Origin of the sequence: Pseudomonas sp. NY15354 (assembly GCF_048068075.1) — a bacterium.
Classification (GTDB): Bacteria; Pseudomonadota; Gammaproteobacteria; order Pseudomonadales; family Pseudomonadaceae; genus Aquipseudomonas; species Aquipseudomonas guariconensis_C.
Map to the genome: position 1 here is coordinate 1 of NZ_JBLUPV010000032.1, position 57671 is coordinate 57671.

Below are 57671 nucleotides of genomic sequence, written 5' to 3' on the forward strand. Positions count from 1 at the left end.
GCCGCTGGCTCCCACATCAGCCCCGCCCGTGGCGGGGTTCCCTCTTCATTGCCTTGCGGGGCTTCGCGGCCTCCGGCTGGCTGCGCCAGCCTCCATCTCGCGACTTCGGCTACGCCGAAGGGCGCTACGCGCCCGCCCCTACAGACACCTCCACTCGGCCTCCTGAGGTCGCGATTGGTGATGCCTGGTCCATCGCGCATCAACGGCAACGGCAAATAAGCTAATTATTTGTTGGGAGTTCCGGCCTATTCGCGGGTAAACCCGCAGGTCAGCGCCGGGGCTCAGCCGTGCAAATACCAGCCCTGGCGCAGGCACAGCGGTGTTGTTGAGAGCACCGGAGACCCTGTGGGCGGGTTTACCCGCGAAGAAGGTGCAGCTGCCCCAAAGATCCGCTGCACGCCACGAGACTAGATCGCCAATGGCTGCCGATCATGCCCCAACGGCTGGCGCATGACCGGCGCGTTCAAGCTCTGCGAACGGTCGTTGCTCGGCGCGCAGCCAAACTTGGCGCGGTAGGCGCGGGAGAAGTGCTCCAGCGAGCCGAACCCTGCGCTGGCCGCGACCTGGGCGACGCTCATGCGGGTCTGCTGCAACAGGTTGTGCGCCCGCGCCAGGCGCAGGCTGAGGTAGTACTTCAACGGCGTAAGGCCGGTGTGCTGCATGAACTGGCGCTCCAACTGCCGACGCGACAGCGCCACCCGCTCGGCGATGGCCTCGCAGCTCAGCGGCTCTTCCAGGTGCTGCTCCATCAGTTCGATGGCTCGACCCATCTTGCCGGCCTGGGCATGCAGGCTGCGGCGATAGCCCTCGGCTTGCTGGACGTGTGGCTCGCGCACCTGCTCGATGAGCATGTGCATGGCCACTTCGCGCGCCAGGTTGCCGCCTGCCAGGTTGTCCAGCCAGTTCAGGACCATATCCAGCACGGCCGTGGCGCCCGCGCAGGTCAGGCGCTTGCGCCCCAGCGAGTAAAGCTGCGCACAGGCCTGGACCTTGGGGTAGCTTTCCTGGAAACCTTGCAGGTTGTCCCAATGCACCGCAGCTGGATGGCCATCGAGCACACCGGCTGCGGCGAGCAGTTCGGTGCCGGTCTCGATGCCGATCATGATCGCCCCGAACGCGGCCTGGCGCTTGATCCAGGCCTTCAGCGCCGGATTGCGTGCGTGGCGGTGCACATCGAAGCTGGCAATCACCGCGCAGGCGTCGAATTCGGTGTGCTCGCCGATGCCGGCCTGGGCGCTGGCCAGCAGGCCGTTGCTGGCGGGCACGGGCTGGCCATCCACCGAGAGCAGGGTCCATTGGAACAGGCTACGTTGGGCCAGCCAGTTGGCGATCGAGAGCGGCTCGATCAGCGAGGCCAGGCCGAAGTTGGAAAATGACGGCAACAACAGGATGCCGATGCGCAGGGGAGGGCTGGCAGGGCCCTGCCACTGAAGGCCAAGGGTTTCGGATCGCTTCATGGTTGCACCAGGCTCGACAATGGGCGTCGGCTGCATGGGCCGGCGCCTCGTTCACGGAAAAGGCCCGCTGCGCCTATCCAAGCGCAGCGGGCCGGCTTTGGCAAGCACGCTTCAGCGCTGACGCTCACGCCAGTGCGGGTGGATCCATACCGGCGCATCGCTGGCGGGCAACGCGCCATGGCCACGGATCAGGTCACTGGCCTTCTCGGCAATCATCACCGTGGGCGCGTTGGTGTTGCCGCTGACGATCTGCGGCATGATCGAGGCGTCGACCACCCGCAGCCCACGCAGGCCATGCACGCGCAACTGCGGGTCGACCACCGCCTCCGGGTCGTCGGCCGGGCCCATCTTGCACGTGCCACTGGCGTGGTAGCCGGTCTCGGTGACGCGCCGCGCCCAGGCGTCGAGCTGCGCATCGCTCACCTGGTCGGCACCGGGGACCAGTTCGTCGCCCGCATAGGCGCGCATCGCCGGTTGCGCGAGGATCTCGCGTACCAGGCGGGCACCGGCACGCATGTCGGCGCGATCGCGTTCGCTGGTGAGGTAGTTGAACAGGATGCGTGGCGCCTGGTGCGGGTCGGCGCTGAGCAGGCTGACGCTGCCCAGGCTGGTGGGACGCATCAGGTCGATGTGCACCTGGAAGGCGTGCTCCGGCACCAGGTCGACGCTGCCTGGCTGTACGGCCAGGGGCATGAAGGTCAGTTGCAGGTCGGGAAACTCCACCCCCGCCCGCGAGCGGATGAAGGCACCGGCCTCGAAATGATTGCTCGCCGCCAGGCCATCGTGGCTGGCGAACCAGCGCGCGCCGATCAGCCATTTGCCCGGTGCCCGCGTCCAGGGGTAGATCGACACCGGCTGCTTGCAGCGGTACTGCACCACGGTATCGGGATGGTCGTTCAGGCGTTGGCCAACCCCCGGCAGGTCGCGCACCACGGGGATGCCCAAGCGCTCCAGGTCCTGGGCCGGACCGACGCCGGAGAGCATCAGCAGTTGGGGCGAGTTGATGGCGCCTGCGCTGAGCAGCACCTCCTGGCGCACGCGCACCTGGTGTACGGCGCCGTCCATTTCGAACTCCACCCCGTAGGCCTGGTCGCCGTCGAAGAGAATCCGCCGGCTCAGCGCCGAGGTGGCGACTGTGACGTTGCCACCTTGGAGGGCTTCGGCCAGGTAGCCGCGTGCGGTGCTCCAGCGCTTGCCGTCGCGGGTGGTGCGGTCGACCGGACCGAAGCCTTCCTGGCGGTAGCCGTTGAGGTCGGTGCTCGCGCCGTAGCCGGCTTGCTGGCCGGCTTCGATGAAGGCCTGGCACAGCGGTGGCGAGGTGTCGCCGGGAGTCACGTGGAGCAGCCCGGCGCCGCCACGGTAGCTGTCGGCGCCGTCCCGATGGTTTTGCGCACGGATGAAGTACGGCAGCACCTCGCGATAGCTCCAGCCCTGGCAGCCGTGTTCGGCCCAGCCGTCATAGTCGCGGGCATGGCCACGGATGTAGACCATGCCGTTGATCGACGAGGAGCCGCCCAGGGTGCGCCCGCGTGGCGTGCCGATGCGCCGACCGTCCAGGCCCGGCTCCGGTTCGCTGTTGTAGCGCCAGTTGAAGCGCGTGCCGCCCACCACGATGCCCACGGCCGAGGGCATGTCGATGGTCCAACTGGCGTCCGGCGGGCCGGACTCCAGCACCAGGATGCGCAGCGCCGGGTTCTCGCCCAGGCGCTTGGCCAGCACGCAGCCGGCCGAGCCGGCGCCGATGATCACATAGTCGTATTCATGCCCGAGCATAAGGCTCTCCCATGACAGCGGTCAGCGGCCTGCGCCGATCCCGTCGAACACCAGCTTGTGGAAGTGATGCACCAGGTGCTCGCTCTCGTTGCTGCGCTCGGCATCGATCATGTAGCGGCCCTGGTCGTAGCCGAGCGAGCGCAGGCCTTTCTGCACACTGATGTTGAGCTCGATGTCTTCCGGGCCCAGGTCCTCGTTCATCCACTTCATGCAGGCGTGGGAAACCGCCGGGACCTGTTCGTGCGGGCTGTAGTAGCCAAAGCGCAGCAGCGAGCGTTCGGCGTCCAGCGGAATCATGATGAAGGTGCCGAGGAACTCGGAGAACGGGAAGGTATAGAAGGTGTTGTTCGGCCACAGGCCAATGTTGAAGAAACGCTCGTCCGGGTTGCGCGGCCCGCTGAGTTTCACGCCATAGGCTTCTTCGGCCTGCAGGTTGGCCGGGGCGATGTAGGTCCACCAGTTGTCGCGCTTGGTCAGGCGGTAGCCTTTGAAGTCGATCAGCTTGGCCAGGTCGATGTGGCAAGGACCGGACAGTTTGAAATGATACCCCTCGATGGAGTTGTCCATGATCACCTTCCAGTTGGCCGGCACGATCACGTCCTGCTCCTCGATCAGGCGCATCTTGCCAAGCTCGGGGAAGACTGCACGCATCTGTTCGTCGGCGCCGGGGAACAGTTCGGCCAGCGACGGCGCGTCGGCATCGAAGTTGAAGTAGACGAAGCCACCGAGTTCTTCGACGCGGACCTTGGGAATGTTGAACTGCTGCTTGTCGAAGGCGATCAGCCGTTCACTGCGCGGGGCGCTGCGCAGGCTGCCGTCCATTTCGTAGCACCAGGAGTGATAGGCGCAGCGCAATACCCGCGTGTCGCTGCCACGGCGTACGTCCAGCAGGCGATTGCCGCGGTGCTGGCAGACGTTGTGGAAGGCATTGATCTTGCCATCGTTGCCGCAGGCCACCACGACGCTCTGGTCGAAGATGTCGCAAACCACGAATTGCCCGGGCTCTGCGAATTCGTTGCGATGGCCCGCCAGGTGCCAGGCGCTCATGAAGATGCGGTCGCGTTCGGCGGCGAAGATCTGCTCGTCGAAGAAGTACCGCGAGGGCAGGGTGAAAGCCTGTTCCGGGCGCTGTTCGGCCCAATCTGCAACGCAAGTGCTGTGTTTGAACTGCTCGACGGATTGCATGGCTGGTCTCCTCCAGACACTGCCCCTTGGGTTCGGGTAGGGGCTTGCTCGGGAGTTAATCTAGGGGAGGGCAAAGGGCTGCTCTTGATGGAAAGCGACAACATTCGCCGATGTTGGCGGGAGCGCTTGGCTGATCCCGGGGTCGCTTCAGGGCGCGGTCTTTGCCCTTTGCCAGGCATCGCTCGCAAAGGTTTTGATTTTTTTGAAAAAAATGCTTTACAGGTTGGGGGAGCCCCCTTAATATGCGCGCCACACGACAGGCACATAGCTCAGTTGGTTAGAGCACCACCTTGACATGGTGGGGGTCGTTGGTTCGAGTCCAATTGTGCCTACCAAACAAAGTCCCGGGGCTCCCGGGCACGAGAAGGGCGATCCGAAAGGGTCGCCCTTTTTCGTTTGCAGAATTTTCGCAGATGTCCACCTCAAGACAGCTCATTTCGGGCTTGTCGTCCTCCATTCGCAAACGCTTCGCGCTTGCCGATTTCATCTATTCGCTTGCTCGCGCACAACAGCGGAGCGATTCGAAACCTTTCCCGCCCGGCGACACTAGACGGGTCGCCCATGAGCAAAAAAATGGCGTAAACAGATCACGCACCCCGTAAACCGAGCACGTACATTGACTCTATAGAAAGTAAGAATAAATAGCCGATAAGCGTATGACAGATCACGCAAAACTACGGCGAACTCAGTGATAGCCAAATCTTGAGCGCCTCCCGAGCGAACGCTTCTTTCAAGTCGATGATCCGCACCTTTTTGGTGCTCAGAGCTCGTTCGCGTGCGAGGCATTATTGTTGAACAACGGTTCAAAAATAATCGACAAGGCGTCTCTGCGACCGCAGGAATATCGTTCCAGTTTTCGAATAACTAAAAAAATAAATTTTAATGTCTCGATGACCTCGAGAACTATTAAAAGTGGCCCCTCGTGGGCGCTCGCCTGCATGTCGAAGAGGTATCTGTATGTCGTCGCACAAGGACGGAAAGCCCATGCCAAGTGGCTCTCCTCCCCAGTCCATCGGCTTTCTTCTGCTGGACAGCTTTACTCTGATTTCCCTGGCATCGGCCGTCGAGCCACTGCGCATGGCGAACCAACTTTCCGGTCGGGAGCTGTATCGGTGGCACACCCTGACCGTCGATGGTGGCCAGGTCTGGGCCAGTGATGGCTTGCACATCATCCCGGATGCGGCCATGCAAAGCGCACCGGCCATGGATACCGTGATCGTCTGTGGTGGCGTCGGCATCCAACGTACGGTCATGCGTGAACACATCACTTGGCTACAGGCCCAGGCGCGCAAGTCTCGTCGCTTGGGCGGTATATGCACCGGCAGTTGGGCGCTTGCTTGCGCGGGGCTGTTAGACGGTTTCGATTGCAGTGTGCACTGGGAATGCCTGGGCGCGATGCAAGAGGCCTTTCCGCGGGTGAACATGAGTACCCGTTTGTTCAGCCTGGACCGTAACCGCTTCACCAGTTCGGGAGGGACGGCCCCCCTGGACATGATGCTGCACCTGATCAGTCGCGAGCACGGTCGTGAACTCTCGGCCGCCATCTCGGAAATGTTCGTGTACGAGCGCATTCGTAACGAGCAGGATCATCAGCGCGTGCCGCTCAAGCACATGCTGGGTACCAATCAGCCAAAGTTGCAGGAAATCGTCGCGTTGATGGAGGCCAATCTGGAGGAGTTGATTGATTTGGATGAGCTGGCAACGTATGTGAATATTTCACGGCGTCAACTTGAGCGATTGTTCCAGAAAAACCTGAACTGCACACCTTCCCGTTATTATCTGCGGTTGCGCCTTGTTCGTGCGCGGCAATTGCTCAAGCAAACGCATATGTCAATCATCGAAGTGGCCTCGGTGGTGGGGTTTGTCTCCACGCCGCACTTTTCCAAGTGTTATCGAGAATACTTCGGGGCACCACCTAAAAACGAAAGAGCCACCTCCAATACTTCTCAAAAGCTGATGGCGGGTGATGACGCAGCTGTATCAGAGGACACCACCAAAAGTTCGCTTGACCAAGCACAAAGCGAGTCGACTTTCGCAAGCGTGAAGTTAAAGCTATAACACCGCGCAAAAATGGATAGGGAAGGGGCGGCGAGTCCACCCGCAAGTCCCCCTTCAGCTCCCATGGGGCGCTTTTCCATTACGGTGCTTGTCATTTAACGGCTCAGAACCACATTCGAATGCCAGCAACGAAGCGCGTCTCTTCGACATCCCCATCTTCGTCGCGAATCAGGTCAGCGGTCTTGCCGTAGGAGCGGCTCCAGGTAACGCCGATGTACGGGGCGAACTGACGTACGATTTCATAACGCAGACGCAGGCCGACCTCGGTATTGGCAAGGCCCGAGCCGACGCCACGCCCAGGATCGTTCTTGCCATAGAAGTTGGCCTCGGCGGTGGGCTGCAGGATCAGTCGATTGGTCAGGAGGATGTCATACTCGCCCTCCAGGCGCGCGGCCGTCTGACCGTTCTCGCCAATGAACGCGGTGGCTTCGGCTTCGAAGTCATAAAGCGCCATGCCCTGCACGCCAAACGCTGCCCAGGTCTGGGGTGATTCGGGTTTGAAATCCTGGCGAACCCCGGCAACCACGTCCCACCAGGGGCTGATGGCGCGACCGTAGAGCAGTTGCAGCTCGGCATCTTCGGTCACCCCGTTGGTCCGTTCGCCTTCGGAGCGGATCCACAGCCGGTTGATATCACCTCCCACCCATCCCGAGGCCTCCCAGGCCAGCGCGCTGCCTTCATCAGCGTCCTGGTACTCGAGTTGATCCAGCAGGAAGAAGCTGTTGATCGCGCTGTCGTGCATCTTGTGCCCGTCCAGCGGGGGAAACGCGGCCTTGCGATCGGCGTCGGTGAGGACCGGAATGGGGGTTCGACTGGTTGTCCGGGGGGCGTCGTCGGTGCCAGGGTTCATCATCGAATGATCCATGGCACCGTGGTCCATCCCCTCCATGCTGCCATGGCCCGTCTTGCCGTGGTCCATGCCCTGCATGGCGCCGTGATCCATCGCCGTATGCTCCATTTCTTCAGCCGCAAAGCTCGGCATCCCGCTCAGTGCGCTGAAGGAGACGGCCAATGCCATGAGCGAGGGCCGTACCCGCCTAGTGGCCATCTTGCCCTGCCTTGGCTTTGTCGCTGCCCTGCGATTCCATCATCTTGCGGTGGTCCATGCCTTTCATTGAGTCATGGTTCATGCCCTTCATCGAGTCAGGGTCCATGCCTTTCATTGAGTCATGATCCATACCCTTCATCGCGCCGTGGTCCACACCCTTCATGGCATTGTGCTTGCCCGCAGCGTCGGTGGACTTCTGCACCTGCTGCTCAGGGGTATCGCTGGACCACGAGGACGGGGTGTAGGCAGCCAGCAGGCCCGCGAGCGCGGCAGAGAGCACAAAGGCGTTTCGTTTCATGGGGTTGCTCATTTTCAGATCTCCAGTTCATTCGTCCACACGCACTTCTCGGAACATGCCCATTTCCATGTGGAACAGCAGGTGGCAGTGATAGGCCCAACGACCCAAGGCGTCCGCCGTCACGCGGTAGCTTCGTTTGGCGCCGGGGGGGATATCGATCGTATGTTTTCGGACCTTGAAGTTGCCGTGCTCATCTTCCAGGTCGCTCCACATGCCATGCAGGTGGATGGGGTGGGTCATCATGGTGTCGTTGACCAGCGTGATGCGAAGGCGCTCGCCGTACGTGAGGCGCAGCGGCTCGGCATCGGAGAACTTGATGCCGTCGAAGGACCAGGCGAACTTTTCCATGTGGCCGGTGAGGTGCAGCTCGACGGTCCGCCCCGGCGCTCGCCCATCCGGGTCAACGAAGGTGCTGCGCAGGTCCGCGTAGGTCAGCACGCGGCGGCCGTTGTTGCGCAGGCCAATACCTGGGTCATCGAGCTTTGGTGCTGGCGTCATGGTCTGCATGTCGACCAGAGGGTTGTTGGTTTCCGACCCCGGGTGGGCCTGCATGGCGCTGGCCATGGCGGCCATCGAGCTGTGGTCCATCCCAGCCATCTGGCTGTGATCCATGCCGCTCATGCTGCCGTGGTCCATGCCCATGTCGCTCATCGAAATGAGCGGGCGGGGATCGACCGCGGGGACGGGCGCCTGCATCCCGTCGCGCACCGCCAGGGTGCCTCTGGCATACCCGGTACGGTCCATGGACTGGGCGAAGAGGGTGTAGGCCTGCGCGTCCTCGGGCTCGACGATGACATCGTAGGTCTCAGCCACGGCGATGCGGAACTCGTCGACAGAGACGGGATCGACGTGCTGACCATCCGCCGCGACCACCGTCATCTTCAGGCCGGGGATCCGCACATCGAAGTAGGTCATGGCGGAGCCGTTGATGAAGCGCAGGCGAATTTTTTCGCCGGGCTTGAAGAGAGCGGTCCAGTTACCCTCGGGTGACTGACCGTTCATGAGGTAGGTGTAGGTGTAGCCGCTCACGTCGGCGAGGTCGGTGGGGCTCATCTTCATTTCAGCCCACATCGTGCGATCGGCCACGGCCGCCGACCACCCCATTTCGCTCACGTCGTCGACGAAGTCGCCAACGGTGCGCTTGTGGAAGTTGTAGTAGTCGGACTGCTTCTTGAGCGTGGACAGAACCCGGGCAGGATCCTCATCGGTCCAATCGCTGAGCATGACCACGTAATCGCGATCATAGGTGAACGGCTCGGGTTCCTTGGCATCGATGACCAACGCACCGTACACCCCGGCTTGCTCCTGCAGCCCGGAATGGCTGTGGTACCAGTAAGTGCCGTTCTGCTGGACCTTGAACCTGTACTCGTACATACCGTCTGGGGCGATGCCATGGAAGCTCAACCCCGGCACCCCGTCCATGTTCGCCGGCAGGATGATGCCGTGCCAGTGAATAGAGGTGTCCTGCTTCAAGCGGTTGCGTACACGCAGCGTGACGGTGTCGCCCTCGCGCCAACGAAGAGTGGGGCCGGGCAGCGAACCGTTGATGACCATTGCCGTACGGGCGGCCCCCGTGATGTTGACCGGCAGATCGGCGATAGACAGATCGAACTCGTTGCCCACCAGCACGTTGGGTTGGCCGCGGCTGGTCACGGCCCAGACCGGCATGCGCCACATGCCCAATCCACCCAGCAGTCCGGTCGCGGCCAGGCCTTTGACGAAGGATCGTCTCGTGGTTTTGCTTTGCATGCCGTTGCGTCCAGTCAGTCAGATTATTCGCGGATGGGCAGGCGGTTGGATCACAGTCCTTGGCCCCGATAGCACTCGCACACGCGTTTATAGGCTTTACGTTAGGCAGACGGCGCTGTCAGGAACCTGAGCTCGGCATTACAGATCTGTCAGGTGTTGCGAGCGGCATCAGGCCCATGCTCAAGGACGAGTTGATCCACGGTGGCGTGCTGTCACGGGCTATGGCTCACGATGGACTGAGTGGCGCTTGCTCAGCGCATCAACACCCAACACAGCAGACGACCGCCCTGCTGGGCTCATGCTTCCAGCAGGGCGGTCGGGCGGGGATCAAAGTACGAAGAAGGCGATCAGCAGGCTGGCCAAAGCGAGCAGCTCCAGCCGGTGCCCCTGGGTCAGTTTCGCCAGCAAGTGGAAGGTCGAACGGCCTTGCGGACGCAACAGCCTGTGTTCAAACGGCTTGGGCCTGAAGTGCCGGCACGGACGTTTTCTTGAATTCATCGCCGACGATTTCCTGGACCTTGGAAACGATATAGGCCCCGATCGGAATGGCTGAGGTGGCCGCCGGGGAGGGCGCATTGCAGACGTTGACGCTACGGGCCGTGTTGACGAACAGGAAATCATCGATGAGCTTGCCGTCATTGGACACCGCCTGGGCCCGCACACCGGCCGGGTAGGGCTTGAGGTGTTTCTTCTCCAGGCTCGGGCAGTACTTTTGCACGGTCTTGAGGTAGGCCCCTTTGAGCAGCGAGTTTTTCATCTCGATCAGCCCCGGGCGCAGGTTGTCCTTGAGCACTTTGCGGATGCCGCGGTGCCCCAGCATGCTGCCCAGGTCGCTCAGGGAGACATCGGACTTGCGATAGCCCTCGCGTTTCATGGCCAGCACCGCATTCGGCCCGACCGTGACGGTGCCATCGATCATGCGGGTCAGGTGAACACCCAGGAAGGGCATGGAAGGGTCCGGGATCGGGTAGATCAGGTGGTTGACGATCCGGTTGTGCTCAGGCGGCAGCAGGTAATACTCGCCACGGAACGGGCAGATGGTGAAGCCAGGCTCTACGCCGAGCATGCGCACGACCCGGTCGGCCATCAGGCCGGAGCACGACACCAGGTAGCGGGTCGTGTAGGTGTCTCGGTCGGTCTTGACGACGATCGAGTCCGCCTGTTCGACCAGTCCGGTGACTTCGGTATCGAACTGCAGGGTGCCGCCTTTTTTCTCGAACTGCCTGGCCATCTGGGCGGTCACGGCAGCGTAGTTCACGATGGCGCTGGAGGGCACGAAGATACCGCCCAGGCCAACGATGTTCGGCTCGCGCTCACGCAACTCGCCGGCCGAGAGCCAGTGGCGCTCCAGGCCATTGGCGGCGGTGCGCTCCCATAAGGCGCGCATGCGCTGCATCTCCAGCTCGTTGGTGGCGACGAGCAGTTTTCCGCAGTTGTCATAGGGAATGGCGTGCTCATCGCAGAAGCGTTTGGTGGCCTTGTTGCCTTCCAGGCAGAACTTGGCCTTCAGGCTGCCGGGGGTGTAGTAGACGCCCGCATGGATCACACCACTGTTATGGCCGGTCTGGTGCTGGGCTGGGCTGCTCTCTTTCTCGAGCAGCAGCAGACGCGCTCCAGGGTACTGGTCGGCCAGTTGCATGGCCGTCGACATGCCCACGATGCCGCCGCCGATGATCACGAAATCGTACATGAGTCTGTTCCTTGCAAGTGGCCTCGGGCCCTAGGCGCCGAGGCCACGCTGAGCATCAGTTGGAGGTCTGGCCCCGGTGGTGTTCCATTTTCGGGAAGCTGAAGTAGCCGCGCTGGCGCATCAGCTCCCGACGCAGGCCCGGGTGAGCGACGAAGCGGTCACGGCCATGCAGCCAGAACAGGTTGTTGATCAGCAGGAACGAGCCGACCGGAACCGGAATCGACACCTTGGTGGCGCTGCCTTCGAGGGATTCGCCCAGCTGGAACAGCCAGGTGCCTTCCTCGTAGTTCTCCGGCTGTACGAACTGGTCGATGTAGCGCATGGTCGGGCGCCCCATCGAGTCGGTGTCGAACACGGCATGGAACACATCCTCGCGGGTGTTCTTGCTCGGTGGCGCGGTCCAACGCATCACGCGACGGGCCAGGGGATGTTTGTAGAAGGTGTCCAGGTCGGCCCAGTCGTCCAGGTGCTGCAACAGGGAGTTGCCGCCTTCCATGTTCTGCTCGTCGATTTTCATCATCAGCACGTAGTCGGTGATCTGGTTCACGAACGTGCCGTCGTTGTGCAGCTCCATCACCCGGTGTGGCTGGCGCAGGTAGCTGTCGGAATTGTCGACGTTCTCGACCACGAAGCGCGCGTAGAACTGGCCGCTCATGGCATCGAAGTTCGAACGCCCGAGCAGGTGGGCCACTGCAGTGGAGAGCTTCACCATGTCTTCGGCCTGGGTGACGTTGTCCAGGCCCTCGGGGATGACCAGCAGGCCGCCGGTGCTGCGATCGAGCAAGGTATTGACGATGACGGGGCGCAAGGTGCCTTGGCACAGGTCGTCGAGGATCTTGCCGAACTGGAAGCGCAGGAACGACTTGTACTCCAGGGCTTGCACCGGCCATTGGGCAACGGCGGCGACGAAGGCGTCGACCGTTTCCTTGGCAAAGCGCAGTTCCAGCAGGCGTTCGGACTGGGAGGTCGATTGCAAGGTGAAGCCTTGCAGCAGGGCGGGTTGCTCGAGGGCAGGCATATCGATATGGGCGAGGGCGTTCATGGCGACTCCTTGTTGACCGGGCGAATGGTGGAGGACGGGTCAGGTCGTGGAGCAAAAATATCGCTGAAATATCAAAATGTCTACATTTTTAACTTTCGTCGTAATTCTGTGTTTTTGTATGCGATCTGCGTGACGTGACGGAGTTCGGTATGATAGGCGCGCCTAGCAAGAGAGCCCTCTGGATGGACCACACAGACCTCGCTGAAACCGCATCAGATGCCGCCTATTCGCGCTTGAAATCCGACATTCTCCGAGGCGTCTTCCGCCCGGGTGAAAAACTCTTGATGAGCGCCTTGAAAGACCGATACGCCGTCGGCGTGGGGCCGATGCGGGAGGTGTTGGCGCGGCTGGTGGGAGAGCGGCTGGTCGGTGCCATCAACCAGAAGGGCTATCGAGTGGCACCGATGTCGCTGGACGAGATGCTCGACGTCTACACCGCCAGGGCTCACCTGGAGGCCTTGATCGTCGGGCTGGCGGTGGAGAAGGGCGATGAAGCCTGGGAAGCGTCCATCGTGGCGTGCTCGCACACGCTCTCGAAGGTGGTCGAACTGCATACCCCACAGGAAATGGTCGATATCTGGGATGCCCGGCACAAGGCCTTCCACAATGCCATCGCCAGTGGCTGCGGTTCCAAGAGCCTTCTTCAGGCACGTGCCTTCCTCCAGGATCAGGCCGAGCGCTACCGGCAGATCTGGCTCAAGCGCACAGTGCTGTCCGAAGAGGCGCTGCGGCTCAAGCGCGAAGAGCATGCCGAACTGGTCAATACCATCCTGGGGCGCGATGCCGCCAAAGCCAGCAAGATGATGCTGGAACACCTGATGACACCGGTCCCCATCATCACGCGGATCATCGAACGCGAATCCGACGTCTTGTAGCGAAAACACCAGGCGAGAGCTTCGCACTCGATCGCAGGCTCGGTGCTGCCCTTGAGCGCAGCGCCGAGCCTGCAGTGGGGAAGATACGCGACGCCTTGCGGATCGACGCGCGCGTTGTGGGAGCGGCGGTTCGGCGCTCCGATTCACCCGCGAATACCGGCAAAGCCAGTGCCATCCTCCAGGGGGGCTGCTTCGCGGGTAAACCCCCACCCACGAATCCTGCCTCATCCTCCCCGGTAAAAAGCCGACCTCACCCCGATCTCATCTGAACATGTCTGCACCTGTGCTCGAGGTGGCAGTCGTTTTGCCGCGCCTGGCTTGACGCGTGAAAATTTTCATGTATTTTTTCATGAAAAATAAATCCAATAATTTCACGACTACCCCTGAGCGATGAAGATGGACGAAGAAGTTGAAGCCCTGGCGATCCTCATTCATGACCTGCGCAAGTTCAAGAATCTGACGCTGGGCGAACTGGCCGAGCGCATCGACCGTTCGGTCGGTTTTCTTTCCCAGGTAGAACGCGGCGTCTCGCGCCCAACGGTGGCGGACCTCACCGCCATCAGCGAAACACTCGGCGTATCGACCGCGTACTTCTACAACCTGAGCAAGCCCCGCGCCGTCAGCTGGGTGACCCGCCCCCACGAGCGGCGCACGCTGTACTTCGGCTCGGGCATCACCGATGTGCTGGCGTCGCCGACGATCTCGGGCGCGTTCTCGATGCTCGACAGCCGCCTCGAGCCTGGCGCGAGCAGTGGCGAGCAGCACCTGAGCGACCGTTCGGAGCAGGGCTGTTTCGTGCTCGAGGGCGAACTGACGGTCTGGCTGGAGGACGGCGAGGCCGTGACGCTTCACGCCAACGACAGCTTCCAGCTGCAACCTCACGCGAAGTTCCGTTACGCCAACCTGACGGACAGGCTCACCCGCGTGCTCTGGGTCTTCAACTGAATTCGTTTCACCTCACAAGGATAAGAAGATGAGTGTCATCTTTCCGGATCTGCTGACTGAAGTGCGCACTTTCCGCGCCCAACACCCAGACGTGCGTTACGTCGACCTGATTGCGCTGGATATCCCCGGGCATTTCTATGGCAAGCGCTACCCCATGGACATGCTCGAGAAAGTGGCCGCAGGCGCCCCTTTGAAGTTGCCGCAGAACTGCGTGTTGCTGGGTACCCAGGGCGGCCTCTACAAGATTGGTGACTATTGCTTTGCCGATGGTGACCCGGACGCACCGCGACGCCTGGTGCCTGGCACCCTGAAGCCCGTGCGCTGGGAAAAGGAAGTGATCGCCCAGATGATGATCACCTCCGATGGCACCGCCAAGCCGATCGAGTTCGAGCCTCGCGAAGTGCTGGCCCGTGTGCTGCAGCGCTTGGCCAGCCGTGGCATCCGCCCGGTAGTGGCTTTCGAGCTGGAGTTCTACTTGTTCGATCGCACGCTCAAGGACGGCCTGCCACAGTACCCGCGCGATACCGCGACCGATGACGGAGACGACCAGCCGAACATGCATATCGAACGGCTGTCGCGATTCTCGTCCGTGCTGCACGAGATGGTCGATGTGGCGAACGAGCAGGGCGTACCGGCCAACGTCATCACCGCGGAGCTTGGCCCTGGTCAGTTCGAAATCAACTTCTCCCACAGCGACGATGCGCTGAGCGCGGCGGACTGGTCGGCCTTGTTCTGTCGCAGCACTCGCGGTGTTGCCATGAAACATGGCTATCGCGCCAGCTTCATGAGCAAGCCCTACCTGGACGCTCCGGGCAGCGGCATGCATGTGCATGTGAGCCTTTACGATGCGGACGGAAACAACCTTTTGGCCGGTTACGGGCAGCGCAACCTGCGCCATGCCGTGGCCGGTTGCCTGGAGTTGCTGCCCCATTGCATGCCCATCTTCGCCCCCAACCACAATGCCTATCGCCGCTACGGCGCCATGGTCAACGCCGCGAGCGTGGCGAGCTGGGGCTTCGAGGACCGAGATGCGTGCATTCGCATTCCCGAGTCCGACCCACGCAACTTGCGTATCGAACACCGTCTGGCCGGCGCCGATGCCAACCCCTACCTGGTGTTGGCGGCCATCCTGACCGGGATGGAGCACGGTCTTGATCGCGGCGTCGAACCCATCGCACCGCTCAACGACGACCGCACGAGCGGTATCGACTTCCCCAAGGACGCCCTGAGCGCACTGACGGCCATGCGCAACCATCCGGTGGTCAATGAAGGGTTGGGCAGTGAATTCGTGATGGTCTATTGCGAAAACAAACGCCAGGAACAATTGGATTTCATGAATGCGATCAATGCGCGTGAATATCGCTGGTTCTTGTAAGTTCCAGTTTCACCCGATTGCGCTGCACTTTCTTTCAAAAGTTTGAATATAACTCGCAATAGATTTGCCGGAGGATGATATGCCACGCGTGCCAGTTATCGGCATCACTGCATGCACTCGCATGATTGAACAACATGCGACCCAGACGATCAGTGAGAAGTATGCGCGCGCCGCGGCCAAGGCGGCGTGTGGCTTGCCCATCGTGATTCCCAGTCTCGGTGAGCTGATGGATACCGCCGACATCGTTGACACAGTGGATGGGCTGATCTTCACCGGCTCGCCGTCCAACATCGAACCGTTCCATTACAACGGCCCGGCCAGCGAGCCGGGCACCCATCACGACCCGCTGCGTGATGCCACGACCTTGCCGCTGATGCGTGCGGCCATCGCCGCCGGCGTGCCGGTGCTGGGCATTTGCCGTGGGTTCCAGGAAATGAACGTGGCGCTGGGCGGCACACTGCACCAGAAGGTCCATGAGACTGGCGTGTTCATGGACCACCGCGAAGGCAAGGATGAGCCCGTTGACCAGCAATATGGCCCGCGCCATGCGATGCATATCCAGCCAGGCGGCCTGATGGACCGTATGGGCCTGCCCGCGATCATCGACGTCAACTCCATCCATGGCCAAGGCATCGATGTGCTGGCGCCAGGACTGAGGGTGGAGGCGATCGCACCGGACGGGCTGGTGGAAGCGATCTCGGTTGTAGGCAGCAAGAGTTTCGCCCTGGCCGTTCAATGGCATCCGGAGTTTCGGGTACTGGAAAACCCGCATTACCTGACGATCTTCCAATCGTTTGGAAAAGCCTGCCGGCAACGCTCGGTATTGCGTCAGTTGATGTTGAAAACAGCCTGAGCCGTGGCCGTTATCGAAACGTTGAAAGTTTCCCCGCAGCCCGGCTGCGCCTATTAAAGGAGAGCATTAAAAATGAGTGAAAAGAATTCGCAGACGCTTGCCTGGCAAGCCATGAGCCGTGACCATCATCTGGCGCCGTTCAGCGACGTCAAGCAACTGGCCGAAAAAGGTCCGCGCATCATTACCTCGGCCAAGGGCGTCTATCTGTGGGACAGCGAAGGCCACAAGATCCTCGATGGCATGGCGGGCCTGTGGTGTGTGGCCGTCGGCTACGGTCGTGACGAGCTGGCCGATGTGGCCGCCCGGCAGATGAAAGAGCTGCCGTACTACAACCTGTTCTTCCAGACCGCGCACCCGCCAGCGCTGGAGTTGGCCAAGGCGATCGCCGATGTGGCGCCCGAGGGCATGAACCATGTGTTTTTCACCGGCTCCGGCTCCGAAGGCAACGATACCGTCTTGCGCATGGTTCGCCATTACTGGGCGATCAAGGGCAAGAAAGACAAGAAGGTCATCATCGGCCGCATCAACGGCTACCACGGCTCCACCGTGGCGGGCGCCGGCCTGGGCGGCATGAGCGGCATGCACCAGCAGGGTGGCCTGCTTCCGGATATCGTGCATATCCCGCAGCCGTACTGGTTCGGTGAAGGCGGCGACATGACCGAGGCCGAGTTCGGCGTGTGGGCGGCAGAACAACTGGAGAAGAAGATCCTGGAAGTGGGCGAAGACAATGTCGCTGCTTTCATCGCCGAGCCGATCCAGGGCGCGGGCGGCGTGATCATCCCGCCACAGACCTACTGGCCGAAGATCAAGCAGATCCTGGCCAAGTACGACATCCTGTTCGTGGCCGACGAAGTGATCTGCGGCTTCGGCCGTACCGGCCAGTGGTTCGGTACCGACTACTACGACCTCAAGCCCGACCTGATGACCATCGCCAAGGGCCTGACGTCCGGCTACATCCCCATGGGCGGTGTGATCGTGCGGGACGAAGTGGCCAAGGTGATCAGCGAAGGCGGCGACTTCAACCACGGCTTTACCTATTCCGGCCACCCAGTGGCAGCAGCGGTGGGTCTGGAAAACCTGCGTATTCTGCGCGATGAGAAGATCATCGAGCAGGTGCGCGACGTCACCGCCCCGTACCTGCAGCAGCGTCTGCGTGAGCTGGCCGATCACCCCTTGGTGGGCCAAGTGCGTGGCCTGGGCATGCTGGGCGCGATCGAGCTGGTCAAGGACAAGGCCACGCGGGCCCGCTACGAAGGCAAGGGCATCGGCATGATCTGCCGCCAGCACTGCTTCGACAATGGCCTGATCATGCGCGCCGTGGGCGACACCATGATCATCGCTCCACCGTTGGTGATCAGCATCGAAGAGATCGACGAGCTGGTGGAAAAAGCCCGTAAGTGCCTGGACCTGACCTACCAGGCTGTCCAGTAAGCCCATGGCCCCTCGGCAGGCGCTCTGCCGAGGGGTACTTTCTGCCTCCCGCTACCCCAATCCATCCCCTTCGATCCTTGATCTTGCCTTGCACGGCCCACTCCAATACCCTCCGTCGACACCATCGCTCCCTACCTCCATGACCAAACGATGAAAGTGCACGAAGAAATTGAAGGGCTCGCCATACTCATTCGCGATCTGCGCAAGTTCAAGGGCCTGACCCTGGGCGAGCTCGCGCAACGCATCGGTCGTTCGGTAGGCTTTCTGTCCCAGGTCGAGCGCGGTGTTTCCCGCCCAACCGTGGCGGACCTGACCGCGATCAGCGAGACACTCGGTGTTTCGACGGCCTACTTCTATAGCCTGGAAAAACCCCGTGCGCTGGACTGGGTCACGCGTCCGGATGAGCGCCGCACGCTTCATCTGGGCGGGGGGATTACCGATGTGCTCGTGTCGCCCACCATCGCCGGCGGTTTCTCCATGCTCGACAGCCACCTCGAACCCGGGGCCTCGAGCGGGGAAGAGTACCTGGACGACAGTTCGGAGCAGGGCTGTTTCGTGCTCGAAGGCGAACTGACCGTCTGGCTGGATGAAGGCGATCCGGTGACGCTTTACCCCAATGACAGTTTCCAGCTCCAACCCCATGCCCGTTTCCGTTATGCCAACCTGACGGACAAGCCGACCCGCGTGCTGTGGGTGTTCAACTGATTCGCACGCCGTACGGGCCCATGTCCCAGGTCACCGCCAATGCAAGCAAGCCCGCACAAAGCGGGCTTGCGCGTTAGGGGCTGTGGAAATCAGTGCCCTTGTGGCACCTCTCCCTTCGCCAGGCGTGCATTGATATCGGCGATGACTTCAGGCAGTTCGGCGATGGTTTCGATCAGGTAATGCGGGCGCGAGCCTTCGAACGACTGACCGATGCGCAGGCGTTCCTGTGCCAACCGGTCCGCCGGCAGGGCTTTGTATTGCTCGTAGGTCAGCCCCAGCGCATTGCCCGAGCAGGTGAGGGCGACCGTCCACATGCCGGCACGGCGACCTTCGAGAATGCCCGGCCAGGTGTCGTCGACCTTGACGCACGCCGCGACGTCATCGATGCCCAGGGCAATCACGTTGGCCAGCGCCTGGGCCGGGTGAGGGCGGCCATTGGGGACTTCATCGGTGGCCACCACATGGTCGGCTTCGTAGCCGTTGGTCTTGGCCAGGGCCACGACCTTTTCCATCACCACTGCCGGATAGCCGGAGCACGAGCCGATCTTCAGGCCTTGCGCGCGCAGCTTCAGGATGGTCTCCAGCGCGCCGGGAATCAGCGCCGAATGCTCGGCGATCTTCTCGATTTGCAACGGCATGAAGCGGTTGTAGATCGCCGTCACGTCCTGGTCGGTGGGGTAGCGGCCGAAGATCGCGTGATAGCGCGCGGCGATCTGCGGCAGGTCGCACAGGGTGCGGATGTGGTCCCACTTGCCCATGCCCATCGGGCCACGGGCTTCTTCCAGGCTGACCTCGACGCCAAACTCGGCGAACGCCTCGACGAAGATCTGGGTCGGCGCGAAGGAGCCGAAATCGACCACGGTGCCGGCCCAGTCGAGCACGACAGCCTGCAGTTTGCTGGGGGTGTGATAGTTCATGGTGTTCTCCAGTGAGTGAAATTCAGGACGAGCGAGGCCAGCCCGCACGCGGCGGACGGCAAGCAGGACGAAACATCAGTGCGGGTCGAGGGCAGCGCAGGCGTCGAACAGTTCGCAGATGATCGGTCGATTGCGGCGAATGCCCAGGCAGCACAGGTAGTAGCTGATGTGGAACGGGTCTTCGACGAAGGCGATCGAGCGCGTGCCGGGGCGGTCGGCGTACTCCACCGCAGAGACGAAGCCAATCCCGATACCATGAACGACCGCATGCACGATCGCCTCGCGGCTGTTGAGCTGCATCGCGCAGTCGAGCGTCACGCCGTGCGCGTGGCAACCTTCCTCGACCAGCTGGCGCGTGCGAGAGGCCGGCTCGCGCAAGACCACACGCTGGTCGGCGATCTCCTTGACGCTGACCTGCTCGCGGTTGGCCCAAGGGTGGTCGTCGCGCACCACCGCAAGGATCGGGCAGGTGCGATACAGCTGCGTACTCAGGCGGTGGTCGAACTCCGACAGGGCCAGAATCGCCACGTCGATGTCGAAGTTGTACAGGCGCTCCAGCGTACCGGCTTCGCTGGTGAACGAGGTTTCCAGCTCGATGTCCGGGTACCGCTGCATCAGCGAATAGGTCAGGCTCATGGCAATCGGCGGGGAGACGGCGCCGATGCGCAGCATGCCCTGCTTGCGTTGGGCAAAGCTCTGCAGCAATTGCAGGGCTTCGTCCTCCTGGCCGAACAGCCCCTGCGTGATCTCGTACAACTGCTGGCCGGCAGGGCTGAGCTCGATGAAGCGGCCGCGACGGTGGAAGAGCTCCACCGAGAAGCGTTTTTCCAGCCCGCTGACCTGCTCGCTGATGGTCGGTTGGCCGATGTTGAGCAGCGTGGCGGCCTGGGTGAAGCTTCCGGTCCTGGCAACGGCATGAAAGGACCGCAACCATTTGTGGTACTGGTACATGGAGCCTCTCGGTCAGGGGCGCGCGGGCGATGACGGGCATGGTCACACCCTCAGCGCCGGACGAACAGGGCCACCAGGGCACTGCAGGCGCAGGCCGTGGTGACGACGATGAAGATCAGCGACGTATTGCCGGTAGTGTCCAGCATACGTCCAATCAACGGTTCGGCCAGGCCCGCGAACAGATAGGACGAGAAATTCATGATGCCCGTGGCGGTCCCGGCACGGCGTGCACCGACCAGGTCCGGGCACAGGGCCCAGAAACTCGACGCCGGGCCATAGACGAAGAACCCGCACAGGAACAGGGCCAGCAGGCCCATCGCGCTATGCGCCGGCAGGCTCCACATCCACAGGCTGGTGAGAGCGCCCAGGACCATGTAGAGCATGATCGCCAGGTAGCGCTTGCTGCCGAACAGCCGGTCCGAGACCCAGCCGTTGCTCAATGCCCCCACCGCCATGCCCACCGGCAAGGCGACGGTGATCCACTTCGGGTCGATGAAACTGTCGCCTTTCTGCCAGTTGGCGCCCAGAAAGTGCACTGGCACCCAGACGATCAACCCATAGCGCGCAGCGTTCTGGAAGCCCAGGGACACGGCGGCCACCAGCAGGCGAGGGTTCTTCAGTACGGCGAGGTAGCGTTGCCGGGAGGTTTCCTGGTCGGTGTGGTCGGCCTCGTTCCCACGGTCCGCCGCGTTGGCCACGCCGGTGTCCGCCAAGGGCTCGAAGCCCATGTCCTGTGGCCGCTCCCGTGCCACCAGGTAGAACACGATGCCACCGGCCAGCATCAGCAGCACCGGCAGGCGGAAGATCCATCGCCATTCCAGGTGCAGCACATCGATGACCACCACCGAGGTCACATACGACAGCACCGAGGCGCAGCCTGCGGCGAATACATAGAAGCCGTAGACCTTGCCGCGCTCTCCGGCGCCCCACCAGTTCGACAGCAGACGGCTTCCCGGCGCCCAGCCCAAGGCCTGGAAGTAGCCATTGACGCCCCAGGGCAGGACGAGGCTGAGGAAGCCGCCTGCAAAGCTGGTGACCCAGTTCGCACCGCAAGACAGCACGGCCCCCAGGCTCATGATGCGGCGCCCGCCGAACTTGTCGGCGAGGTTGCCGTTGATGGCTTGGCCGATGGCGTACATCCACAGCATGGCGCTGGAGGCCCAGCCGAGGGTTTCCTTGCTCAGGCCGAACTCGGCTTGGATGCCGGGGATGGCGAAGCCGAAGGTCTGGCGGCCGGTGTAGAAGAACAGGTAGCAGAACATCGCGGCCAACAGCATGCGCCATTGGGCGACACGAAAAGGCGTGGTAGCGGTCAGCGGGCCAGACAGGGTTTGTGTACGGTTCATGACGGTTTTCCTTCTTGTTCGTAGGCGCCGCCGTGAGGCACGGCGGGTCGGCACTCTTGTTCGGTGCAACAGGAAAGGGCGGTGGATCTGGCCACCGCGGTCTGGACGCGTATCAGGCGGCGTGCGAGCCGATGAAGTTACGGCCGCGTGCGCCCTGCATGGCGAAGTCGATCATCGCTTCGGCCTCGGCATCCGTCACGCCGTAATCCTCGAATTCGGTCTTGACCCCGAGGCGATGCAGAAACGTACGCAACCGTTGTTGCGCATCGGCCAGGTCGTTGCCGAACACTTGCTTGAGGGCTTGGTCACGTCCGGCGTCGCGCCCCCAGGCAAGGCCCAGCACCAAGGGCAAGGTGAAGGAGCAGGCAATGCCATGGGGCAGGCCATGGCGCAGGGTCATTTCATAGGAGATGGAATGGGCCAGGGCAGTCTTGGTGTTGGAGAAGGCCATGCCGGCCTTGAGCGCGGCCAAGGCCATGCGTGCGCGCAGTTCGCGGTTGCCAAGGTCCTGCTGAAGGCGCGGTAGGCACTCGAGGATGTCTTCGATGGCCGAAATGGCGAAGGTGTCGGAAATCGGGTTGGCGTTGTGGTTCCAGATCGACTCCAGCGCATGGGACAGTGCATCCAGGCCGGTGGAAACCGTCACCGAGGCGGGCACGCTGAGCATCAGGTCAGGGTCGATCAGCGCCACTTTGGGCCAGGTGCACGCCAGGTGCAGCGAGTATTTCTTCTGCGCGCCCGCATCCCATAAGGTCGCCCAAGGGGTCACTTCGCTACCGGTGCCGGCGGTGGTGGGTGCTGCAACCAAAGTCTTGCTGCGTGCCGGGGTGAACGGTTTGCCACTGGCCAGCAGCTCCAGCAGTTCGTCGAAGCGCCCCGAAGCGGTACCCACGATCAAGGCCTTGGCAGTGTCGATCGCGCTGCCGCCCCCCAAGGCAAGCACGGTGTCGCAGTCGGCGTTGTCCTGCCAGAAGCGCTCATGGACCGTGCGCAGCCAGGCGACATCCGGGTTGGGCTGGACGTCGTCGATCACACACAGCAGCCGCTCGCCGAGCAGGCCACGCACGCGTTCGACCAGGCCCAGTTGCGCGGCTTCGGGAAAGGTCACCAGCGCGACCTTGCCAGAGCACAGGGCGGGCAGGCGTTCCAGACTGCCACTGCCGAACACGGTGGCGACGGGGTTGTGAAAGAGAGAGGGCATGGGCGGTTCCTTGTTTTTGTTGTTGAACGGTGCGCCCATGCTCGGCGGCTTGTGGTTTTCGTTCCAATCGATTGATCGCAGGTACCTATCGGGTGGGCCGATAGTGTGCGTCTCAACGCGGCTCGCGGGTCCCCAATACGTCGCGAATGTTGTCCACGACGTTGCTGTCCTTGATCACATCGTTCAGCCAGCCTTCCAATGGCATGTTGCCCCACTTGATGGCGCGCTCGATCAGGTAGGGGACAGGGCTCTGTGGTTCGCTCTGCTTGAAGAACTGTGCTACGCCCGCCAGCATGGTGAACGCTTCGTCACGGGTCAGGGGCGTGGTGCGCATTGGTGCGGGCGCGGCGGGTTGAGCAGGCGTCGTCATGGGGGCACCAGGTTCGGCAGCAGGGGGGATCGTGGCACTGGGCTCAGGTATCGCCACGGCGACAGGGTGCAGTTCGACACCACGGTCCTTGAGCAGTTTTTCCGCCAGTTGGCTGGCTCGCGACAGCATGTCGCTGAGGCTGGAAAAGCTCGGCGCCTCGCTGCCGAACAGGCGGTCGGCAGTGGCTTGGAGACGATTGCAGGCCTGAAGGCTGTCAGCAATCTGCAAGGCTTTGGTGCGCAGGTGGTCGGTGTCGGTGAGCGCCACCGAACGCTGGAAGATCTCGGCGTTGATCTTGCCTTCGTCCAGTGCGGTCTGCATCGCCTTGGCGTTTTGCAAGGCGAGGTTCTCTACATGGCGTGATTCGTCATAGCGCAGCACGCCAAAATGCTGCCCTTGGGTAATGGGCAATCCACCGGCAATGTCGGTGAGGGTGGTCTTGAGCCAGGACAGTCGCGCCGCGCGCTCGTCCAGGCCGTCCTCGAGCGAGGGGTAGGCTGTTTCCCAGAACGTTTCCAGGATCCGCTCGGCGAGTTCGAGTCCGAAGGTGATGCCCAGGAAATGTTCGCGCTGGGCCAGGCCTTCGCTGAGCCAGGCCACCAGCATCAGGTCCTTGCTCTGTTGTGCAAGCCCTTGGGCCGAGAGGCTGATGGCTTTTTCCCAGTCAGCGGTCTTGAGGTCGGTTTGCCAGTCGCCTTGGGTCAGGTAGTCAGGGTCTGCCCGGCGCGCCTCCTTGATCTGGTCGAACAAGGCGGAGAAGCTCAAGTCTTCGCCGCTGCCACCGTCGATCGGCGCGGCCAGCTCGGCCAGCGAAAGGTCGTTGAGGATTTCAGGCATAAGGCACTCTGATCAGGGAAGGGGGCGTGCCGGCCAGGCCGGCACGCAGCGGGATATGGGCCGTTCGCACGGCCCATGACAAGCGAACGCTTAGGCGAACACTTTGTTCGCGGTGCGATCCCAGCCACCGACGATGTTGCCGCCAGCCTGGCCGTCGGCACGGTTCTGCTGGGTGTAGGTGGTCTTGATGCGGGCGAAGTTGAAGCTGATTTCTTCGATCGGCAGGTCGCTGACCGCCTTGTCTTCACCGCCTTGGTTGCCACCGGCGACGAAGCGGACCGACGACACCACGACCTCTTCCATGTCGATGGTCAGGTAGGTGACCTTGTCACCCCCGGCGCGGTTGACGTTCAGCTTCAGCTTGGCAATGTGCTTGCCGGTGCAGCAGTGCTCGAACAGCTTGGCCGAGGCCTTGTCGACAGCCTTGCGGATCTTGAAGTCGCTCAGTGCCACGCGCTCGGAGGATGCACCGCCCGAGGAACTGGCAGTCGCCGAGGTGGCCTGGGTGGCGCCGTACTCGTAGCCCAGCACTTCGATCCAGTCCTTGTGTTTTGCATCCAGCACTTCGCCTGGAATGCCGTCGATTTGGATATACGCGTCAAATGCCATTGTGAAACTCTCCATTTACACCATTTAAAGGGGCGCTCATGCATCCCTTCGTTTTGACCTCTCTGAGCGCGTCAGCAGAGGTAGCTTGCCGCCCCCGAGCCTCCTCCTGTGAGACCCGGGTGACCGGTTCTTGCGGCGCGGCCTCAGTTGAGACCGCGCACCTCGATTTCCACCCTGCGGTTGGGTTCCAGGCACTTGATCAGTTGTGCCCGCGGTTGCTGCAGGTCGCAGTTGACCAGCGGCTTGCGACTGCCTTCGCCCTGAGCCACGACCAGTTCTGCCGGAACGCCCTTGCCGACCAGGTAGGTGCGGATGGTCTGTGCCCGCTGTTTCGAAACTTGCAGATTGCCTTGGGCGTCACCGAGCTGGTCGGCGTGGCCCGAGATGATGATCTTGCCGATATTGGGGGTGTTCAGCAGTTTGCTGGCGATGGCGCTCAGCTGGCTCTGGCCTTCGTTGCGCAGGCTCTGGAAGTCGGCGCGGCCGAACGCGAACAGGGTGTCGGATTCCAGCGTGATGGTCTCGATCGAGCGCAGCGACTGGGCCTGAAGGCTGTCGATGTAGTTGCGCGAACTGGACGTCAGGAAGGCGTTGTCGAGGATGCGCGGCACATCCGGCTCCCGGATCTGATCGCTGTAGAAGGTGATCTGGCGACTGGCGTACAGATAGTCCTGGTTGCCGGCGGCATCACCCGCGGTCGAGGCCATGCTCTTGCCCGTATGGCGGGCGATGGCCGGGTACCAGTAGTCCGGCAGGCGTGCCTTGAGAAACGCAGGATCGGCCTTCTCGCGTTGGGCAGGCGAGAGCATCACATAGGTGTCCAGAGCTGCCTTGCCGAAGTTGGCGATCGACTGCGGTCGGTTGTCATGGGGCAACGCCTCGGCCTCGACGCTGTCGACACCGCTCACCGGCTGCAACGTCGTGGTGTTGCGTTGGTAGACCTTGAGTGTGGTCAGCAGGTACAGGGTTCGGGTGAGGTTGTCGGCCGTGGGCTTGAGCATCACCTGCTGCAGGGTGGCGAAGTAGCGGGTGCGCAGCAGTGGCTCCACGGCATGGCCTTGGTACAGCCCCAGGCGCAGTCCTAGCGGCACGCCTTGTTGGTGGTGCTGCTGGTAGTAATGGTCGGTCCAGAAACGCAGGCGGTCGAGGCTGCGCCAGGCGGTGTACTGGCCGCTGGCGCTCCTGTCCTCGGCCTTGGCCTGGGTCAGTTCGCTGGCGAGGGTGTCGAGGGTGTTGCGGTTGTTGAGGTACGACCAGCCCCACAAGCTGCACAGCACCAGGCCCGCCAGGCTGGCGGCACCCACCCAGGCGGCTTTGCGCCGGCGTTCACGTCGGTTGCTGGTGTACAGCGCCACCAGGTGCTGATCGGGGATGATCACCTTGCGGAACAAACTATTGATGAACAGCGGGGCGGTATGGCTGGCGGTGCCGGTTGCGCCTTGGCCCTGCTCGAGCGCGAAGCGCTCCGCGACATGCTGGCCGTGGCTGCCCCACTGGGCCTCGTCGGCTTCCAGCGCGGCGGTGAAGTAGAACCCGCGCAGCAGTTCGGCGTTCTGGTAGGGATTGGCGCGCAGCAGGCTATCGACGAACTGCTGCAGGCGCGGCTTGAGCGCGGCGAGCTCCAGCGGGAAGCGATAGGCGGCGTTGTTCTGCCGGGTGACCAGGATGTCCTGTTGCACCAATTGCTGGTTCGCCACCTGCTGCCAGTAACCGGTCAGTTCATCCATGGCCTTGCCGAAGCGTTGGCCCCAGTCGGCCTGCTCATAGCCTTTATGGGAGAAGGTCTTGCCCATCACCTCGCCGCGGGCGGCATCGTCCAACTGACGATAGAACGGCGTGAAGCCTGGAATCAGGTCGCACTTGGTGAACACCAGGTAGATAGGCAGGCGCACTTCGAGCAGCGCGCAGCTTTCCTGGATGCGTTCGCGCAGGCGTTTGGCCACCCGCTCGCTGTCTTCGATCGATGTGTTGAGGATGTCGGCGATGCTGACGCTGACGATCAGGCCATTGAGCGGCCTGCGCTGCCGGTGCTGACGCAGCAGTTGCAGGAAACCGCGCCACTTGCCGGCTTCTTCCGGGCTGTTCATGTAGCGCCCGGCGGTGTCCAGCAGCACGGCATCGGAACTGAAGAACCAGTCGCAGTTGCGTGTGCCGCCCAGGCCGGCGACCCGAGCGCCTTCGCGTTCGGCATAGGGAAAGTTCAGGCCTGATTGCAGGATCATGGTGCTCTTACCCGCGGCAGGTTGGCCGATCACCAGGTACCAGGGCAGGGCATACAGGGCATCCTTGGCGCGCGTGCCGCGTGGCGTATTGCCGTGCAGGCGCTCGATGCTCTGCAACAGACGCTCGCGCAGCAGGCTGACCTCCTCACGGTCCGCCGGCGGGGCATTGAGCACGGCCTGGTCGGCGTCGTCACGCAACAGCCCTTCGAGGTTGTGGTGCTGGCCGGCGCCACGGTACAGCAGCAATACATAGCCCGCCGACAGCAGCAGGAACACCCCGATGCCCGCCAGCAAACTGTGCAATGAAGCAAAGCCCAGGGCACGGCCGATGGCCCAGACCAGGAAGATCACCAGGAAGAAGGCGACGCCCAGCAGGTAGGGTTGGTAGCGCAGGCAGTAGTATTTGATCTTGTTCATACAGGCGTCGCATCCAGCGCATCGACGAACTGGTCGATGATGAGTTCAAGAGGTCGGTCGTAATCGTGTGAGCGGGTTGCAGCCGCCAGAGGGCTGAGCAGATCCAGATGCTCGCGGCTGTCGGCGCTGGCGCTGAGCAGTCGGTAGGCACTGCCGGCGTGACGTGACGGGAAGCAGTACAGCCGTGGGTGCATGAAGTCGTCGGCCAGCAGGCTCACTGCCGGCACGTCGTGGCGAGCGCTCATGCGTGTCAGCCACGTCAGCCACAGGTCGGCGGTGGGGTTCTTCAGGCCTCGTTCGGCAGGCAGGGGCAGTTCGATGCCACCTTCGAAGTCGCCATGCAGCGATGGCCAGGCCGCTTGCAGCCGCGCCAGCGCGGTGGAGCTGTCGAACGTCGGCCACGAGCCGTGCAGCGCACGCGCCACATCGCTGAAGCTGAAATCATGCAGGAACTTGGCATGCACTCGGCGGAACAGGTCCAGGTCCTGGGCCTGCAAGGGGCGCAGCGCCTTGATGCGTTCGAACACGCTTGTGCGGTCGGCGCCTTGCACCGCCTGGTGCAGCAAGGGTTTGATCTGCGCGCTGAACAGTTCGCCCAGGGTGAACGGGTTGAGCAGCGCTTCACCGTCCTGGCCTTTAAGCAACTGGAAGATCAAGAACGGGTAGCGCCGTTCGCTGGCATCGCGCGAGCTGAGTAGACCGCCCAGCAGCCAGTTGCCCGTGCGCGCACGGTAACTGAAGAAGCACATCGGCAGCGCGTCGAACAACGCCTGCCAGTCTTCGCGGTGGCGCATGGCCGCCAGCGAAGACTGCAGCCAGGCGTCGAACTCGCAGACTTCCTCCGCCGCGCCATGCAGGCTGACGAAGTCCGCGCTCGACGGTAGCTTGCCGAAGCAGCCGATCATGGTGCGCCCCTGCCGGTGTCATTGAGGGCGCTCAGTGCCTTGACGTCGCCCAGGTCGGTCAGCTTGACCCCGCCGAAATTGCGCACCACCAGGCTGACCCGGCCATTGGCGGTGTTCCAGCTGAAGCGCTGCTGGATACCGTCGAGGTCCTCGACCCGGGCGCTTTCGTTCATGCGCAGCAGGCCCCAGCGACCAGGGAAGTCGAACACGGTCACACGAGCACCACTGAGGGTGATCACGTCCAGGCGCGCGCCCGGTGCATTGCTGGTGCCCGGCCAGGCGAAGCGGTTCCAGCTGCTGCGGCCGTTACGGTAATGCTGCTCCTGGCCATCAAGGGTGAACACGATATCGGTGAAGTTGGCCGAGGGCTCGAGCATGATCTCGAAGCCGTTGTCGCGGTCCGACAGGCTGGCGATCACCTGGCCCACGGAGCTTGCCTTGTCGATGCTTCTGAGCATGCCAGGATTGACAAGGGCCGGCGCCTTGCCGTCGCCAAGGCCCAGGCCTTCACCGCCGGAGAGGTTACCGATTTCGTTTCGCTTGAACGTTGGCAGCAGGCCGCTATCGGGGTCGACGAAGCGCTGCAGGTCTTTGACCGAGGCCTCGTTGCGACTGCCGGTGGCAATGGGGTAGCGGTGCGCCATGACCTGCTCCCAGGGCTTGGCGATCTGCTGTGCCCAGGCCTTGGCGATTTGCTGGCCAGCCGGGTCGCGCAAGGTTTCCCAGGCGTACTGGATGGGCAGGCTGAACAGTCCCTGCAGCGAGCGCGACAGTCCGTCCTGGCTGGTGTCGACGCTGGTTTCCACGTAGTTGCGTACGGTGGTCACTTCGCTTGGCTGGCCTTCCAGGGTTTCGCTGATCAACTGCTTGCTGCTTTTGCCGATATCCTGGGAGCGCTGGATGTTGTTCATGCGCACCTTGAGCTTGCGCAAGGCTGCCAGGTAGCGGTCCATGATGGTGCTGTCGGCACCTTCGGCGTTGTTTTCGGCGAATACCCGCGAGACCGGCTCGAAGCGCTTGGCCAGGCTGCCGTCGTCGATCGCCGGCAGGACGGGGGCGGCCGTGGCCGGCAGGGCGTCCTTGTCGTCGAACAGGCCGCTGACCTTGCTCCAGAAGCCGTCTTGGCGCGCTATGCCTGGGGTCGGGATCTGCTGCTTGATCGGCAGGTCCCACTGGGTGTTGTCGTTGACCGCCGCCAGCAGATTCTTCACGGGCGAGTTCTGCACGTCGCTGAGCAGGCCCAACTGCTGGGTGGCCGAGGGCAGGTCGGCGAAGTGGCGCACGCCGACGCTACTGACCATCTTGTACCAGGCCTGGGTGTAGTCGCGCTTGTAGCGGGTCATGAACTCACGCACGAAATTGGCCTTCTGCACGATGGCGTCGCCGCCTTCGCCGTCCAATACCCAGTCCGATTCGTTGCGCAGGTTGCCCGACACCAGCTTGATCAACTCAGGTTTGACGAAGGTTTCCCAGCCTTGACGGGTGTAGATCGCGGGGACGCCAGCGGAACCGTACAGCAAGGCGCGGCCCGGCTGCGGGACCAAATCGTTGAGGCTCAGTGCCGGGAACTGGCGGCTGGCTTCGAGTTGCAGGCGCAGGTACTCGCGGTCAACCAGCGAGCTGGAGATCATGAACGACTTGAGGTTCTGCCGGGTTTCGCTGATCAGTTCTTCATTGCGTGGCAGCGACGGGGCCTGGCCCTGTTCGAGCAGTTGCACGTACAGCGGGGCGTTCTCTGCAATCACCTCTTCACCTGCCGAGGTGCCTTCACGGGCGGCGCTGGCCCAGGCCTGGGGCAGGCTGGCGGAGATGAAGGCCGGGTCCGGGTGGGCCTGGGGCTCGGTCAGCAGCAGGTACAGCTTGAGGGTGTTGTAGGCCTCGATGATCGACGCCACCTGCTGTTCGTCCAGGCGTCCGAGCATTTCTTCGGACAGCGACAGCCCCCCGGTGGTCGCGGACAGTTCAGCCGCATCGCTGGCGGTGGCCAGGTTGACCTTGGCCGCGTAGGCACCGGCACGGGTCTTGTTCAGCGCGGCCTGTGCCTTGGCGGCCACCGCCGGCGCAAGGGCCTTGCCGTTACGGCGTTTTGGCGCCGGTGCTGGGGTGAACGCCAGCGCCTGGTTGACACTGCTGGCAAAGGTATTGAAACCACGCATCTGCACTTGCAGGTTGCGGGCGATCGGCTCCAGGGCCTGGCTGCGCAGTTGGTCCAGGTAGGCGGTACGGGTGACCTGATGGATCGCCTCGCCCTGGTACAGGCCTGCGCCCAATTTCAGTGGCACGCCCTGCAGGCGATGGGCCTCCACGGTCTCCATCTGCTGGCGCAGCACTTCCAGGCCCTTGCCGGCAGCCAACAGTTGTTCGCGGTCGCCCGCTTGCTCGATGCTCGCCAGTTGTGCGCGCAGGCTGTCCAGCCATTGGCGGTTTTGGGTGAACGACAGTGCCTGCCAGGCGACGAACAGCATGCCTGCGGTTGCGGCCAGGCCCAGCAGCAGCGGGCTGAACGCGGCCTGGCGGCCCAGGCGCGACTGGTACAGGGTCAGGTCGCGGTCGGGGAAGATCACCCGGCGGAAGGTATCGGTGATGAAGTAGCTGCGGTTGCCCTGGGGCTTGCTCGTGGCCTGGGCGCCTTCGTCGTAGGCGGCCTGCAGGGCGAAGTCCTCGGCGATGGCGTCTTCGTAGACTTGGCCCAGTTGCTGCTCGGTCTGCAGTGCGCTGGTGAAGTACAGGCCGCGCAGCAGCAGTGGGGCGTTGCCGCGATGGCCGCGGATGAAGTGCTCCAGGAACTGCTCGAGCACCCCGCTGAGTTCGGCGAAGTACTGCGGGAAGTTCAGCAGCGTGCTGTCGGCCTCGGCGCCAAGGGCGATCATCTGCGCATCGACGTGCTGACGAACATGGCTCTGCAGGTTCTTCAGACGGGTTTCGAGTACCGCATGCAGGCCATTGTTGCGGATCTCGGCCAGGCCAAAGGTCATGCCCAGTGGTTGTTGGCGCTCATGCAGGTCGAGGCCTTCGAACGCCTGGTTGAAGCCCGGCAGTTGGTCGGTCTTGCTCAGCATCAGGTAGACCGGCGGGTTGGCATCCAGGCATTCGGCGTATTCCTCTACCCGCGCCACCAGTTGGGCGGCCAGGGCATCGCGCTCGTCAGCGTTGGCGGCGAGCAGTTCGGGCAGGCTGACCACCAGCACCAGCCCGTTGATCGCAGCCTTGCCGCGCTGTTTGCGCAGCATGCGCAGGAAAGCCGAGAACTCGCTGGCCGACTGGTCGTCGTGCAGGTAGCGGCCGGCGGTATCGATCATCACAGCGTCGGGGCTGAAGTACCAATCACAGTGCTGGGTGCCGCTTTCGCTGTCGTTGGCCGTAGCGATGCTGGCCGACAGGCCCGAGTGGGTCAGCAGCGAGGTCTTGCCGGCGGCCGACATACCGACCACCAGGTACCACGGCAGGTCGGACAGCGCCGCCTTGCCGCCACCGCCGGCGGAGCGGTCGGTACGCAACATGGCGACGGCGTGCTTGAGGCGCTCGCGCAACACCTGTTGGTCACGGAATTCGCCGGTGGCGTTCCACGAGCGGTCGACTTCGATCTGCAGCAGGTTTTCAAGATTGTGCTCGGCGCGGATACGCTGGTATTGGCGCAGGACGATCACCAGCAGGAAACAGGCGCTGATGATAGCCAGCGCTTCCGCAACGTGGTGGCGTAGCCATGGCACCCATGGCGCGAACAGCCAGCAGATCAACAGGCTCGCCAGCCACAGCAGTGGCAGGAGAATCCAGAAACTCTTCAACAGACGCAGTATCGTTTTCATGTCTTCCTGACTCGGTTACCTGATGTGTGCTCAGGCACTGAACAGCTGGCGGATTTGTTCGGAAAGGGCGGCGACGTCCTTGTCCAGCAACCAGTCGAGCGTCAGGTACACCCCGACGCAGACCAGTGCGATCAACGCCAGGTACACCCACAGCGGCACCTCGTGGCGAAGCATCTGCGACACCTGGTCCGGCAGGGCCCAGTCCGGCGACAGGGTTTTCGGTGGCTTGCGGTAACGTGAAATGTCCTGGCCCAGCGTGTTGGCCAGGTAGCGCAGTTGGTCCTTCTGGCCGACGCTGAACTTGCCCTCGAAACCCAGGGCCAGGCACAGGTGATAGACCTCGAGCACGTCGAGGTTCTGTTTGACGTCGGCGCGCAGCGCGTCGATTTTTTCGAAGAACCCTTCGCCGGCCAGGTGCACACCGAAGTAGCGGAACTGCAGCGGTTGCAGTTCGAAGTGCCGGCGCAGCTCGTTGTCGCCGGAGCGCAGCACGCTTTCATCGAGGAAAGCGCACAGGGCGTATTGGGTGTCCTTGACCTGTTCGACACTGTAATTGGCGGCGCGCGCTTCGCGCTCGAGGAGGGTGAAGAAGCGCTCGACGCTGCCCTCGAACGCCTGCACCGACGTGACCTGACGACCACGGCGCACGATCAGCGCCATGCTGATGAAGTCCCGGACCAGGTCCTTGAGGGTCGACGTGTCGTGGGCGGCCGCAATGGCGCCCTGCTGCAATACGGCTTCGGTCATTTGAGCACCGCCATCAGTTCGAGCTTGAGGTTGGTAAAGGCGCTGGGCGCATAGAAGCAGACGGTCTGGGCGCTCATCATTCGCTCATAGACAGGGCCGTGTGGCTCGATGGCGAAGTACTGGTTGTCCAGCCGAACCGGAATCGCGTTGGGCAGCCGCGCAGCATGATTGAGGGTGACACCAGGCATGGCACTGTTGACCACCACTTCGATGTCTTCCGGCGAGCCGACCTTGAAGGCTCTGGGCACCAGCTCCAGCAGGCTGGCGCCGGGCATGTCGGCATGCACCGAAATGTAGAAGTCGGCCTCGGCCAGGCGTGGGTCGTGCAGTTGGCCCTGCCAGTAGGACGGCTTGGTCTGGGTGAGGTTGATGACGATGCATTGGTTGGGCACGACGTTGTCGAGCATCACCCGGATCATCTCGTCGAGCTTGACCAGCGAGGCCGCGGGGTCGTGGTGGTCGTACTCGGGGAGGTCGCTGAGCTGGGTGTCCAGGGTAAAGGTCAGCAGACCGCCGGCCAGATCGGCGAGGAACAGGTACAGGCGCTCCGGGTGCAGGCGCGGATGAGCCAGCAGATGGGCCAGTTGCGGGTGAGCGCGGTTGACTGTATTGAGCAGCCAGAACAGGGTGACGTCGCTGGAGCCGAACTCGGCGATCTGGTCGGCACGCTCACGGCGCCGCCCCGACAGCGCCTTGCTCTTGGCCTGCAGAGCGCCGAGCAGGCGTTTGCCGATGCCTGCCAGGGTTTCATGATTGCCCAGGTGCAGGGTCGGGTGGACGAAGTGCGGGTCGAGATTGAAACCGCCCATGCTGTTGCGGGTCAGCTTGGCCAGTGGGCAATGGCTGTAGCCATCGAGGCTGTCGCCATCGACCAGCAGCACCACATTCAGGCGCAGGCTGGTGATTTCGTTTTCCAGCTCGCCTTCGTTGAGGTCGGGCAGGGTGTCGAATTGCTTGCGAAAGCGCCGCGCGGCCTTGTGCTCCTGGCCGTCTTCTACATAGTTGAGGCCGAACGGTTCGGGGAGCTTGAGTGCCGCGTAGACTTTCAGGTCGTTGGCCTTGAGCAGGTCCTTGAGGTCGCGGGCTGCTGGCAGCGGGTCGTGCTGCGGCGCGTCGTACAGGCTGCCGTCAGGGAACACCAGCTTCAGGCGCTTGAGTTGCAGCGAGCCGTTGGCCAGGGCGTCCTCGTCCACCTGCAATGTTTGCACGCCCCAATGGAAGGGGGTGACGCGTAAGGTCGCCTCGGCCAACTGGTGCTGGTGGAACTCATCCTGATACTGGAAGTGCTGGGGCAGCAGGAACATGCCTTCCGACCACATCACCCGGCTCTGCTTGCTCATTTGACGCTATCCACTAAAGAGTTGAAGGTTGAATCCATGGCGTTGCGCGCCGACTGGCCTGCGGCATCGCTGGCCTTGTCGATCACCGCGTCCTGCACTTTGTCGGTAAAGGTCGGTGGTGCGTCCTTGCGCTGCGCGGCGGCCAGTTGCTCGGCAGTGGGCGGTTTGTTCAGCACATCCACGCCACGCATGGCGGTGATCGCGGTGTTGTCCACCAGGATCCGCAGGCCGTCGGAGGAGAACCAGATGCCGTCCTTGCGCAACGAGTTGGCGTCGAAGGCGACCTTCCAGCGGGCGTCTTGTTCATCGCGGAAGAACGCCGCCACGCCCACGTAACGGGCGCTCTTGGCCAGCGGCCACTGGTCGATCTGGCCCATGCCCGGCAGCAGGGTGATCTCGCGGGCCTCCACCAGGGTGTTGCCCAAGGCTTTTTCCGGTGCATCCCAAAGGGTGTCGGCATCGGCCGAGGCGAAGCGTTCGAGGTCGGTCAACTGGTACACGCGCATCACCACCGACAATGGCTTGCCATCGGCACCGGGGTTGAGTTCGTTACCGCCATCGGAGGTCAGGATCACCTTTTCGCTGTCGGCCAGCATGTCGGCGGCCCAGCTGTCCTCCATGCGCTTGCCGATCCGGTCGGTGACCCCGCAGCCGGCGAGCGCCAGCAGCAGGGCCGCGACGGTCAGGCGCTTGAGGGCGGTGTGGTTGTGTTGCATGACGGCTAAACCTCCGGGGACTCGTCAGGCCAGGCGATAGGCGAAATCGCCATCGCTGCCCAGTTCGATCTCGACACGTGTGATCGGCGTGTCCTGGGCCATGCGCTCGAGCACGTGCTGGGCGAGCTCAGGCATCAGGGTCTGGGACAGGATGTTGTCGATGTTGCGGGCACCGCTGTCGACCTCGGTGCAGCGTGCGGCGATGGCCTTGACCAATGCCGACTCGTAACTGAGCTCGGCCTGATGGTTACGGGCAAAGCGTTTGGCGATGCGGTCGAGCTTGAGGGCGACGATGCGTTCGAGGATCTGGTCCTGCACCGGGTAGAACGGCACGATGTTCAGGCGGCCGAGGAACGCGGGCTTGAACACCCGGTTGAGCTCGTCACGCAGGCTGTCGACGATGGCTTCGGGCGCGGGCACCGGTTCGACGTTCAGGCAGCTGTGCATGATTCGCTCGGTGCCGGTGTTGGAGGTGAGGATGATCACCGTGTTACGGAAGTTGATCTCGCGTCCTTCGCCGTCGTCCAGCACGCCTTTGTCGAACACCTGGAAGAACAGCTCGAGCACGTCGGGGTGGGCTTTTTCCACCTCGTCGAGCAACACCACGCTGTATGGCTTGCGGCGTACGGCTTCGGTCAGCACGCCGCCTTCGCCATAGCCGACGTAGCCCGGTGGCGAGCCCTTGAGGCTCGAGACGGTGTGGGCTTCCTGGTACTCGGACATATTGATGGTGATCAGATTGCGCTCACCTCCATACAAGGTGTCGGCCAGGGCCAGGGCGGTTTCGGTCTTGCCGACGCCGCTCGGGCCCAGCAGCAGGAACACGCCGATAGGCTTGTTCGGGTCTTCCATGCGCGCACGGGAGATCTTGATGCGTTTGCCGATCTCGTGCAGGGCATGGTCCTGGCCCAACACGCGTTCGCCGAGCAGGGCCGGAAGGCGCTGCACGGTGTCGATTTCGTCACGCAGCATCTTGCCCAATGGGATACCGGTCCAGCCGCTGATGACCTGGGCGATGGCGCCGCTGTCGACCAAGGCATGGACCAAGGGCTGGTCGCCTTGCACGCGGGCGAGTTCGGCACGCAGGGCGTTGAGCTGCTGGGCATCGGCGTCGTTGGCGGCATCCAGGGCCTTGAGCTGTTCGACCAGCGCCAGCTCTTGCTGCCACTGCTCGTTCAGTTGTTGTTCGTGTTGCTGCTCGGTCTTGAGTGCGGCCTGCAGCTCGCCCAGGCGGCGGGCATGGTCGTGACCTTTGCCTGCTTCGTGGTCGAGCACGGCGATTTCGGCTTGCAGGTTGTCGATGTGCCGGCGGCAGTCCTCCAGCGCACCGGGCTGCGACGACTGCGCCAGGGCGATGCGTGCGCAGGCGGTGTCCAACACGCTGACTGCCTTGTCGGGCAACTGGCGACCAGTGATGTAGCGATTGGACAGGCGCACGGCTTGTACCAACGCTTCGTCCATCACCGCCACCTTGTGGTGGTCGCGCATCTTGCCAAGCAGGCCACGCAGCATGTGAATGGCTTTGTCTTCGTCAGGCTCTTCGACCTTGACCACCTGGAAGCGGCGGGCGAGGGCGGCGTCTTTTTCGAAGTACTTCTTGTATTCGGCCCAGGTGGTGGCGGCGATGGTACGCAGTTCGCCACGGGCCAGGGCGGGCTTGAGCAGGTTGGCGGCGTCGTTCTGTCCGGCCTGGCCACCGGAGCCGATCAGGGTATGGGCTTCGTCGATGAACAGGATGATTGGGTGCAAGCTGCGCTTGACCTCCTCGATCACTGCCTTGAGACGGTTCTCGAATTCGCCCTTGACCCCGGCACCGGCCTGCAGCAGGCCCAGGTCGAGGGTGTGCAGGGCGACGTCCTTGAGCACGGCGGGAACGTCACCTTGGGCGATACGCAGGGCCAGGCCTTCGACGACGGCGGTCTTGCCGACGCCGGCCTCGCCGGTGAGGATCGGGTTGTTCTGGCGACGGCGGGTGAGAATGTCGACCATCTGCCGCACTTCGAACTCACGGCCCAGCACCGGGTCGATGCGGCCTTCACGGGCACTCTGGGTGAGGTTGACGGTGTACTGGTCCAGCGCCGGGGTCTTGCCTGCGGCCTTGGCGCCGCTGCCCACCGGAACTGCCGGGCTGGCCAGTGGGCTGGCCTGCCTGGACTCGGCACTGCCTTCGACCAGCGCAGAGAGGTTCAGACGCAGGTCGTCGGCGTTGATCTTCTCCAGCTCCGGCGCCGAAGCGATGATCACTCGGCGCAGCTCGGCGTCATCGAGCAATGCCTGCAGCAGATGAGCGCTGCGCACCTGGCCGACGCCGTATTCGATCGAGGCGAGCAGCCAGGCCTGTTCGATCATGCGGGTGATATGCGGCGACAGCGCTGGCGTGCGCGTGTTGCCTTTCTTGAACGTGCCCAGGGCGGTGACCAGTTGCGCCTGCAGGCGCTCGGAGACCACGTCGTAGTGACGCAGGATCGGCGCCAGGTCGCTGTCGCTGTTGTCGAGCAATTGCAGCAGCAGGTGCTCCACCTCGACATCGTAGTGATGCTCCGACAGGCACAGGGCCGCCGCGCTTTCAGTGGCCGTGCGGCTGGTTTCGTTGAGCTTGGCGAACAGAGACTTCAGGTTCACAAGGCGACCCCATCGTAAGGAATGTGGAAGACGGCGCAACGCGAGGGTTCCGCGTCACGGCCAGGGCGTTTGAGCCAGCCCAGCCAGCCCAGGGCGACGTTGCCGCTGCGCCCGAGTTGGGCACGGGGCACGGCCTCGCGTTTGAGGCGCGGGGCGATTTCGAAGTCGAGCTCGGCACCTATATAGAAGCGCACCAGCTCGACCAGCTTGCGGTAGTCCTCGGTGCCGGGCTGGAAGCGCTGGTAGTCGGTAAATGCCAATGGGCCAAGCTCGATGCGAATGCACGATTGGTAGTCCCATACCCGCTTGCCGGCCACGGCGCTGTGGCCCAGCTGCGCGTTCTTGCGGCCAAGCTGGGTGCACTGTTCGGGCTGAAGGTTCAGCCAGCGCCCGGCGAACTGCTTGACCTTGATCGGCAACGAGAAATAGAAGCTCAGCATCGCTTCCAGGTTGAGGGCATTGCGTGGTTTCTGGCTGAGCAGCCCGGCGAAGTAGCTGAACAGGTCGCGGCTCAGCGCCGATGGCTGCTGCTCGAACTTCAGCTGCTGCGCCCGCGGGCCCAGGCCCACCAGGTTGAGCAGGTAGCCATCGAAGCCCGATGTGCCATTGCGCTCGTGCTCGATATGGAACTTGTATTTTTGCCAGGCCTCGTAGAACAGCGTGGTCATGCGATGCGAGAAGATGTCCAGAAACGCATGGGCGGCATCGTCCCGGTACTGCACGTGACGCTCGAGCAGCAGCTCGGTGTAGGGGCGCGGCAACACGCCCGATGGGCCGACCAAACCCATGAAGGTGACCTGGATTTCCGAAAGCGGCAGCCCGGCCGGCGATACCTTGCCGTCGCGCTCGAAGTGCAGGTCGCTGACCTCGCTGGCCGGGAACGCCAGGGACAGCTCGGTACGAAAGCGCAGCGGGTCTTCGTGCGGCCGGGTCGCCAGGTCCATGCGGCCGGTACGGCTGTAATGCAGGCGGAGCAGGCGCACCAATTGAAAGAATTCGAATCGGTGCGGCTCGGCTCTGGCTTGATCGATCAGACCAGGGGCTGATCGCCAGTACGTGCTGGCCATTGGACGACTCTCTTTTCTCGTTGTTGGGTACGCAGGGTCAGTTGGGTGAAGCTGTTCATCGAGCAGTACTGGCCGAAGAAGTGATCCAGCACCATGCCGAACAGGAACACGCCGCTGCCGGTGAACTGGCTTTCATCGAAGGTCAGGGTGATGCCCACGCCGCGCACGAAGTTCGGTCGCGGATGACCGATACGGGCGACGACTGGCTCGCTGCTGATGGCCTTGATGCCGTTGATCTGTTTGCGGATGGCCGAGACGTTGCGGTAGTTGTACAGCGACAGCAGCTCGAGCAGCACTTCACGCCCTTGGCTCACCAGCGACAGGTGGTTGAGCGACAGGTGTGCGATCAGACGCCAGATCAGGCCCTTGCCCAGGGGCACGCGCACCGTGGCGGTCGGCTTGCGCAGGCAGCGGATGTCCTTGATCACCGAATTGGCCGGGATGTTGAAGTCCCCGCGTTCGCCGCCAAATGGCAGCATCAGCGGTACATCGCGGTTGCTACAGGTGAGGCTGATGCTCAGGGTGTCGCTGTTGCCGTCGATCAGCTCCAGATCACGGTCGACCACACGGATGCTCATGGCCGTGGCATCACCCTGGTTGCGCCGACGGGCGATCCAGAAACTGGTGTGTGGGTCCTGTTCGCCACGGGGCTCGAAAAACGGCTGGCAGGTGCCGACCTGGTCGATGCCACCGAGCTTGCGCACACGCCGCACGCGATCGATCGACACCACTTCGGCTGCGTTGTGCAGGCGGATGTCCGGGGTGACCGGGTACTCGTGCTGGGTGTGGGTGAGCTTGATCGGCTCGGCCTGCTGACGGAACAGGTTGATGATCGGCGTGCAGTTGAGCTTGAAGTTGTTGCGTCCGATGTTCTGGGTCAGCCGCGCCAGGCGCTCGCTCAGATCGTAATCGGAAAAGTAGAAATTGATCTCGACCTGCTCGACGGCTTTGCCCTGCAGGATGCGCGCAAAACCGCTGAGGTCGAAGAACATGAATTTGTCGGGGAAGGTGAAGTACTCGTGCAGCAGGCGATAGCCCAGGAACGAGCGCTCGGAATAGTCCACCAAACCTTCGTCGCGAGCAAAGCCGACGGCCTTCAAGGCATTGGCCGGCAGCGCGACTTCGCGGGTACGGCCTTGGTCCTGGAAACTCAGGGTGGCCTTGACCAGGTTGTTGAACAGCAGCTCGTAGAGCTGCAACATCAACGTCGCTTCACCGTCGAGGAAGAATCGCAGGCGGTCGATCTCCATCTGGCCGAACAGCGCATCGCCGGTCGCCTCCAGACGGATGCGCAGGCGTGCCACCAAGTCGGCACTGTGGCCGTTGAATGCCGAGCGTTCCATTTCGGCGAACGACGCCTGTTGCACGGCGATCGGCCACAGCTCCACCGGGTAGCAGGTGCGGAACTTGCACACCACGCCTTCCACGGCATTGGCATGCATCTCGGTGTGGCGTTCCACGCGGTAGGCTTCGGTGACTTTTTCATGCTTGCCCAAGCTCATCTCTGCGATCGACATCGACGGGGTAGGGCGCAGGTAATGCGGGTACAGCACCTCGAGGAAGGACTCGACGATTTCCGGAAACTCGTCATCGAGTTTTTTGTGCACTCGTGCGGATAGGAACGAGAATGCCTCGATCAGGCGCTCGGTGTGCGGGTCTTCGCAGTTGTCGCCTTCGATCAGCAGCCGCGAAGCGATCTTCGGGTACTGCGCGGCGAACTCCTGGCCGAGGAAGCGCAGGTGCGACAGTTCCTTTTCGTAGTAGGGCAGCAGTTCGTCGAGCATCAGTTGAGGTTCTGCACTTTGTATTCCTGGGTGTTGACCTGCAGCACGGCGTCGAACGACACCTGGCGGCTGATGTCCTGCAGACGCAGCACGGCGTCCACGCGAAAGGTCAACATGCGGTGGCCGTTCTGCTGGGCCAACAGCTGTACGCGAACCCGGCGAAAACGTCGGTCGCCGGTAGTGATCGCCCGCTCCAACTGTTGCTGGATGAGCCGGCGATCATGGGGGTCGAGCACGCTGCGGCTGATGAAGTCGGGCATGCCGTATTCAAGGATGGAACCACCGAGTTGCTTGAAACCCTCAAGCTCCTCTGCGACCAGGCACTGGCGTGTATTCACCAGTACTTCAAGGTCGCGGACGATGCTCGCCTTGTACTCGGCCAGCGAACAGGTGCGCTGAACGGCTGGCTCGGCCGACTGGTGTGGACGGTCGTCCAGAAGTCGGTCGAGCAGCGAGGGCAGCAGGCGGGCCTGGTTACTCATGTGTCATCCCTGTACACACGGGCCGGTCAGCCGCGGGCGCCTTGCGGCAGCTCGGCGACCAGCCGCAGCGAGGCAGTCAGCTCATCCAGTTGGTAGTGCGGACGCAGGTAGGTCACGGCTTTGTACACGCCTGGCTTGCCAGGGACTTCGAACACCTCGGCGCGGGCTTCGCGTAGCGGGTACTTGGCCTTGGCCTCCTGGCTGGCGGTGTCGTCGAGCAGCACATAGCTGGCTAGCCACTGATTGAGGAAGCGTTCGACGTCCATGCGCGAGGCGAAGCTGCCGATCTTGTCGCGCATGATCGCCTTCATGTAGTGGGCGATGCGCGAGGTGGCGAAGATGTATTGCAGTTGCGCCGACAGACGCGCGTTGGCGTTGGCGATGTCGGTGTTGTACTGCTTCTGCTTCTGCGCTGACTGGGTGCCGAAGAACGCGGCGTAGTCTGTGCCTTTGCAGTGCACCAGCGGGATGAAGCCCAGGTCCGACAGCTCTTTTTCACGGCGGTCGGTGATGGCGATTTCGGTGGGGCACTTGAGGGCGATTTCACCGTCGTCGGTCTTGAAGGTATGGGTCGGCAGGCCTTCGACCAGACCGCCACCTTCCACGCCGCGAATGGCCACGCACCAGCCATAGCGGGCGAATGCGTCGGTGACACGGGTGCCGAGCGCGTAGGCGGCGTTCATCCACAGGTACTTGTTGTGGTCGCGACCGTCGACGCTTTCGACGAAGTTGAATTCTTCCACCGGGGTCGTGTCCGGACCATAGGGCAGACGACCGAGTACGTGGGGCAGGGTCAGGCCGACGTAGCGCGAGTCTTCCGAAGCGCGGAACGACTTCCACTTGGCGTACTCGACGGTGTCGAAGATCTTCGCCAGGTCGCGCGGGCCGGACATCTCGGTGAACGAGTCCCAGCCGAACAGCTCGGGCGAGGCTGCCGAAATGAACGGCGCGTGGGCCGCGGCGGCCACGTGCGAGATCTCTTCGAGCAGGTACATGTCTTCGGGGTTGCGCTTGAACTCGTAGTCGCCGATCAGCATGCCGAACGGGGCGCCACCGAAGGTGCCGTACTCTTCTTCGTAGACTTTCTTGAACAGCGCGCTCTGGTCGAACTCGCTGGCGGCCTTGAGGTCGCGCACCAGGTCCTTCTTCGAGGCGTTGAGCAGGTGGATCTTCAGCGTGGTGCTGGTCTCGGTCTGGTCGACCTGGTATTTCAGGCCTCGCCAGGACGCTTCCAGCTGCTGGAATTCGCGGGCGTGCATGATCTCGTTCATCTGCTCGGAGAGCATCGAGTCGATTTCGGCGATGCGTGCATCGAGCACGGCGATCAGGTCCTTGCTTGGGGTCATCTCGCCTTCGAGCACCTGGTTGACCAGCTCGCCGATCAGGTCACGGGTGCGGTTGCGCTCGGTGTCGGAGCGGGCCACGCGGCTTTGCGAAATGATGCTGTCGAGCAGGGAGGCCTGAGGGGCGAAGGATTCCACCTCGACCAGGTCGGTATCCTGTTGGGGCAGTGCTTGCTTGTCGGTCATCGTCTGGCTCCTGCTTACTCGTTGCCATCGGCGGCGGGGACGGCGGCTTCGCGACCGAATTCCTTGCCCAGTGTTTTCAGCTTCTCGGTGTTTTGCAGCACGTCCATCAGCAATTCTTCGAGTTTGTCGTTGCCGCCCATCTTGTTGCGCAGGTCCGCCAGCTTGTTGCGCACCTCCAGCAGCTTGCGCAGCGGCTCGACCTGCTTGACCACGTTCTGTGGCTCGAAGTCTTCCAGGCTGTTGAAGTTCAGCTCCACGCCCAGTTGGGTGCCGTTCTTGGCCAGGGTGTTGTCGACGCGATAGGTCAGGCGCGGCTTGATGCCTTTGAGCACGCCGTTGAAGTTGTCGCGGTCGATGAACACGAACTTGCGGTCCTTGAGCTTTGGCAACGGTTCCAGCGGGTTGCCGGAGAAGTCGCCCAGCACGCCGACGACAAAGGGCAGTTCCTTTTTCTCGATCGCATCGCCGATGTCCACGTCATAGGTGATGTGGACCCGAGGCGCGCGAACGCGGTCGAGTTTGTGCTGGGTGCTTTCCTTCTTCGCCATCGTGTTCTCCAATGCGAGCAATTCGCTGCGAATCATTGCGCGGCCCGCGAGCGGGCGCTGCGCGTTACAGTCCTTCGATCGTCAACAGCAGGCGCTGACGGATTTCGTCGTTCATTTCCAGGATGTTGTCGCGGCCCACCAGTTCTTCGAAGCTGGTGTTGCCGGCAATCTGCGTGCTGCTACGGATGACCGAATCGTCGGGAAGTTCCGAGCGCACCGGCGAGCTGATGACGCAGAAGGGCAAATCGCCGAAGCCTTTCAGGCGTTCGAAGCTCAGGCCGTAGCGCAGGCCGTCGAACAACCGCCCCAGGCCAGGCGATTTGCTCAGGCAGTAGAACAACACCAGATAGTGCACCACGAAGCGGTACAGCTCGGCGCTGCTGCGGTTGGGGTCTTTGATGACGGCGCGAAAACGCGACAGTTCGAACCCCTGGAAGCCAACGATCCAGCGCACAGGGCTGGTGATTCGAATGACCTGGCCGCTCTGCTCGAGGATCTTGTCGTATTCCAGTGGGAAGAGTTCGGGGGTGGTGCTGATCAGGTTGAGCGGCACTTCAAGCTCGCTGACCAGTTGGAATGGGGAGGCCGAGCCGATGCGCTCGTAGAGTTCGATGAGCGACTGGAAGTGGCCTTGGGTTTCGCGCCCGCTGCTGCGTTGCGCCCCCTGCAGGTACTCGCCGAACAGGATCTGTGGACGGATCAAGGGCGTCACGGTGGCGAGGTAATCTGCCGCTTGCGCCCTCAGCGCATCGGAGATCGCTCGCGTCTGGCTACGCAGCTTGATCAGTGCTTCGACATCGAATGTCTGTGTCATCGGTGCATCGTCCATGTGCCTGCTTTTCGTCCTGAACCGCCAATGGCGAGGACCTGAAATCGCGCCTCTCGGCTGCGGCGAAAATACGTGCTGGCACATGAATATCGAGTTGCCAGCAATGCCGAGTAGGGCACCTCGCTGTAAAGGAAGTTCCGGCGAGGGACGGGATTTTTTCCTCGTTTTGTGATGCGGCGCAATGATGGCTGGTTGCTATCGGGAGGCCCTATGGCGCACGAAAATCAGGGCTTAAGCCCGCTGGGAAAGGGTTTTCGGTGTGCAAGCTGAGCTGAAAATTGGCGTCAAAAAAGTTTTAGAAAAAGTGACCGAGGTCGCATTTTAAGGGGGAAGCCGATATCCCGCCGCCGCTCTGCGGAGCGGGTTTCAATGATGGCAATACGACGGAACATGACGCGCTCGAGCGTGCCCGTGCGAGGGGTTAAAGCAGTTTTGCCCCGGCCAAACGACCCTCGAGTGCCTACTCCCTGAGCCACCCAAGCAACGCATGCAGCTTATCGGTGCCCTCCACCGACAGCGCCCCGTTTTCATACAGCAACAGCATCGCTGAGCGTGCCCATGGCGCGAGGCATCGCGAAGAAGCACTGGCGAACCTGGTCGGGTTCGTTGTGCAGCCGTAAGTGGTACTCCGTAAATTTTTGCGGCAGGTTTTTTTATTCAATGTTTCGTGAATACGATTCGCTGTATGTCGGTGTGATTATTTTTGCTATTTCGATATCGATCTATATGGTTTTTTACAGTCGCCATAGTATTGCCTCGCTGCGGGCGCTGAGGCGGCAGGAAGCAAGCGAAGGATGTCGCTATACGTTCATGGATATCGAGGGGATACGGGAAAAGCGCGCAGCGTCTTTGCTCGGAAGGCTCTTCGCGATAAAGCCCAGCCGATAAGGCCTGCCACGTAATAGACGGAAAATGTGCCGGCGACAGCGCTGGTCGGTAACGTCAAGCCGGTGTGCAGTCGGAACGAAAGGGAGGTCAGGACGGGGATGTTGGAGGTTACGATTTTCCTACTGGGTGGAGCAGGGGCTTGCCTGGTTAATTAATTCGGGAGCTGGACTTTCAGGCCGCGGGCCAATTGGATGGCCACGTAATAAGCGCCCTTCAAGGCCCTGGCCAGCTAGGGGGCGTTTTCCTCGAGCATCTTTCGATGCAATGGCACCTCTGTTGAGTTGGTGGAGTTTCGATGTGTCCTGCTCGTGTCCTTCGCATACAGCTTTTATATAGTCGAGCTGGCTAAGTAGCATGGCATAGGGCGGATTGTGAGGGCCGGCCTTGTTCCGCTGTTCTGCGAGGTCGATAGCCTTCTGCACATAGGTGAGGGGTATGGGCCTCATGGCGTCTCCGGTGTTATCAGTTTGTGTATATAGGTGGGGGAACATCGACGACCGATGCAATTGACCCGGAAGTCCCTGTTTGGCTTGAACGTGCTGTCATGGCGTTGGGGCTGGCTAGTGCTTTTGTACTGGCAAGTCCAGTGTTGGTGGTGGCGGGGTTGGCTGGTGGTATTGCGGGCGGAATGGCTGGACATTGGGTAGGCGGCGAGCTATTTGGTGAAGGTTCGGACGGACAGAAACTGATGGCATTCGGTGGCGCTCTGCTTGGGGGCAGTATTGGTGCCAAAGGTGGGAAAGCTTTCGATGCACGATATGAGTTTAAGTCTCAGGGGTTTGGCTCTAATCTTGGTAACGTGAAACTTGTAAAAAAACCGGTTCTCCCCCAGAAGTCTGATAAGGTTTCCCCAGAACTATATGGTGAGCTAAGGAGTAAGACTCCCAGTGCTGCAATTCGAAAAGCTGTAAATCAAGATGTTGCTCTTCCCATGAAAGACCCCGCGCTCCCTGGGCTTGAGGTTACGAAGTCTCTACATGCGGATCACGTTGTTCCCATGAAGAAAATTACAGAAATGGAAGGTTTTTCTCGGTTAACTTTCGAAGATCAAGTAAAGGTGTTAAACTACGAGCCAAACTTCCAAGGATTGAGTGAGGTGGCAAATACCTCAAAAGGAGCAAAATCTTTCGCCGAATGGGAGCTGTACAGGAAGGGGAATATTCCTGTTGATCCAGCGTTTCGTTCTGTCATGATGGATAAGGCCTCTAAATTGGACCCGGAATTACAGCAGTATATGAATGGTTTGCTCTCGGGGTATTGAGGTGGTATGAAAATGAATTGGTCTGAGTCTTTAAAGCTGCGTATCGTAAGCGAGCTAAAAGGTTATGATGTATATTTTTCACCTGACGATATCCCTCTTGAGGTCGACTTTCCCGAGCAGTGGCGTGGGTTTGGTTTTCTAGATAGTGAAAAAAAACATATTCCTGCGGAGTGGGCTGATTTTTCTGAGCTTTTGCCTTGGGTGAGCGCGTGGCTCGACAAGTGTGTGTTAGGAACTGTTTTGGCTGTGAGTGATAGGCCATATCTCATGTATGTATATGGCGAGGGTGGCGATTTATATTTCTATATGGGGGGGGCTCCACTAGGTGTTGAAGGGGCGGGCCTCGACGGTTATCCCAGCATTCCTGCGAACCTCAGGCAGTTTTATTCAATATTGCATAATGGGTTTGGGTTTTATATTGGTTGTACTATGGGTCCGTCGAGGTTGGAAGATTTTGTTCCAATCAAGGATTTGTGCGATGAAGATTATCCAGCACTTCCTGATATGCTAGGGATGTTTTCCAGCGGGGCTGGTGATTATTTGGCTTTGGGTGATGGCTCATTCAAAGGCGAGGCTTTTATCTGGTGGCATGAAAAGCCAGAAAGTCCGACAGAAGGAATCGATTTGTGGAGTGTGATGGACTCTTGGATGTCAATTTTTTTGGAGAGCTCCGACTCTAACGAGTATTATCAGGCATGATTTTTTAGTTTTTGTGTGAGAGGATGGGAACGCATATAGTGTATGCGGCTTTTCGCGAAATTTTCAGATCAGGTGACGATTCGAACACTATTTCTCGACTAGCAATTTCCGGTCGATTTCGTTTTCGACATTTTGGCCGCCATAGAGCATGAGGGTGAGCCGGTTATACGGTAACCGCTCGCTAGGTTTCAGTTGTTCATCAATATATTTTTGGCGCCCATGTTGGCGTTTGTCTTGAGTCTGGCTGTCAGCTATAAGCTTTCAAAGCTGGAGCCCCTGTCGTTTTCGCGCTGAGTTGTGTGCCATTTGTTGTCGTTGGCTTTGCTTATGCTATTGCGTGCCACTGGTCGAGTGACCGTCGTGTTCTAAAAATTGTGGGGCCACGTGTTGAGGTGTTGGATGAGGCACCTCCGCACAGCCCATGGCTGGCTTGAGCGCGGCAGTTGGCAGTCTTTTTTATTCAATGTTTCGTGAATACGATTCGCTGTATGTCGGTGTCGAAAGCCCCGGTGACATCTGCATCGACATGATCACCATTTCCCGGTGATTCTGGTCCATCTCCCGGTCCAGTTGGCTGAGTTGGTTCTCACTCACGCTCATGGCGACGCTCCCTGATATTCGGTATGTACTGCCTCACGGCTAAGCGCTGGGAACCTACACCCCGAAAGTCTGCCAGACCAAACCGATGGGCATAAAACATGTCATGGGCGAGGAAACCAGTGAGCAACTGGAGATCGTGCCCATGCAGATTGCAACTTTCACTCGTCCATGTTGATACAAAGTGTTTTGCCATCAACCTGCTTACAGGGCCAGTCGTTTTCCGTGTAGCTGTCTGGCTTGAAGCAGAACCCTGGATGAATGACCCAATAGGTTTGCCAAGCCGAGCCCGACTTTCTAAGTTGAGGGCAACTTGTGTAGTTCAAGGTATTGAGTGCGACAGTGGTAATGACGGCGATCAAAGGGGCAAGCAGGACCAGCACATAAACCGAGGTCTTTATCATGCTCGTCTCGAACCTGGCGAGGCCGGACTTCTTGGGTGGGTTGAATTTTTTCCCCGTCCAGAACGCGTAGGCGGCGGCGAGCGAACAACTGAGCATGATGGGCGGCGCCATCAGTAGGCCAAATGCCAGGTAAGGCACTTCGATGGCCGAGGCCCGGCGCCACAGCTGCCCATAAATGGGCAGCACATGAGCGATCAACCAGTAAACGGCGAAAATGCCCACGCCAGCGCAAATAAGAAACGTCAAGCCAGCGCGCAGTCGGAACGAGAGAGCGGTTAGGGCAGGGGGGGTGGAAGTCATCATAGTGCGCTCAAAACTTGGGGAGATTGAAGCTTGGGAGGCGAGGCAGGCTGGGGGCTTTAGGCCAGCTGAAGTCCGTGCCGCGTGGAAGCACCTGGGAGGGCACTTTTTTCAACAGCCATGATTTGGCTTCGTCGTAAGCTGTCTCGATAATGGCGTCGGTGAGGCTGTTGATGACGTCATTCTTGTAACGCTCGATGGCGCGTTTATCGATGGATCGGATTTTATCCGTCATCCGCTGAATGTTATCGACGGCATAATTCAAGCTCGCTTTGACCGTTGTTTTTAATTCAAGGTCGCTGTCGATCACGTTCAAGGCAATGCCCACCGCAAAAATGACCGCAGCACCCGCAACCAACGGTGCTGCGGCGCTGGCCGTGACTCCCGCCACGAGCATGGCGGCGGCATAACCAATTGCCGTTCCGATACCCGCTTTCACAAGTTCAACGAAGACACCACCCAAGAGGTCGGCAACCGTGGCTTCGTCGGTAAAAAACCATTCGAGTACTTCGATGGCAACCGCGACATAGCAGGACAACCGAAGGCCGGCGAGGGATGACCCTCTTATTCCGTATTGACCAATCCCTACTTCAACAAGCTGCGCATTACGGATGCCATATCGAGTACCGTTAAGTATTCTTCGAAGTCCAGGGTATCCCGTCAAAATGACATACTGTCGGCCTCTGTAGGTGCTATATCGAATGCGCGTGCCAAAACCGCCAATGTTCCGAAGCAGCATGGTAAGTTGGTAGGTATCGTTCGCGCCCAACAGCGTAGGTACCCCCCAACTGGTATTGACGAAGGGGTGTGCCGTGCTGTTGTACACGGACTGGACTGTACTCCCCCACATGCCATCGAGCATCGAAGTTTGTGAGCGGGTGCACATTTTGGGAGGTTGGCAAGCGCTCTGTTGCATCTCGCCGGTGGCGGTCAGACGCCGTGCGTCCTCAAGGCTCAAGATGACCAATTCAGTTTGATTTTCATCGATTTGCTTATCGATCTGAGCAAGCTGAGAACTATTCAAACTCATCGTCCACTCCCTGTGTAGTCTGCCTTGTTCGGCATGTCTTCCGAGTCGGTAAGGTGCCTTTGGGAAGTCGAAAAGTCAAAAAGGCCTATTGCCATCACTCTCCCGAGCATGCGTGCCCGAAGAATACCGCGACACTATTTTGCGGCAATGACTATAACCGCTCCATTAGGCGTGTGGCGTACTGCCATCATTTGACAGCCCGACGCTGGGACGTTTTCATTGAAAGATTTCCAGCTTGGTGCAGGATGCATTGAATGATTACGGACGCCCTCGAGTCGATACTAATCCAGCATCAACGGCTGATTACCTTCGACTCACCCTTGCCCCCCGAACAAGAGCTGCAATTGCTCAGCTTCGCTGGCCGAGAGGCAATATCTGAGCTGTTCAGTTTCCAGGTAGAGCTCATCTCCCAGGACGCACGCATCGAGCTCAAGAAGCTCATCGGCAAGAAGGTCACGATGGGGATCGCGCTGGCCGATGGCAGCACCAAGTACATCAGCGCGCACGTATCTGACTTTATCCACACAGGTGCCGATGGCGGCATCGCCAACTACACCGCCGAACTCGTGCCTTGGATCTGGATCCTCAGCCGCCGTCGCGACTCGCGCATCTTTCAGGACAAGACCACCGAGCAGATCGTCAAGGAAGTCTTCGCCTACTACCTCACGCTGGCGGACCATGAGTTCCGCCTAAGCCAGCCGCTCAAGCCGATCAGCTATTGCACGCAATACCAGGAATCGGACCTGAACTTCGTGTTGCGCCTGCTGGAGCAGGAAGGGCTGTTCTTCACCTTCCAGCACAGCCAGGAAGGTCATCGCATGATCATCAGCGATGACAGCAGCGTGCTCCCGCAGCTCGAGCGCCAGCCGGTGATCCGTTACCACAGTGCGTCGGTTACCGAGACCGCGGACTCGATCACCGCCTGGTCGTCCAGCCGCCGCTTCCAGCCCACACGGTTGAGCCTGAAGTCGTTCGACTACAAGCAACCCGGCAACCCCCACTTGGTGCAGCTCAACTCGGTCAACCAACAAGGTGAAGTGGGCGAGCTCGAGGTGTTTGAGTACGAGGGGCTGTATGGATATGCCGACGCTGATGAAGGGATGCGCAAGGCGCGTCATCGTCTCGAAGCCATGGAGGTTCAGGGCAAGACGTTCAGTGGCCAGAGCAACTGCCGCGCGATGGAGCCTGGGCATTACTTCGAGCTGTCCCAGCACTACGATCACGACAACGACACGCCTGAAGACCGGCAGTTCCTGCTCCTGTCGGTCAACCACTGGGGCCGAAACAACTACACCAACGGTGCTGAGGCGGGTTATCAAAACAGCTTCAACTGCATTCGTCGCAAGATCCCCTTCCGGCCTAGCCTGACCACGCCGCGCGGGGTCATCAGCGGGCCACAGACGGCAATTGTCGTCGGCCCGCCAGGCGAGGAGATCTACACCGATGAATTGGGGCGAGTGAAGCTGCAGTTCCATTGGGACCGCAACGGCGAGTTCAATGACCAGAGCTCGTGCTGGGTCCGTAGCGCGCAATCCGGCGCCAGCGGCGGCTTCGGCAGCATCCAGATTCCACGCGTCGGCGACGAAGTGGTGGTGGTGTTCCTCGACGGCAACCCCGACCGCCCGCTGATCATGGGCAGCCTGTACAACAGCACCAATACCCCGCCATGGTCGCTGCCGGCGAACAAGACCCAGAGTGGGTTCCTGACGCGCTCGATGAAAGGCGATGGCGGCACGGCGAATTTCTTCCGCTTCGAAGACAAAGCCGGTGCCGAGCAGGTCATCATGCACGCCGAGCGCAACATGGATACCGAGATCGAGTTGGATGAGACCCACGATGTGGGGAACAACCGGACGATCACGGTGGGGGGCGCGCATACCGAGACGATCAAGAAAGACACCGTCATGAACGTGCAGGAAGGTTCGTTGACGATCCAGGTCGACAACCAGTTCATCCAGGTCAGCGCCAAGCAGCACATCATCCTGCAGGTAGGCGACAGCAGCATTACGCTCACCCCCGAGGGCATCGAGATCAAGGGCAAGGTCATCACCACGACCAGTACCGACACCACGCAGATCACAGGCGCACCCGTGCGGATCAACGATTGAGGTGTTTTCGATGACCAGGACGTCGATCTACGACCGTATTTCCGCCAAGCGTGAAGCGCAGGAGGAAGCCGCCCGCCTCGCAAAACTGGCCGCGGCAGCCAGCGAGCCTGAACCACAGCCCGAACCCGAGCCTGCCGCCTTGCAGGAGACCACCAGCCGCTTCACGTTTGGTGGTTTCGACCTGGTGTTTCCGGACGGTTTTCGTTTTCGCGATATCCAGACCGTCATCGAGCATGAAGGCGAGCCCGTTTCCCTGAGAATCCGTCGCCGTGATGTGCGTGCAAAGCAGTCGCTCGAGCAACTGTTCGACGCTTCGATTCGCGCCTTGCGAGAGACGAGCCCGCAGTTGCGGGTGATCCGCCAACGCGATAGCAGCCTTGCCGGCAATGCTGCGAAGGTTTTGGATTTTCACTTTACGGTGGGCCACGAGCAGCGGCACGGGCGACTGATCGGCGCACTGGTACCGGTCGAGGGCTGTGACGAGGTGCAGTGGCTGGATATTTCATGTGTGATCGACCCCGCCAAACCGAGCCTGAGCCTTTGGCTGGCGGAGTTCGACACCATGCTCGCGGGCCTCATCGGCCATTGATGGCCGACCCCTTTTTGAAATCAGGAATTTTCACCGCATGGACTATCAGTTGCAGGAAGGTGGCATCGCGCTGCCACAAGGTTTTCAAGATCGCACCGTCAACATGTTCGTATTGGGGGCCAGCATCCCGGCGCCCTTGAGCATCACTGTTTCCAGAGACAACCTGTTGCCCGGCGAGGCGTTGAAGGCCTATGTAGAGCGGCAGGTGAAGATGCTTTCGTCCAAATTGCGGGGTTACTCGTTGTTGGGCAAGAAGGCGGCGACCTTGTCGGCCACCGCGCCCATCGAAGGCATCCAGATCGATGCCTACTACATGAATGAAGGCCGCCCGTTCTATCAGCGCCAGGCAGCGTTCCTGATGACACCTGAGCGCGCGCTTATTTTCTCCACGACCGCCCAGGCCGACTTCAGCCCCCAGCAGAATCAGGACTGGGAAAGCCTGCTGGCGAGTTTCCAGCCCCGCACCAGCGGTACAGCATCTTCCGAGCCCAGCGAACAGGAGTAACCGCTCATGTTCGAAGCGGCCAGGTTCGAGGACGAGATATCGCACACCAGCGCATTGGGGGGCTTTCTGATTGGCGCCGCCCTGGGGATTGCGCTGGTGGCCACGGTGGCGATCGCCACGTTCACCTGCGGGTTCGGTGTGGCGTTGTTGGCAGGCCTGGCGGCAGGCATTGGCGGGAGTCTGCTGACCGCGGCAGGGGAGGCCATAGGAAGCATGTTTTCCTCCCCCTCAGGGAAGATACGAACCGCATCACCCAATGTCTTCATCAACAGCCGCAAGGCGGCGCGGGTGGAGAAGAGCGTGGCCGAGTGCGACAAGCACCCCGGGCCTGTACAGATCGCAGAAGGCTCGACCAACGTCTTCATCAACAGCTTGGCGGCGACGCGTAAAGGCGACAAGCTGACCTGCGGGGGCAAGATCACCAGCGGCTCGGACAACGTCATCATCGGCGGCGGCACCTACGCTTACCTGCCCGTGGACGATGAAATCCCGGGCTGGTTGCGCACCACGGTCGATGTGCTGATGGCCATTGCCGGCGCGGCGGGCGGTATCGCCCAACTGATCAAGGCCGGTACCCAGGCCGGCATGAAAGCCATCATGCCGTGCGTGGCGAAGTTCACCGCGGGCTTCGTCGCCGGCGAGGTGGCCAGCCGTTATGTGGTCGGGCCGGCCATCGAACGCGCCGTAGGCGGCCTGGTCGGTAACCCGGTTGACCTGACCACCGGCCGCAAGGTCATCCCGGACGAGGTCGATTTCAGCCTCCCGGGCCTGATGCCCATCGAGTGGTCGCGCTTCTACGCCAGTGACCTGAACGTCGATAGCGTGCTCGGCCGCGGCTGGGTGTTGCCCTGGGAGCAGAGCCTGCGCCGCCAGGGTAGCTTCATCTACCTCACCGACAACCAAGGGCGCGAGGTCCCGTTCGTGGCCCTGCAGCCCGGCGAGCGGATCTACAACCCCCACGAGCAGGTCTACCTGGTGTGCACCGAGGGCGGCCATTACCTGCTGCAAACCCTCGACAACCTGTTCTTCTACTTCGGCGAAGTACCCGACGACAGCAGCGAAACCCCACTGCAACGCATCGAGAACGCCCTCGGCCATTTCCTGCACTTCACCCGCACGCCCGAGGGCACGCTGACCGACATCAGCGCCACCGGTGGCACCCGCGTGCACCTGCATTACGACCACCCGCTGGGCCGCCTGACCGACATCAAGCGCGTGGTGAACAACGAAGCGGTCGAAACGCTCACCCAGTACCGCTATGACGACCATGGCCAGCTGAGCGAGGTGATCAACCGCAACGGCGATTCGGTGCGGCGCTTCAGCTATGCCGAAGGCCTGATGATCAGCCACAGCAACGCCCTGGGCCTGGGCTGCCACTACCGCTGGGAAACCCTGGGCGGCACGCCACGCGTGGTCGAGCACTGGACCAGCGATGGCGAGCATTTCCACTTCCGTTACGACCTGGAGGCCCGCACCAGTTGGGCCACCGATGTGCTGGGCCGTGAGCTGGAGATTCGTTACAACGAAGACTACCGCGTCATCGCCAGCCGCGACTACGGCGGCGAGCGCTACGCCATTGAGTTGGACGAGCACGGCAACATGGTTAGCCTGGGCCTGCCGGACGGCAACCAGCTCGCCTTCAAGTACGACGAGTTCGCCCGCCTGCTCGAAGAAACCGACCCGCTCGGGCGCAAGATCACTTACGAGTACCACCACCTGACCAGGCTGGTGACCCAGGTCACCTACCCGGACGGCAGCACCTGGCAAGCCCGCTACGACGACAAGGGCAACCTGCTCGCCGAAACCGACGCCCTGGGGCAACTGACCGAATACCTCAACAGCGACGACGGCCTGCCGCACACCATCATCGATGCGACCTACAAGTCCAAATATCTGTGGTGGAACACCCTGGCGCAGGTGGAGCGCTACCAGGACTGCTCGGGCAAGAGCACCCACTACCGCTACGACGAACGCCAGCACCTGGTTGCAATGACCGACGCGCTGAACCAGACAACCACGCTGGAGCGCAAGCCGGACGGAGAAGTGCTGCGCATCAACCATCCGGACGGCACCTCGGAAACGTTCACCTACAACGCCCTCGGCCAAGTGCTCAGCCACACCGACGGCAAAGGCCAGAGCACCCGCCTGCTGCGCACCGCCCGGGGCTTGCCGAGCAGCCGCCAGGACGCCAAAGGCCAGCGGATTCGCTACGAGTACGACCAGGCTATTCGCCTGACGGCGTTGGTCAACGAGAACAATGCCACCTACAGCTTTGCCTACGATGCCTCGGATCGCCTGAGCGAAGAAGTGCGGGTGGATAACCTGACGCGGCGCTTTACCTACAACGAAGGCGGCCATCTCACTCGGCTGCATGAGATCGGTTATGGCGAGCGAGGCGAGCGCCCGGAACGCGAGACGCTGTTTGAACGTGACGCCATCGGCCGCTTGATCGCCAAGATCAACCGCGATGCGAACCAGACCTTTGCGTACGACGACGGCGACCGGCTGCTGAGCATTCAGCGCAGCCCAACCGGTATCGGCAAACAACTTGGGGTAACCGAAGAAAAGCTCGAGTACGCCTACGACCTGTTGGGCCGCCTCACAAAAGAAATCACCCCCGAGGGCATACTCGGCTACGAGTACGACCCGCTCAGCAACCTGACCACGCTGACCCTGCCGGACGGCCGCAAGGTCAACCACCTGTACTACGGTAGCGGCCACCTGCACCAGATCAACTTAGATGGCCAGGTCATCAGCGACATGGAGCGCGATGACCTGCACCGCGAGGTCTACCGGAGCCAGGGCAAACTCACCAGTTGCTTCGGCTACGACGCGATGGGGCGTAAAGCCTGGCAGTTCGCCTCGACGCTGCCAGCGGAAAAACTCTCGCAGGTGCACAACAGCGGCGTTAACACGTCGCTGCTGGTGGACCATGCCTATAACCCGATTCATCGCCGTTATCAGTACGACCCGGCGGGTGAACTGGTGCGCACCCTCGACAAGCTACGTGGCGAGATCAAGTACGAATACGAAGCCAACGGCCAGTTACGCAGCCGCGATACCAGCTCGCTGATTGGGAGCGAAGTATTTCGTTACGACGCGGCGGCCAACCGGCTGGACTTCAACGCGCGGCAGTTCGACAAGGTCAAGGATAACCGGATCAAGCAGTGGCGGGATCAGGAGTACCGTTACGACCCGTGGGGTAATTTGATCGAGAAGCGCTCGGGGCACAGCAAGCTGCAGCACTTTGTTTATGACTGCGAAAACCGGCTGGTGCGGGCGGAGACGTTGGTCAATGGCAAGCTGGAGAGCACCGGGCACTACCGTTATGACAGCTTGGGGCGCCGGGTTGCGAAGCAGTCGGAAATCAACGGCGAGGTCGAGCAGAAGCGCTTCCTGTGGCAAGGGCTGCGGATGCTGCGTGAGGAGGCGCCGGGGCAGAGCATTCTGTATCTGTACGAGCCGGGGAGTTATGCGCCGCTCGCGCGCGTTGATCGGGCGGAGGGGGAAGGGCAGAAGGTCTACTACTTCCATACTGACCAGATCGGTGCGCCGTTGGAGCTGACGGATAGTGAGGGAGCGATCGTTTGGCAGGCAACGTATCGTTCATGGGGTTCAATTGAGCAATTATCTGTCAATAAGATTGAGCAGAACCTGCGCTTTCAAGGTCAGTATTTCGATGGTGAAACAGGGCTTCACTTCAACACCCTGCGGTATTACGACCCCAAAATCGGACGATTCATCACGCAAGACCCCGTAGGTCTGCTGGGTGGTTTCAATCTCTACACTTTTGCAGCAAACCCAGTAAGCTGGAGCGATCCATGGGGTTTGCTTTGCTGGAATACGGCCAGGAAAAATTACTGGAAGAATGAAGCAAAGAGCTCTGTGGCAGGAAAGTATTCTCAACGAAACATTAATAGAATGTTGGCGGGTAAAGCTCCAGTGATGCGAGTGAAAGTCAAGTATAAGGACACAGCTTGGAATAGAGCGCGAGGGCGTGCAGGGCAAGTAGCTGAGATAAATGCACCAATGGAGCTTCATCATCAATATATTCCTCAGCGGATGGGTTCAGGTATCGCTAATGAGAGCTGGAATTTAACAAAGGCTACGCCTTGGGGGCATGCCTCTATGGATGCCTATAGAAACTTGGGGTGGGAGCTTCAAAGTGTCACAAAAACCATTGCACAATGGTGATTTTTAAAGAGGAATTTATGGCAATTACTGAATTTAATTATTTTTGTGCTGACGCCATCGCAGTGGCAGAAAAAATCTCTGCCTCGGTAGATGATGAGCAAGCAAGCAAGTTTCTGGAAAGCCTTTACTATGCCTATGAGCAAGAAGGCTCCCCCAAGAATAGGAAAAAGTGGATAGCGGAGAAGATTAAAGATAAGTTTATTTGTATGGCCAGCCCGCCAGTTTGGGTAGGGGAGCCTAGATGGGCGTACTTGGATGATGTGCCTATGGTTTTTCTAAATCAATTTAAAGTTTCAAATATTGAGGGTCGATTGGCTGATCGGTTTAAGTCTGGCGATACTGTTTTTGTTTTTGGAGGGAAAACGCCATCTGTTCCGAAGGAAGGGGACGCATGGAGTGTCGTTTACAAAATGGTTGTTCAAACAGAGGAAGGTGAGGATTTGTATGTCGGTTAATTAATACTTTTCTGCTTGAGGTCTATGAGAGTCTGCCTAAACCAGTCGCTTCTTATGACCTCAGCAATATGCGTGGCCGCAGCTTGGCTTGCCTTGGTCAGGGAATTGCCTAAGGGCGGGAAGGCTTTTGACGCTCGCTATGAAGTCAAAGTTCAAAGTCTAGGATCGGAGCCAGGGCAAACTCACCAGTTGCTTCGGCTACGACGCGATGGGGCGCAAAGCCTGGCAGTTCGCCTCGACGCTGCCAGCGGAAAAACTCTCGCAGGTGCACAACAGCGGCGTTAACACGTCGCTGCTGGTGGACCACGCTTACAACCCGATTCATCGGCGTTATCAGTACGACCCGGCGGGTGAACTGGTCCGCACCCTCGACAAGCTACGTGGCGAGATCAAGTACGAATACGAAGCCAACGGCCAGTTACGCAGCCGCGATACCAGCTCGCTGATTGGGAGCGAAGTATTTCGTTACGACGCGGCGGCCAACCGGCTGGACTTCAACGCGCGGCAGTTCGACAAGGTCAAGGATAACCGGATCAAGCAGTGGCGGGATCAGGAGTACCGTTACGACCCGTGGGGTAATTTGATCGAGAAGCGCTCGGGGCATAGCAAGCTGCAGAGCTTTAGCTACGACTGCGAGAACCGGTTGGTCAGGGCGGAAACGCTGGTTAACGGCACGCTGGGGAGTACGGGCGAGTATCGCTACGACAGCCTGGGCCGCCGGGTGGCGAAACAGTCAACCATCAAGAGCGAGGTGGAACAAAAGCGGTTCCTGTGGCAGGGGTTGCGGATGCTGCGGGAAGAGACGCCCGGGCAGAGCATTCTGTATCTGTACGAGCCGGGGAGTTATGCGCCGCTCGCGCGCGTTGATCAGGCGGAGGGGGAAGGGCAGAAGGTCTACTACTTCCATACTGA

Annotated in this window: 44 protein-coding genes, 1 tRNA gene and 1 pseudogene (1 of these 46 running past the window's edge); 16 read left to right on the forward strand and 30 right to left on the reverse strand. The window is 61.2% G+C overall.

The window, feature by feature from the left end; genetic code table 11:
• Positions 1 to 407 precede the first annotated feature (407 nt).
• The 3 genes from ACNFCH_RS22065 to ACNFCH_RS22075 all read right to left on the reverse strand — a co-directional run bounded on the left by ACNFCH_RS22065 (position 408) and on the right by ACNFCH_RS22075 (position 4415).
• The gene (locus tag ACNFCH_RS22065; protein ID WP_337158678.1) at positions 408 to 1457 is read right to left on the reverse strand and encodes a GlxA family transcriptional regulator; all 1050 of its coding nucleotides are present in this window, start codon (positions 1455 to 1457) and stop codon (positions 408 to 410) included.
• A gap of 111 nt (positions 1458 to 1568) precedes the next feature.
• Positions 1569 to 3230 (reverse strand): choline dehydrogenase, encoded by a 1662-nt coding sequence (locus tag ACNFCH_RS22070; RefSeq protein WP_416743815.1) that lies wholly within the window; start codon positions 3228 to 3230, stop codon positions 1569 to 1571.
• 21 nt (positions 3231 to 3251) lie between these two features.
• Positions 3252 to 4415 (reverse strand): aromatic ring-hydroxylating oxygenase subunit alpha, encoded by a 1164-nt coding sequence (locus ACNFCH_RS22075; protein WP_416743817.1) that lies wholly within the window; start codon positions 4413 to 4415, stop codon positions 3252 to 3254.
• Between the two features lie 258 nt (positions 4416 to 4673).
• Between ACNFCH_RS22075 and ACNFCH_RS22080 the strand changes: the two genes are divergently transcribed.
• Both ACNFCH_RS22080 and ACNFCH_RS22085 read left to right on the forward strand, forming a co-directional pair.
• Positions 4674 to 4750: transfer RNA gene (locus tag ACNFCH_RS22080), tRNA-Val, on the forward strand.
• Between the two features lie 649 nt (positions 4751 to 5399).
• The gene (locus tag ACNFCH_RS22085) at positions 5400 to 6473 is read left to right on the forward strand and encodes a GlxA family transcriptional regulator (RefSeq protein ID WP_416743870.1); all 1074 of its coding nucleotides are present in this window, start codon (positions 5400 to 5402) and stop codon (positions 6471 to 6473) included.
• Positions 6474 to 6576: 103 nt separating this feature from the next.
• Here the strand turns inward: ACNFCH_RS22085 and ACNFCH_RS22090 are convergent, their stop codons facing one another.
• The 5 genes from ACNFCH_RS22090 to glaH all read right to left on the reverse strand — a co-directional run bounded on the left by ACNFCH_RS22090 (position 6577) and on the right by glaH (position 12300).
• Positions 6577 to 7521, reverse strand: a complete 945-nt coding sequence (locus ACNFCH_RS22090) for a copper resistance protein B (protein WP_416743819.1) — start codon at positions 7519 to 7521, stop codon at positions 6577 to 6579.
• Positions 7511 to 7831, reverse strand: coding sequence for a hypothetical protein (locus ACNFCH_RS22095; protein ID WP_416743820.1), 321 nt, complete (start codon positions 7829 to 7831; stop codon positions 7511 to 7513). Before ACNFCH_RS22095 ends, ACNFCH_RS22090 begins: the two co-directional genes overlap by 11 nt.
• Positions 7832 to 7846: 15 nt before the next feature.
• The gene (locus ACNFCH_RS22100) at positions 7847 to 9568 is read right to left on the reverse strand and encodes a copper resistance system multicopper oxidase (protein WP_416743822.1); all 1722 of its coding nucleotides are present in this window, start codon (positions 9566 to 9568) and stop codon (positions 7847 to 7849) included.
• A gap of 448 nt (positions 9569 to 10016) precedes the next feature.
• The gene (gene lhgO, locus ACNFCH_RS22105) at positions 10017 to 11258 is read right to left on the reverse strand and encodes an L-2-hydroxyglutarate oxidase (RefSeq protein WP_416743824.1); all 1242 of its coding nucleotides are present in this window, start codon (positions 11256 to 11258) and stop codon (positions 10017 to 10019) included.
• Positions 11259 to 11313: 55 nt separating this feature from the next.
• On the reverse strand, positions 11314 to 12300 hold the full coding sequence (glaH, locus tag ACNFCH_RS22110; protein WP_070091507.1) for a glutarate dioxygenase GlaH: 987 nt from the start codon (positions 12298 to 12300) through the stop codon (positions 11314 to 11316).
• A 182-nt stretch (positions 12301 to 12482) separates the two neighbouring features.
• Between glaH and csiR the strand changes: the two genes are divergently transcribed.
• The 6 genes from csiR (at position 12483) to ACNFCH_RS22140 (ending at position 18484) form a co-directional block, all read left to right on the forward strand.
• Positions 12483 to 13175 carry a DNA-binding transcriptional regulator CsiR gene (csiR, locus tag ACNFCH_RS22115; RefSeq protein WP_337158713.1) on the forward strand — a complete coding sequence of 231 codons (693 nt, stop codon included), beginning with the start codon at positions 12483 to 12485 and terminating at the stop codon, positions 13173 to 13175.
• Between the two features lie 390 nt (positions 13176 to 13565).
• Positions 13566 to 14120 carry an XRE family transcriptional regulator gene (locus ACNFCH_RS22120; protein WP_337158685.1) on the forward strand — a complete coding sequence of 185 codons (555 nt, stop codon included), beginning with the start codon at positions 13566 to 13568 and terminating at the stop codon, positions 14118 to 14120.
• A 28-nt stretch (positions 14121 to 14148) separates the two neighbouring features.
• Positions 14149 to 15495: a glutamine synthetase family protein gene (locus ACNFCH_RS22125; RefSeq protein ID WP_416743827.1), complete on the forward strand. Its 1347-nt coding sequence runs from the start codon at positions 14149 to 14151 to the stop codon at positions 15493 to 15495.
• Between the two features lie 79 nt (positions 15496 to 15574).
• The gene (locus ACNFCH_RS22130) at positions 15575 to 16348 is read left to right on the forward strand and encodes a gamma-glutamyl-gamma-aminobutyrate hydrolase family protein (protein ID WP_337158687.1); all 774 of its coding nucleotides are present in this window, start codon (positions 15575 to 15577) and stop codon (positions 16346 to 16348) included.
• Positions 16349 to 16420: 72 nt separating this feature from the next.
• Entirely contained in the window at positions 16421 to 17779 is a 1359-nt protein-coding gene (locus tag ACNFCH_RS22135; RefSeq protein WP_337158688.1) for an aspartate aminotransferase family protein, read from the forward strand.
• Between the two features lie 150 nt (positions 17780 to 17929).
• Positions 17930 to 18484 carry a helix-turn-helix domain-containing protein gene (locus tag ACNFCH_RS22140; RefSeq protein WP_070091501.1) on the forward strand — a complete coding sequence of 185 codons (555 nt, stop codon included), beginning with the start codon at positions 17930 to 17932 and terminating at the stop codon, positions 18482 to 18484.
• Between the two features lie 89 nt (positions 18485 to 18573).
• Here ACNFCH_RS22140 and phnX read toward each other — a convergent pair whose 3' ends face one another.
• From phnX to ACNFCH_RS22240, 20 genes are all read right to left on the reverse strand, one after another.
• On the reverse strand, positions 18574 to 19401 hold the full coding sequence (gene phnX / locus ACNFCH_RS22145; protein ID WP_337158689.1) for a phosphonoacetaldehyde hydrolase: 828 nt from the start codon (positions 19399 to 19401) through the stop codon (positions 18574 to 18576).
• A gap of 75 nt (positions 19402 to 19476) precedes the next feature.
• Entirely contained in the window at positions 19477 to 20352 is an 876-nt protein-coding gene (locus tag ACNFCH_RS22150) for a LysR substrate-binding domain-containing protein (RefSeq protein ID WP_337158690.1), read from the reverse strand.
• Positions 20353 to 20402: 50 nt separating this feature from the next.
• Positions 20403 to 21698: an MFS transporter gene (locus tag ACNFCH_RS22155; protein ID WP_416743831.1), complete on the reverse strand. Its 1296-nt coding sequence runs from the start codon at positions 21696 to 21698 to the stop codon at positions 20403 to 20405.
• A gap of 112 nt (positions 21699 to 21810) precedes the next feature.
• Positions 21811 to 22899 (reverse strand): iron-containing alcohol dehydrogenase PsrA, encoded by a 1089-nt coding sequence (psrA, locus tag ACNFCH_RS22160; RefSeq protein ID WP_416743833.1) that lies wholly within the window; start codon positions 22897 to 22899, stop codon positions 21811 to 21813.
• A 112-nt stretch (positions 22900 to 23011) separates the two neighbouring features.
• Complete coding sequence (tssA, locus tag ACNFCH_RS22165; RefSeq protein ID WP_337158693.1) at positions 23012 to 24106, reverse strand: type VI secretion system protein TssA; 1095 nt, start codon at positions 24104 to 24106, stop codon at positions 23012 to 23014.
• 90 nt (positions 24107 to 24196) lie between these two features.
• A complete protein-coding gene (locus ACNFCH_RS22170; protein WP_337158694.1) occupies positions 24197 to 24715 on the reverse strand; it encodes a type VI secretion system tube protein Hcp in 519 nt (172 codons plus the stop codon).
• A gap of 143 nt (positions 24716 to 24858) precedes the next feature.
• Positions 24859 to 27354: a type VI secretion system membrane subunit TssM gene (gene tssM / locus ACNFCH_RS22175; RefSeq protein ID WP_416743836.1), complete on the reverse strand. Its 2496-nt coding sequence runs from the start codon at positions 27352 to 27354 to the stop codon at positions 24859 to 24861.
• On the reverse strand, positions 27351 to 28259 hold the full coding sequence (tagF, locus tag ACNFCH_RS22180; RefSeq protein WP_337158696.1) for a type VI secretion system-associated protein TagF: 909 nt from the start codon (positions 28257 to 28259) through the stop codon (positions 27351 to 27353). Before tagF ends, tssM begins: the two co-directional genes overlap by 4 nt.
• Complete coding sequence (locus ACNFCH_RS22185; protein ID WP_416743839.1) at positions 28256 to 32065, reverse strand: type VI secretion protein IcmF/TssM N-terminal domain-containing protein; 3810 nt, start codon at positions 32063 to 32065, stop codon at positions 28256 to 28258. Before ACNFCH_RS22185 ends, tagF begins: the two co-directional genes overlap by 4 nt.
• A 30-nt stretch (positions 32066 to 32095) precedes the next feature.
• Positions 32096 to 32812 carry a type IVB secretion system protein IcmH/DotU gene (gene icmH, locus ACNFCH_RS22190; protein ID WP_337158698.1) on the reverse strand — a complete coding sequence of 239 codons (717 nt, stop codon included), beginning with the start codon at positions 32810 to 32812 and terminating at the stop codon, positions 32096 to 32098.
• Complete coding sequence (gene tssK, locus ACNFCH_RS22195) at positions 32809 to 34152, reverse strand: type VI secretion system baseplate subunit TssK (RefSeq protein ID WP_416743842.1); 1344 nt, start codon at positions 34150 to 34152, stop codon at positions 32809 to 32811. Before tssK ends, icmH begins: the two co-directional genes overlap by 4 nt.
• A complete protein-coding gene (gene tssJ, locus ACNFCH_RS22200) occupies positions 34149 to 34868 on the reverse strand; it encodes a type VI secretion system lipoprotein TssJ (RefSeq protein ID WP_416743844.1) in 720 nt (239 codons plus the stop codon). The genes tssK and tssJ overlap by 4 nt, the downstream gene beginning before the upstream one ends.
• Positions 34869 to 34892: 24 nt before the next feature.
• A complete protein-coding gene (gene tssH / locus ACNFCH_RS22205; protein WP_337158701.1) occupies positions 34893 to 37490 on the reverse strand; it encodes a type VI secretion system ATPase TssH in 2598 nt (865 codons plus the stop codon).
• Positions 37487 to 38557, reverse strand: a complete 1071-nt coding sequence (gene tssG / locus ACNFCH_RS22210; protein WP_416743847.1) for a type VI secretion system baseplate subunit TssG — start codon at positions 38555 to 38557, stop codon at positions 37487 to 37489. The genes tssH and tssG overlap by 4 nt, the downstream gene beginning before the upstream one ends.
• A complete protein-coding gene (tssF, locus tag ACNFCH_RS22215; RefSeq protein ID WP_416743849.1) occupies positions 38521 to 40341 on the reverse strand; it encodes a type VI secretion system baseplate subunit TssF in 1821 nt (606 codons plus the stop codon). Before tssF ends, tssG begins: the two co-directional genes overlap by 37 nt.
• Positions 40341 to 40823, reverse strand: a complete 483-nt coding sequence (gene tssE / locus ACNFCH_RS22220; protein WP_070091470.1) for a type VI secretion system baseplate subunit TssE — start codon at positions 40821 to 40823, stop codon at positions 40341 to 40343. Before tssE ends, tssF begins: the two co-directional genes overlap by 1 nt.
• Positions 40824 to 40849: 26 nt before the next feature.
• Positions 40850 to 42352 (reverse strand): type VI secretion system contractile sheath large subunit, encoded by a 1503-nt coding sequence (gene tssC / locus ACNFCH_RS22225; protein ID WP_070091469.1) that lies wholly within the window; start codon positions 42350 to 42352, stop codon positions 40850 to 40852.
• Positions 42353 to 42366: 14 nt separating this feature from the next.
• Positions 42367 to 42900: a type VI secretion system contractile sheath small subunit gene (tssB, locus tag ACNFCH_RS22230; RefSeq protein WP_070091490.1), complete on the reverse strand. Its 534-nt coding sequence runs from the start codon at positions 42898 to 42900 to the stop codon at positions 42367 to 42369.
• Positions 42901 to 42964: 64 nt separating this feature from the next.
• A complete protein-coding gene (locus ACNFCH_RS22235; protein ID WP_070091489.1) occupies positions 42965 to 43714 on the reverse strand; it encodes a hypothetical protein in 750 nt (249 codons plus the stop codon).
• 1022 nt (positions 43715 to 44736) lie between these two features.
• Positions 44737 to 45108, reverse strand: a complete 372-nt coding sequence (locus ACNFCH_RS22240; RefSeq protein WP_416743853.1) for an immunity protein Tsi6 family protein — start codon at positions 45106 to 45108, stop codon at positions 44737 to 44739.
• Positions 45109 to 45161: 53 nt separating this feature from the next.
• Here ACNFCH_RS22240 and ACNFCH_RS22245 point away from each other — a divergent pair, with 53 nt between their 5' ends.
• Both ACNFCH_RS22245 and ACNFCH_RS22250 read left to right on the forward strand, forming a co-directional pair.
• Positions 45162 to 45878, forward strand: a complete 717-nt coding sequence (locus ACNFCH_RS22245) for a hypothetical protein (RefSeq protein ID WP_070091468.1) — start codon at positions 45162 to 45164, stop codon at positions 45876 to 45878.
• A gap of 6 nt (positions 45879 to 45884) precedes the next feature.
• Complete coding sequence (locus tag ACNFCH_RS22250; RefSeq protein WP_081337402.1) at positions 45885 to 46577, forward strand: hypothetical protein; 693 nt, start codon at positions 45885 to 45887, stop codon at positions 46575 to 46577.
• 758 nt (positions 46578 to 47335) lie between these two features.
• On the opposite strand, the gene ACNFCH_RS22255 is transcribed toward ACNFCH_RS22250, so the two are convergent.
• The gene (locus ACNFCH_RS22255; RefSeq protein ID WP_170831739.1) at positions 47336 to 47881 is read right to left on the reverse strand and encodes a hypothetical protein; all 546 of its coding nucleotides are present in this window, start codon (positions 47879 to 47881) and stop codon (positions 47336 to 47338) included.
• 7 nt (positions 47882 to 47888) lie between these two features.
• Positions 47889 to 48908: a hypothetical protein gene (locus ACNFCH_RS22260; protein WP_323113756.1), complete on the reverse strand. Its 1020-nt coding sequence runs from the start codon at positions 48906 to 48908 to the stop codon at positions 47889 to 47891.
• A 254-nt stretch (positions 48909 to 49162) separates the two neighbouring features.
• On the opposite strand from ACNFCH_RS22260, the gene tssI reads away from it, so the two are divergent.
• From tssI to ACNFCH_RS22290, 6 genes and pseudogenes are all read left to right on the forward strand, one after another.
• Positions 49163 to 51016 (forward strand): type VI secretion system tip protein TssI/VgrG, encoded by a 1854-nt coding sequence (tssI, locus tag ACNFCH_RS22265; RefSeq protein ID WP_337158708.1) that lies wholly within the window; start codon positions 49163 to 49165, stop codon positions 51014 to 51016.
• Between the two features lie 10 nt (positions 51017 to 51026).
• Positions 51027 to 51605: a hypothetical protein gene (locus tag ACNFCH_RS22270; protein WP_337158714.1), complete on the forward strand. Its 579-nt coding sequence runs from the start codon at positions 51027 to 51029 to the stop codon at positions 51603 to 51605.
• A gap of 37 nt (positions 51606 to 51642) precedes the next feature.
• A complete protein-coding gene (locus tag ACNFCH_RS22275) occupies positions 51643 to 52110 on the forward strand; it encodes a DUF1795 domain-containing protein (protein ID WP_337158709.1) in 468 nt (155 codons plus the stop codon).
• 6 nt (positions 52111 to 52116) lie between these two features.
• The gene (locus tag ACNFCH_RS22280; RefSeq protein WP_416743858.1) at positions 52117 to 56304 is read left to right on the forward strand and encodes an RHS repeat-associated core domain-containing protein; all 4188 of its coding nucleotides are present in this window, start codon (positions 52117 to 52119) and stop codon (positions 56302 to 56304) included.
• A gap of 17 nt (positions 56305 to 56321) precedes the next feature.
• Positions 56322 to 56759 carry a hypothetical protein gene (locus ACNFCH_RS22285; protein WP_070093149.1) on the forward strand — a complete coding sequence of 146 codons (438 nt, stop codon included), beginning with the start codon at positions 56322 to 56324 and terminating at the stop codon, positions 56757 to 56759.
• A 166-nt stretch (positions 56760 to 56925) separates the two neighbouring features.
• Positions 56926 to 57671 (forward strand): annotated as a pseudogene (locus ACNFCH_RS22290) (RHS repeat domain-containing protein) (its annotated part continues 637 nt past the right edge of the window); the annotation flags it as partial.

What these genes read in the sequence shown, in the direction of transcription:
- ACNFCH_RS22235 (WP_070091489.1), bottom strand. Translation starts at nt 43,714, where the DNA reads ATGACACAGACATTCGATGTCGAAGCACTGATCAAGCTGCGTAGCCAG.
- tssM (WP_416743836.1), bottom strand. Translation starts at nt 27,354, where the DNA reads ATGAACAAGATCAAATACTACTGCCTGCGCTACCAACCCTACCTGCTG.
- psrA (WP_416743833.1), bottom strand. Translation starts at nt 22,899, where the DNA reads ATGCCCTCTCTCTTTCACAACCCCGTCGCCACCGTGTTCGGCAGTGGC.
- tssK (WP_416743842.1), bottom strand. Translation starts at nt 34,152, where the DNA reads ATGAGCAAGCAGAGCCGGGTGATGTGGTCGGAAGGCATGTTCCTGCTG.
- tssG (WP_416743847.1), bottom strand. Translation starts at nt 38,557, where the DNA reads ATGGCCAGCACGTACTGGCGATCAGCCCCTGGTCTGATCGATCAAGCC.
- tssB (WP_070091490.1), bottom strand. Translation starts at nt 42,900, where the DNA reads ATGGCGAAGAAGGAAAGCACCCAGCACAAACTCGACCGCGTTCGCGCG.
- ACNFCH_RS22255 (WP_170831739.1), bottom strand. Translation starts at nt 47,881, where the DNA reads ATGATGACTTCCACCCCCCCTGCCCTAACCGCTCTCTCGTTCCGACTG.
- ACNFCH_RS22065 (WP_337158678.1), bottom strand. Translation starts at nt 1,457, where the DNA reads ATGAAGCGATCCGAAACCCTTGGCCTTCAGTGGCAGGGCCCTGCCAGC.
- ACNFCH_RS22275 (WP_337158709.1), top strand. Translation starts at nt 51,643, where the DNA reads ATGGACTATCAGTTGCAGGAAGGTGGCATCGCGCTGCCACAAGGTTTT.
- glaH (WP_070091507.1), bottom strand. Translation starts at nt 12,300, where the DNA reads ATGAACGCCCTCGCCCATATCGATATGCCTGCCCTCGAGCAACCCGCC.
- ACNFCH_RS22075 (WP_416743817.1), bottom strand. Translation starts at nt 4,415, where the DNA reads ATGCAATCCGTCGAGCAGTTCAAACACAGCACTTGCGTTGCAGATTGG.
- tagF (WP_337158696.1), bottom strand. Translation starts at nt 28,259, where the DNA reads ATGATCGGCTGCTTCGGCAAGCTACCGTCGAGCGCGGACTTCGTCAGC.
- ACNFCH_RS22085 (WP_416743870.1), top strand. Translation starts at nt 5,400, where the DNA reads ATGCCAAGTGGCTCTCCTCCCCAGTCCATCGGCTTTCTTCTGCTGGAC.
- phnX (WP_337158689.1), bottom strand. Translation starts at nt 19,401, where the DNA reads ATGAACTATCACACCCCCAGCAAACTGCAGGCTGTCGTGCTCGACTGG.
- icmH (WP_337158698.1), bottom strand. Translation starts at nt 32,812, where the DNA reads ATGACCGAAGCCGTATTGCAGCAGGGCGCCATTGCGGCCGCCCACGAC.
- tssA (WP_337158693.1), bottom strand. Translation starts at nt 24,106, where the DNA reads ATGCCTGAAATCCTCAACGACCTTTCGCTGGCCGAGCTGGCCGCGCCG.
- ACNFCH_RS22130 (WP_337158687.1), top strand. Translation starts at nt 15,575, where the DNA reads ATGCCACGCGTGCCAGTTATCGGCATCACTGCATGCACTCGCATGATT.
- ACNFCH_RS22170 (WP_337158694.1), bottom strand. Translation starts at nt 24,715, where the DNA reads ATGGCATTTGACGCGTATATCCAAATCGACGGCATTCCAGGCGAAGTG.
- ACNFCH_RS22140 (WP_070091501.1), top strand. Translation starts at nt 17,930, where the DNA reads ATGAAAGTGCACGAAGAAATTGAAGGGCTCGCCATACTCATTCGCGAT.
- tssC (WP_070091469.1), bottom strand. Translation starts at nt 42,352, where the DNA reads ATGACCGACAAGCAAGCACTGCCCCAACAGGATACCGACCTGGTCGAG.
- ACNFCH_RS22125 (WP_416743827.1), top strand. Translation starts at nt 14,149, where the DNA reads ATGAGTGTCATCTTTCCGGATCTGCTGACTGAAGTGCGCACTTTCCGC.
- ACNFCH_RS22070 (WP_416743815.1), bottom strand. Translation starts at nt 3,230, where the DNA reads ATGCTCGGGCATGAATACGACTATGTGATCATCGGCGCCGGCTCGGCC.
- ACNFCH_RS22155 (WP_416743831.1), bottom strand. Translation starts at nt 21,698, where the DNA reads ATGAACCGTACACAAACCCTGTCTGGCCCGCTGACCGCTACCACGCCT.
- ACNFCH_RS22120 (WP_337158685.1), top strand. Translation starts at nt 13,566, where the DNA reads ATGAAGATGGACGAAGAAGTTGAAGCCCTGGCGATCCTCATTCATGAC.
- tssE (WP_070091470.1), bottom strand. Translation starts at nt 40,823, where the DNA reads ATGAGTAACCAGGCCCGCCTGCTGCCCTCGCTGCTCGACCGACTTCTG.
- tssI (WP_337158708.1), top strand. Translation starts at nt 49,163, where the DNA reads ATGATTACGGACGCCCTCGAGTCGATACTAATCCAGCATCAACGGCTG.
- ACNFCH_RS22245 (WP_070091468.1), top strand. Translation starts at nt 45,162, where the DNA reads ATGGCGTTGGGGCTGGCTAGTGCTTTTGTACTGGCAAGTCCAGTGTTG.
- ACNFCH_RS22250 (WP_081337402.1), top strand. Translation starts at nt 45,885, where the DNA reads ATGAAAATGAATTGGTCTGAGTCTTTAAAGCTGCGTATCGTAAGCGAG.
- lhgO (WP_416743824.1), bottom strand. Translation starts at nt 11,258, where the DNA reads ATGTACGATTTCGTGATCATCGGCGGCGGCATCGTGGGCATGTCGACG.
- tssF (WP_416743849.1), bottom strand. Translation starts at nt 40,341, where the DNA reads ATGCTCGACGAACTGCTGCCCTACTACGAAAAGGAACTGTCGCACCTG.
- ACNFCH_RS22100 (WP_416743822.1), bottom strand. Translation starts at nt 9,568, where the DNA reads ATGCAAAGCAAAACCACGAGACGATCCTTCGTCAAAGGCCTGGCCGCG.
- ACNFCH_RS22285 (WP_070093149.1), top strand. Translation starts at nt 56,322, where the DNA reads ATGGCAATTACTGAATTTAATTATTTTTGTGCTGACGCCATCGCAGTG.
- tssJ (WP_416743844.1), bottom strand. Translation starts at nt 34,868, where the DNA reads ATGCAACACAACCACACCGCCCTCAAGCGCCTGACCGTCGCGGCCCTG.
- ACNFCH_RS22270 (WP_337158714.1), top strand. Translation starts at nt 51,027, where the DNA reads ATGACCAGGACGTCGATCTACGACCGTATTTCCGCCAAGCGTGAAGCG.
- ACNFCH_RS22135 (WP_337158688.1), top strand. Translation starts at nt 16,421, where the DNA reads ATGAGTGAAAAGAATTCGCAGACGCTTGCCTGGCAAGCCATGAGCCGT.
- ACNFCH_RS22095 (WP_416743820.1), bottom strand. Translation starts at nt 7,831, where the DNA reads ATGAGCAACCCCATGAAACGAAACGCCTTTGTGCTCTCTGCCGCGCTC.
- ACNFCH_RS22150 (WP_337158690.1), bottom strand. Translation starts at nt 20,352, where the DNA reads ATGTACCAGTACCACAAATGGTTGCGGTCCTTTCATGCCGTTGCCAGG.
- ACNFCH_RS22240 (WP_416743853.1), bottom strand. Translation starts at nt 45,108, where the DNA reads ATGTTCCCCCACCTATATACACAAACTGATAACACCGGAGACGCCATG.
- ACNFCH_RS22185 (WP_416743839.1), bottom strand. Translation starts at nt 32,065, where the DNA reads ATGAAAACGATACTGCGTCTGTTGAAGAGTTTCTGGATTCTCCTGCCA.
- ACNFCH_RS22260 (WP_323113756.1), bottom strand. Translation starts at nt 48,908, where the DNA reads ATGAGTTTGAATAGTTCTCAGCTTGCTCAGATCGATAAGCAAATCGAT.
- ACNFCH_RS22090 (WP_416743819.1), bottom strand. Translation starts at nt 7,521, where the DNA reads ATGGCCACTAGGCGGGTACGGCCCTCGCTCATGGCATTGGCCGTCTCC.
- ACNFCH_RS22280 (WP_416743858.1), top strand. Translation starts at nt 52,117, where the DNA reads ATGTTCGAAGCGGCCAGGTTCGAGGACGAGATATCGCACACCAGCGCA.
- csiR (WP_337158713.1), top strand. Translation starts at nt 12,483, where the DNA reads ATGGACCACACAGACCTCGCTGAAACCGCATCAGATGCCGCCTATTCG.